The sequence below is a fragment of the Neoaquamicrobium sediminum genome (assembly GCF_040970315.1).
In the GTDB taxonomy this organism is placed as follows: Bacteria; Pseudomonadota; Alphaproteobacteria; order Rhizobiales; family Rhizobiaceae; genus Aerobium; species Aerobium sediminum.
On record NZ_JAZHFV010000006.1, the window covers coordinates 593,434 to 647,180 of the forward strand.

Below are 53,747 nucleotides of genomic sequence, written 5' to 3' on the forward strand. Positions count from 1 at the left end.
GGGGCCGCTCATGTCGATATGCAGGGTCAGGACCTCCGATGTCGCGGCGAGCCAGCCGTCGGCGTGGTGCAGTTCCTGGAAGACGTGAAAACGTTTCTCGTCGTGATCGAGCATCTGGAAGGTGGAGGTGACCTTGTCGCCGAGGTGCAACTCGCGGACGTAGCAGACGTGGATCTCGGCGGTGTAGGTTGTCAGTCGCCGCTCGCCTGCATATTTCGGCCCCATGCCCAGCAGCTCGAAGGCTTCGTCGGCGCAACGGTCGAACAGGACGTTGTAGTAGGCCATGTTCATGTGGCCGTTATAATCGATCCAGTCCTTCTCGACCTCGAGAACGCGCGAGACGAAAGGGGCGGGATTGGCCATTGCTGATTCCTGTCTTTTGGGGCAGGGCCGCGTCCGGATCGCTGGACAAAGGCCACGCCATTTGCATGCTGCCGACAGAGAAGACCAAAGGGCGTACGGAGACAAGGTCGACGGTCGCCCATCCACGGAGGAAAGTTCATGGCTCTTGCCGATCTGCAACCCGTTGCGCGCAACGATGCCGGCAGCGCAGCCGTCGTCGGCATCCTCAAGCAGCGCTTCGGCGAGCGTTTCCAGACCGGCCAAGCGATTCGCGGCCAGCATGCGCACTCCACCACCTACATTCCCTCTCAGCTTCCCGACGGCGTGGTGTTTCCGCATTCGACCGAGGAAGTGCAGGAGATCGTGCGGGTCTGCGGTGAGCATGGCGTGCCGGTCATCCCGTTCGGGACCGGTACGTCGCTCGAAGGCCACGTCAACGCGCCCGGCGGCGGCATCTGCATCGACATGATGCAGATGAACAAGGTGCTGGCCGTGCATGCCGAAGATCTCGACTGTACCATCGAGCCCGGCGTCACGCGCGAGGAGCTCAACACCTATCTGCGTGACACCGGCCTGTTTTTCCCGATCGACCCCGGCGCCAATGCCAGCCTCGGCGGTATGGCCTCCACGCGCGCATCGGGCACCAACGCGGTGCGCTATGGCACGATGCGGGAGAACGTGCTTTCGCTGACCGCCGTGATGGCCGACGGGCGGGCGATCACGACGGCTAAGCGGGCGCGCAAGTCGTCGGCCGGCTACGACCTCACCCGGCTGCTCGTCGGCTCCGAGGGCACGCTCGGCGTCATCACCGGGCTGACGCTGAAGCTCTACGGTATCCCGCAGGCGATCTCGGGCGGGGTCTGCCCGTTCCCGTCCGTCGATGCGGCCTGCAACGCCGTCATCACCACAATCCAGATGGGCGTGCCGGTGGCGCGCATCGAGCTTGTCAACGCGCTGTGCATGCGGGCGCTGAACGGCTACGCCAAGCTCGATTATCCCGAGACGCCCTGCCTGTTCCTGGAATTCCATGGCACGGACGCAGGTGTCCGCGAGCAGGCGGAGACGTTCGGCGAGATCGCGGCGGAGTTCGGCGGCGGTTCGTTCCAGTGGACCAACGTAGCCGAGGAGCGGGCGAAGCTCTGGAAGGCGCGGCACGACGCCTACTGGGCCGGCCTTTCGCTCAAGCCCGGCGCGACCTCCCTGTCGACCGACGTCTGCGTGCCAATCTCGCGGCTTGCCGAATGCATCAACGAGACCGAGGAAGACATAGCGCGTTCCGGACTAATTGCACCCATCGTAGGGCATGTCGGAGACGGCAACTTCCACGTCATGGTGCTGATGGATCGCGACGACCCGAAGCAGATCGAAGCGACGGAAGCCTTCGTCGCCCGCCTCAACATGCGCGCGATCGCCATGGACGGCACCTGCACCGGCGAGCACGGGGTGGGACAGGGCAAGATCGCCTTCCTGCCGCACGAACTTGGTGCGGGCGTCGATTTCATGCGCTCGATCAAGCAGGCGCTCGACCCGGACAACATCATGAATCCGGGCAAGGTGCTGCCGTTGCGCGCCTAGCATCGTCAGGTCGCCACTTTATCGACACCGTAATGCAGCTAAACTGCACTGCGGCTTAGGGAATCCGGCGGGAGAAAGAGACTGGCCCGATTATTCGTCGCCATAGGAGGGTTGATCGTACTGGTGCTGACTGCGGCGCTGGTGTTGCCCTACTTCGTCGACTGGACCAGTTACCGCGCCGATTTCGAACGTGAAGCAAGCCGTATCCTCGGGCGCGAGGTGAAGGTGGAGGGAAGCGTCAGCGCGCGGCTGCTGCCGTTCCCGTCCGTCACCTTCGCCGATGTCGTCGTCGCAGGTGTCGAACCCGGCGAAGAGGCAATGACGGTCGAGACTTTCTCGATGGATGCCGAACTTGCGCCGTTCATGCGCGGCGAGCTTCACATCTTCGACATGCGGCTGGTGAGGCCTTCGGCGACGATTGCGGTCGCCGAGGACGGAACGGTCGACTGGTCGGTGCGCCCGTCGTCTCCTGTCGATGCGAGCAACATCTCCCTTGAAAAGCTGACGATCACGGAGGGCAGGGTGGAGGTGCGCCACGCCGCAAGCGGCCGCACGCACAGCCTGACCGAGATCAACGCCGACGTGTCGGCGCGCGCGCTGACCGGCCCTTGGCGCATGGACGGATCGTTACGGCTCGACGGCATGCGTACCGCGCTGTCGGCGTCGACAGGCTCGGCGGACGCGGATGGGCGGATGCGGCTTCGCATCGCTGCCGTTCCGGAACGTTATCCCATATCGCTGGAGACTGACGGCAGCGTGCGCATCGCCGACAGCGGTTTGCACTACGCGGGCGAGTTCAAGCTCAACGCCGCCGGGCAGATTGCCGAGCAAAGCGACGCAGGCGCGCCGCCGCCACCGGCCTATCGCGTGACCGGCGACTTCGACTTCGATCACGAAGCGCTCGACATCGAGACGTTCCGGTTCGCGACCGGACCGTTGGAGGACCCTTACACGGCGGAGGGTTCTGCCCGGTTCGCGCTCGGCGCCGAACCGCGCTTCGACATCACCGCCGATGGCGCGCAGATCAGGTTCGAGGACGCAGCGGGCGCGGAAAGCGCGGCTGGCATCGACCTCGAGCAACGGCTGACAGCCCTGCACGAGTTCCTGCTCGATATGCCCCGGCCTCAGATACCCGGCCGGATCGCCGTCAAACTGCCGGCAATCGTCGCGGGCGACACGACGATCCGCGACGTGCATCTTTCCGCCGAGCCTTCGGAGACCGGCTGGGCGGTCGGTTCACTGGGCGCGACTTTGCCGGGCCGCGCGACTCTGGAGGCCAGCGGCGACCTCGTCGTCGGTGACGAGCTGGATTTCGAGGGCTCGCTGCTCCTTGCCGTCGGCCAGCCTTCCGGTTTCGCGGCCTGGCTTGCACGGGACGTCGACGAAGCCATCCGGCGGCTGCCGGCAGCAGGCTTCAGCGCACAGGTGAAGCTCAACCGTGAACGCCAGCTCTTTCGCGATCTCGAACTGGTGCTTGGCGACGCCAAGTTCCGCGGCGAGATCGACAGTCTGACACCCGTCGGCCAGAAGCCGTCAATGACGCTGCGGCTCGATGGCGACAGGCTGGATGTGGAAGGCATGACCGCGTTCGCCTCGCTCTTCGTCAGCGATGGCGGTCGCACGCGCCTTGCCGACCGCGATCTAACCTTCGAGATCGAGGCCGGGCCTGTGACGGCCGCGGGCATGACGGCCGAAACGCTGGATACCGCGTTGCGGCTCAGGGACGGCCGACTGGAGATTGACCGGCTGTCGGTCGGCGGACTTGCGGGCGCCAATATCAGCGCGACCGGCTCGATCAAGGATTTTGAGACAGATCCGGCCGGCAATCTCGATGCGACGGTGATTGCCGCAGACCTTGAGCCGCTGGCTGCGGCGCTGGCCGAGCGCTTTCCGGAAAGCCGCATTGCCTCGGAGACGGCTCGGCGCGCGTCGTCGTTCCCTGGCCTGCTGGAGGACGCGTCGATCCGCATCGTCACAAGTTCGGCCGCAAGCGGCGATGGCACCAACGGCCTGGCATTGAGCGCCACAGGGGAAGCGGGCGGGACGGAGTTTTCGCTTACGGCATCGGCGCGCGACCTGCGGCAAGCGCTGGAGCGCATGCCGATGGCGCTCGAACTGACGGCGCGCAACGAGGACGCCCAGGCGCTCTACGCCCATGCAGGCCTTACGGTGCTGCCTTTGGGCCTAGTCGGTGCCGGTGAGGTATCGTTGCGTTTCAACGGCGTTCCGGAGGAGGGCGGTCGCACGCGCATCGCCTTTACCGGCGACGGGCTGGAGCTGGTCTTCGAGGGGCAGGCAGGCACGGGCGAAAAAGGGCTCTCCGCGTCAGGCGACCTGACGGTGAAAGCGCAGGATCTGGAGCCCTGGCTGGTTACCGGAGGCATCGTTCTGCCCGGTGGCGCGATGGGCCTGCCGGGGGACATGTCGTCTAAGCTGGACGTCGATGGCGGGGTGTTCGTCCTTTCTGGTATCGGGGGCGATATTGCCGGCTCCAAGGTGAGCGGCGATGTCAACGCGCAGATGCGCGACGGGCTACCCCACCTGACGGGTTCGCTAGCGCTGCAGTCGTTCGATCTTGCCTCCGTCGCGGAACTGGCAACGGGGGCTGCAGCACTTGAGGGTGATGGCGAGAGCTGGCCGTCCGCGCCGTTCGCACAGCGTGTGGCGACCCCGCTAACAGCCGAACTCGAACTCGCGGTCGAGCGCCTGCATGCCGGCTGGCTCGCCCAGGCGGACGATGCGCGAATGACGCTCCGGATCGGCACGGACGGCGTTGCGCTGTCGGATGCGCGGGCGCGTATTTATGGCGGGACCATTTCCGGACTGCTCGATTTCAAGAACGATGGCGGAACAGGTCTTCTTTCCGGTCAGTTGAAGCTGGAAGCTGCCGAGATCGCCAACATTCTCGGCGATACCGGGCTCGAGGGCACCGCGGACCTGACGGCAACGCTGACAGCCAGCGGCAAGTCGGTGGATGCGGTCATTTCCGCTCTGGCAGGTTCAGGGACGGTGACCGTGAACGATGTCGCCATCGAAGGGGTCGCGCCGCAGGTGTTCGCAGCGCTGCTGGAGCAGGCCGACAGGATCGGACCGGAGATCGATGCGGCCGCAGTTGCCGATTTCGCGACGGATATGGTGCGGCAGGGAACGTTCCGCGCGCCCCGCGCCGAGCTCGCCTTCACCGTCGCCAGCGGCGCGGTGCGCGCCCCGCCGCTCAGGCTGGAGACGGACGAAGCCACACTTGCAGGAGAAGTCCGCGCCGACATCGGCGCGCAAACGGTTGGCGCGGAGGCGACGCTCACCTTCAAGCCGGGCGTCGAGGCGCTGGTCGGATCTGACCCCGCGGCGCGTTTCGTTGCTGCCGGACCGCTGGGCGATATAGGCGTTACGGTCGACACCGAGCCGCTGGCGCAATTTCTGACCCAGCGCGCGCTGGAGCGGGAGCAGCAGCGGGTTGAGGCGATGCAGGCGGCGTTGCTCGAAAAGCAGCGCCACCGCCGCGAGGTGCGTTACTACGCGGCGCTTTCGCAAGAGCGCGACCGCGCCGCCGAAGAAGCCCGGCGCGATGCCGAGGAAGCCCAGCGGCGGGCCCGCGAGCTGCGGCTGCTCGACGAAGAAGCGGACAAGCGGGCAGCGGAAGAAGAAGTGCTGCGAGCAGAGGAGCTGGAGCGGGCCGCCGAGGAACAACGTCGTGCCGCCGAAGAAGCCGAAGCGCAGCGTCGCGCTGACGAGGAAGCAAGGCGGCAGGAAGAGGAAGTCGAACGTCGGCGCCTGGAAGAGCAATCGCGAAGCGAGGCCGAAGAGCGCCGGCGTGCGGAAGACGAGCGGTTGCGCAACGAGGTCGAGGCCTTGCTGGGCGCGCGCGAGACGGCGCCCGCGCCGGCCGATCCCGATAGCATCGAACGGCAGCCGCTTCAGCCGCCGCCGGTTGTCGATGTCACGCCCCGACCGGCGCCGCGCGCACAGCCCGAGCAACCAAGCGCAACGCCGGGCGTGTTTTCGGAAGGAAATCTCTCGGTCGACGGGCTGATGCGGCTGTTCGACGAGTAGCGCTGACAACCCGATTCAATTGCGGTTCAGGCTCGCGCCCTGACAGCTTCGAGCACGAACAGCCGCAATGCAGATGAGAGGTTGGTGCTGCGCGGTCTCGCTTCGTCTATCTCGCCGACGAGGCGCGCAAGCGGCAAGCCGCGCTTGTCGGCGATGCTGTGCAGTTCGTCGTAAAACGGCTGTTCGATCGAGAAGCTGGTGCGATGACCTCTGATCGACACCGAGCGTTTGACGACCGAAGTCACCGCTCGCCGTCCGGCCTGGGCGGTTCACGACGATGCGCTTCGTGTGCGGCCTCTTCCCGCTGGCCGATTGCCTCGTTCGCCTGACGCTCCGCCTTCGTTCTGCCGTGACGAATGCGGTTTTCCTCGGCTGCTCGTTCCTTCTCGCGGCGCGCCTTTTGTTTGCGGGCCATGCGGAGGCTGACGATCTCGGCCATCGGGATTTATTTCTTGCGGAACGCGTCCAGAGAAACGACATCGGCCGATTTCGCCGGTTCCTTGTCTTCCTCCGCGCCTTCGTCGCCCGCTACAGGCTCGGGCTCCTTGCGCTTCTTCTCCGCCTTCTTGCCACCGATCACCGCGACAGGTGGTTCGGCTGCCTCGGGGGCCGGCGCTTCTTCCAGGTCGGTTTCTTCGTCTTCGGCCGGCTGCTCGACGTAGAATTCGAGCTCGAAATTGACCGAGGGATCGTAGAAGCCGCGCACGGCGGAATAAGGGATTTCGAGCTTTTCGGGTACGTCCGAGAACGACAGGCCGACCTCGAAGCCGGAGTCGGTGACTTTCAGATCCCAGTACTGGAACTGAAGCACGATTGTCATCTGTTCGGGGTATCGTTCCCGCAACCGGCTCGAGACTCGGACACCCGGCGCGCCGGTCAGGAAGGTGATGAAGAAATGGTGGTTGCCCGGCAGGCCGGTCCGCGCAACCTCGCCCAGCACCTTACGCATAACGCCGCGCAGCGCCTCCTGGGTGAGGATGTCATAACGGATGTGGTCGTCAGCCATGGGGCCGGGTTTCCCTGAATCGAACGGCAAAGATGTAATCAAGCTTGGGGCGCGCGTAAACCGCATATAGCGTAACGCAGCGTCCGGGCGAGTGGGAAACTCGGAAAGGGTTCAGTTTCGGCGGGCGTAGGCCCTCAGGAACATGCGTACCGCGCGGGCCGAAGCCTGTTCCAGATCGTCCTCCGAGAGCCTGTCGCCGAAGATCAGGGGCAGTTGCAGGTCAGAGCTGGTCAGTGCCAGAAACTGCCGGGCGGCGGCGTCCGGATCGTCGATCTCCAGCCAGCCGGCATGGGCGAGGCGCGCGAAACGGGCGGCGAGCGCGTCCCACACGCGGGCGGGGCCATTCTCGCGCCAGTCAGAGAAAAGCTCCGGATAGCGCTCGCCCTCGTTCTGCAGGAGCCGCCGCAGGAAGCGGCCGTCGCGGTCGCAAAGACAGTTGCGGTTGAGGCGAACGGCGAATGCGGTGAGATCGGCCTGCAGATCATGCGGGTGGTCGGGAAAGGTAGCCAGTACAGAAAACGCCCTGGCGTTGCAGCGTTCAGTGATCTCGCGGACCACTGCGACCAGCAGGCTCTCCTTGTCGCGGTGGTGATTGTAGACCGTCTGCCTCGAAACACCTGCTTCAGCGGCGATGAGGTCGATATTGGCCCCGGCAAAGCCCTCGCGGCAGAAGACGGTCGCCGCCGCCTCGATCATGGAGTGGCGTTTGGCGGCGTGTCCGCGTGGCGGGAGCGTGTCAGGAGCAATCACTGGCGGCATGATTTCTATATAGAGCTGGTTGACGATTTAGACAACACTGTCTAAAAATATGGACTTACGCGACGGAGGCTGCAGCGGGGGGAGGCCGCGCTTCCGTTCAGCCTCCCGGTGCGACGGGCCTGCCGCCGCCATCTTCGAAAGAGCTAGACAATGCAATTCTCCTTTATCCGGCTCGCGCTCGTGCTCGGCCTGCTGACGGCCATCGGCCCGTTCGCCATCGACATGTATCTGCCGGCACTGCCGACAATCGGCGAGGATCTGGGCGCCGGCACGGTGCCCGTGCAGATGAGCCTGCTGGTCTTCTTTCTCTCGATGGGATTCGCCCAGATCATCGTGGGGCCCATCTCGGACATGATGGGCCGCAAGGCGCCTCTCTATTTCGGCCTCGTGCTGTTTGCCATCGGCAGCGTCGGCGCGGCGCTGGCCGTCGACATCGGCTGGCTGATCGCGTTCCGCTTCATACAGGGGCTCGGCGCGTCGGCCGGCATGGTGGTGCCGCGCGCTGTGGTCCGCGACCTGCATACCGGCGTCGAGGCCGCACGCCTGATGTCGCTGCTGATGCTGGTGTTCTCGATCTCTCCGATCCTGGCACCGCTGGCGGGCAGCCTCATCATCGAAAGCTTCGGCTGGCGCGCAATCTTCTGGGCCGTGACGCTTGCTGCGGCCATCGGCATCGTGCTGATGATCGGCGCGCTCGATGAGACCCGGCCGCCGGAGCAGCGCGGCGGCAGTTCGTTCCGTGGCACCATCGCCGGCTATCGCCTCCTGCTGCGTGACCGTTCGTTCGTTGGCCTCAGCCTGATCGGCGGCTTCGGCATATCGAGCTTCTTTGTCTATCTGTCGAATTCGTCCTTCGTGCTCATCAACCACTACGGGCTGACGCCGACGCTCTACAGCGTGTTCTTCTCGATGAACGCCGTGGCTTTCTTCGCCATGTCGCAGCTTACCGGAACGCTCACCGAGCGATTTGGCCTTCGCCGCGTGGTGCGGGTGGCGGTTGCGGCCTATGCGACGATCATGGTTGCCATGCTCGCGGTGATGGCCAGCGGCCTGCAGTCGCTGTGGGTGATGTCGACGTTCCTGTTCTTCGGATACGGCTTCCTTGGCCTCGTCATCCCGACTACCTCGGTGCTGGCGATGGAGGAGCATGGCGAGATTGCAGGCACAGCTTCGGCCCTGATGGGAACGCTGCATTTCGCCACAGGCGCGGCCGCGATGGCCGTAGCGGGGCTGTTCTTCGACGGGTCCCCGCTGCCGATGGTGATCGGCATCACGGCCTGTGCCGTGATCGCGCTGGGCTTCACGCAGGCCACGCTGGGCAACCGCTCGCCCATTCGCCAACCCGCCGAATAGGCAGGGCCTGGTGCCGACAAACAAAAGGGCGCGGCATGGCCGCGCCCTTTTTTTGCAGAAATGGTGCAGGCCTGTCCTGCAACTCAGGCAGGCACGGGTTCCCGCTCGCACTGAAGCTGCGCCATCGCCTCGTACTGGCTGAGGAACACGCCACCTTCGAGTTCTTCCAGGAAATGCGACCGCTTGAGGCGGTCCATGACGGGACCCTTGACCTCGGACAGGTGCAACGTGATTCCACCGTCGCGCAGCCGGCGGTTGATCTCTTCGAGGCTTTCGAGTGCCGAGGCGTCGATGGCATTGACCGCCGAGCACATCAGCACGACGTGGCGAAGCTGCGGGCGCTGGGCGACCAGCTCGGCGATGCGGTCCTCCAGGTAGCGGCTGTTGGCGAAATAGAGGCTTTCGTCGACGCGCACGGACAGCACGTCCTGGCAAGTGACGACCTCATGCCGCTCGATGTTGCGAAAATGCTCGGTGCCCGCGACCTGGCCGACCACGGCCATGTGGGGGCGCGACGTGCGGTAGAGATGCAGCACCAGCGACAGTCCCACGCCCATGACGATGCCGACCTCGACGCCGAGAAAGAGCGTGCCGGCAACCGTTGCCGCCATCGCCGAGAAATCAGCCCTGGAATAGATCCAGACACGGCGGATCGCGCCGAGATCGACGAGGGAGAGAACGGCCACGATGATGGTCGCGGCAAGCGTGGCCTGCGGCAGGTCGGTGAGCAGCGGTGTGAGGAACAGCGTGGCCAGTGCTATCGAGACGGCGGTGAAGATGCCGGCCGCCTGCGTTTCGGCACCTGCGTCGAAGTTGACGACGGAGCGGGCGAAGCCGCCTGTGACCGGATAGCCCGACGACACGGCCGCAGCGATGTTTGCCGCACCCAATCCGATCAGTTCCTGGTCGGGAATTATGCGCTGCCGGCGCTTGGTCGCGAGCGTCTGCGCCACTGAAACGGATTCGACAAAGCCGATCAGGCTGATGAGCAGGGCCGGCGCTGCCAAGGTCCGCACCAAGTCAAAATCGAAGACCGGCAGGGCCGGGGCCGGGATGCCCTGCGGGATGATACCGACGAGTGCGACGCCCCTCGAGCCGAGATCTAGAATATGGGCAGCCAGGATGGTCGCGGCGACGGCTGCAACCGGTCCCGCCTTCGTGACAATGTCGGCGGCGCGTGGCCGCAGGCCGGCGCCAATGAGCAGCCGCTTCAGGCGCAGACGGACGAAATACAGAAAGGCCAGCGCGGCAGCACCGATTGCAACGGTTGACGGGTTTATCGATCCGAGCTCGCCCGCGATGCCGCCGACAATTTCGGGCAGGGTGTGGCCGCCGGCGGAGACGCCGAGCAGGTGCTTTAGCTGTCCCGCGGCAATGAGGATCGCGGACGCCGTGATGAAACCCGAAATCACCGGGTGGCTCAGGAAATTCGCGACGAAGCCAAGCCGGAAAAGGCCCATGGCTATGAGAGCCATTCCAGATATCAGGGCAAGCAGCGTGGCCGCGGCAAGGTAGGCCTGGGTTCCCTGCGTCGCCACTTCGCCGACGGCTGTCGCGGTCATAAGGGAAACGACTGCCACTGGTCCCACCGCCAGCGTGCGGCTGGTGCCGAAGACCGCGTAGGCAACGAGCGGCAGGATGGATGCATAGAGCCCCACCTGCGGCGGCAAGCCCGCCAGCATGGCATAGGCCAGCGACTGCGGAATCAGCATGACCGTCACGATCATGGCGGCGACCAGATCGCTGGCCAGCGCCGACCGGTTGTAGTCACCGGCCCAGCCAAGGATGGGGAAGTATCCCGAAAAGCGCGTCATTTGAGTGTCGTTTCGCTGGATATTTCGACGTCAGGCCGTGTGCGACCTCAGGCCGCCATCGGCCAGCAGCCTCGCGGCCCACATGCCGAGCAGCATCGCCGGCACGAAAGCAAGCGTGCCGGTCGCACCAAGGCCAAGCGCCGTCAGGGCGGGTCCGGGGCAGAAGCCACCGAGGCCCCAGCCAAGGCCAAAGATGGCAGGACCGGCGGTGACGCGCAGGTCGATGTCATTGCGTGTCGGCAGGTGGAAGCTTTCGGCATTGATCGGCCGTCCGCGCGACAGCACCAACCGATAGCCTACAAAAGCCACGAGCACCGCGCCGCCCATGACGAAGGCGAGCGAGGGATCCCACGTGCCTGCAAGATCGAGGAAATTGAGAACCTTCGCGGGGTCGGACATGCCGGAGACGACGAGACCCGCGCCGAACAGCAGGCCGAGAGCCAGATTGACCAGAAACGACATGTCAGCCTCCGAGCACGTGGCGAACGACGAAGACGGTGATGAAGGCGACCGTCATGAATACGGCGGTGGCAACCATCGAGCGGGTGGACAGCCTGGACAATCCGCAGACGCCGTGGCCCGAGGTGCAGCCATTGCCCCAGACCGAGCCGAAGCCAACGAGCAGGCCGGCGGCGATCATCAGGGGAATGTTCGACGAGACGGTCTGTGCGACCGGTGCGCCGGTGGCGGCCATCATTGCCAGCGGTGCCGCCACGAGTCCGATGACAAAGGCCAGCCGAGACGGAAAGGCCTTGTCGAGATAAGGGGGAAGCAGCCGACCGGCGATACCCGAGATGCCGGCGATACGGCCTTCCCAGAGCATCAGCAGAACGGCCGACAGGCCGATCATCATGCCGCCTGCGGTGGAGGCGAGAGGGGTGAATTCAGTCATTTCCGTTTTCCCGGATCAGTGGTTGGTTTGCGGAACTTCGCAGAACATGCGGTGCATCATGGCGATGAACTCGCTCACACGGCCGTCGGCCAGCCGATAGAACATGCTCTTCGACTCCTTGCGGCCGACGATGAAGCCGGCATCGCGCAATTCGGCGATCTGTTGCGAAAGGCCGGGCTGGCGGATGCCGAGCGTGTCTTCCAGGTCGCGAACGGAACGCTCGCCGTCCACCAGCGCGCAGACGATCATCAGCCTTGACGGATGCGCGAATTTCTTGAGGAATTCGGCCGCCTCGCCGGCGTTCTCAATCATTTCCGCCGTATCGGCCGTAAGCTCATGTTTCATGGCCGTCAGCCCCAGTTCGCGCCTTCGAGCACGTCCAGCGGGAATTTCAGGTAGCGTTTCCCGTTGGCTTCCGGCTCGGGCAGGCGGCCGCCATTCATGTTGACCTGCAAGGCGTGCAGGATCAGCTTTGGCATGGGCAGCGTGCGGTCGCGAGCCTCCCGCACCTCGACATATTCGGCTTCGGTCGCGCATTTCGACATGTGGGTGTTCGCCGCCTTCTGCTCGGCAACGGTGGACTCCCAGCGCGGCTCGCGGCCGCCCGGCTGATAGTCGTGGCCGGTGAAGATGCGGGTCTCGTCCGGAAGAGCCAGAATCTCCTGGATCGACTGCCAGAGCCGCGTGGCGCTGCCGCCCGGAAAGTCGGCTCGTGCCGTGCCCGAGTCCGGCATGAACAGCGTATCGTGGACGAAGGCCGCGTCGCCGATGACATAGGTGATGGAGGCGAGCGTGTGGCCCGGCGAAAACAGGACGCGGGCGGGGATCGTGCCGACGGTAAAGATTTCTCCCTCCGCAAACAGCTTGTCCCACTGCGAACCGTCGGCCGGAAAGTCCGGCCAGTTGTAGAAACCCTTCCAGAGCTTCTGCACCTCTATGACCTTCTCCCCGATCGCCGTCGGCGCGCCGGTCTTCTCCTTCAGGTAGCGTGCTGCCGAAAAATGATCGGCATGGGGGTGCGTATCGAGAATCCACTCGACCTCGAAACCCTGCTCCCTGACGTAGTCGAGGATTGCATCGGCGTTGTGCGTTGCCGTCGAGCCCGACTTCTCGTCGAAATCGAGAACGGGATCGATGATCGCGCATTTGCGGCTTTCGGGATCAGCGACAACGTACTGGATGGAAAAGGTGCGCTTGTCGAAAAAGCCTTTCACAAGCGGGGTGGTATTGCTCATCGGATGCCTCCGCATTCAAATGCCGTGAATTCGATTGCTATCTTCGGTTGGACGCTGGAGCGCCATGAAGACATCTCCCGCGGCGCCAAGTTCTGATCGCAACGCTTACATAAAATCGATTGCAAAAAAATGCAATAATTAATCTGCGCGAAATCGAGGGTTGATTGTCATGCTCCCGTCATGCAGAGAGCGTACCAACATATCGGTAAAGGCAGATATATGGATAAGAAGCTCTCTCTCGCCGCTTTGGCAGCCCTCGGCCAGGAAACACGTCTCGACGTCTTTCGCCTCCTCGTGAAGGCGGGGCAGGAGGGGGTGCCGGCGGGTGAAATAGCCGACCGACTTGGCGCAGTGCAGAACACGGTTTCGACGCATCTCAAGGTGCTCACGCAGGCCGGATTGATCCGGCCGGAGCGCTGCGGCCGGGTCATCCGCTACGTGGCGGACATGACCGGCTTCCGCGACCTGCTTGCCTACCTGATGGAGGACTGCTGCAACGGCGCACCGGAACTGTGCCGGCCGGTGATCGAAGCGGTGACGTGCAGGTGCTGACGATTTTCTAGTGAATGGAAAATGGGTCTTGGAGGGCCACCCCATGAGCGACCAGATATTCAACGTGTTGTTCCTGTGCACAGGCAATTCCGCCCGCTCGATCCTTGCCGAGGCAATCCTCAACCGGGTCGGGCAGGGGCGCTTTCGGGCCTATTCGGCGGGCTCTCAACCGAAGGGCGAGGTGCACCCTTTCGCCATCGAGCTTCTCAAGGGCGTCAATCACGACACAAGCTTTGCCCGCTCGAAGAGCTGGGAGGAGTTCGCCACGGATGACTCGCCCGTCATGGATTTCGTCTTCACGGTCTGCGACAACGCCGCAAACGAAGCCTGTCCTGTCTGGCCGGGGCAGCCGATGACGGCGCATTGGGGCGTGCCCGATCCGGCGGCAGCGGAGGGTACAGATGCGGAAAAGCACCTCGCCTTCGCGGAGACCTACCGGATGCTGAACAATCGCATCTCGATCTTCACCAGCCTGCCGCTTGCCTCGCTGGATCGCCTGACGCTGCAGGGCCGGCTGCGCGACATAGGCCGCCACATGCCGGAGGCGGGATGAGCGCGGCATTCGATCTGCGGAGACGACTGGTCGCGGAAGCGCTCGGCACTGGAATACTGGTGGCGACCGTTGTCGGTTCTGGCATCATGGCCGACAAGCTCACCGACGACGTCGCCCTGGCCCTTCTCGGCAATACCCTGCCGACCGGCGCGATCCTCGTGGTGCTGATCACCATACTGGGTCCGCTGTCGGGCGCACATTTCAACCCTGCCGTGACGCTGGTGTTCGCGCTGCGGCGCGAGATCGGGGCGGGCTACTCGGTTGCCTACGTGCTCGGCCAGATCGGCGGCGGCATCGCCGGTGCGCTTCTTGCACACGCGATGTTCGAGCTGCCGATCTGGCAGTCCTCCACCACCGTCAGAAGCGGCGCGGCGCAATGGCTGGCTGAAGCCGTGGCAGCGTTCGGGCTTATATTTACGATTCTCGCGGGCCTGCGCTTCCGCGCCGACGCGGTCCCGTGGCTGGTGGGGCTTTACATCACCGCGGCCTACTGGTTCACCGCCTCGACCTCATTCGCCAATCCGGCCGTGGCGATCGCGCGTGCCTTTACCGACACGTTTGCGGGCATCCGGCCGGCCGACCTGCCGGGTTTCATTGCCGCGGAGCTGGCGGGGGCCGTGCTTGCGGCTGCCATGGCGGGCTGGCTGCTCGCCGCACCGAAAACCATCATGCAAACGAAAGCTGCCGAATGACGATCACGATCTATCACAACCCTGCCTGCGGCACGTCCCGCAACACGCTTGCCATGATCCGCCAGTCGGGGGAGGAGCCTGAGGTGATCGAATATCTCAAGACGCCGCCGTCCCGCGAAAGACTTGCTGAACTGATCGTGGCCATGGGCATTTCGCCGCGCGCGCTGCTGCGGCAGAAGGGAACGCCCTATGCCGAGCTGGAGCTCGACGCATCGCGCTGGAGCGACGGCGAACTCATCGATTTCATGATGGCGCACCCTATCCTCATCAACCGGCCTATCGTTGAGACGCCGCTAGGGACCAAGCTCTGCCGCCCGTCCGAAGCGGTGCTCGACATCCTGCCCAATGCCGACATCGGCCCATTCACCAAGGAAGACGGCGAGGTCGTGATCGACAGCGACGGACGGCGGGTGCGCTGATTTATTTCTATCTTTGTCGAAACACTGTTGACGCATCCTGCGAGTCTTAATATCCATAATTCTAGTTTTATCGAATTATAGGCTGGCGCAAGCAACGCGCAGGAGAGGCATGACCGAGGAAACCACCGAGATCGATACGCTTCCCAACATCGAGGAGGAGCAATTTCCGCCGATCAGCGCCGACGCACTTTTCGATGCTCCGCGCGCAACGCATCCGCCGCGCATACTCATGCTCTACGGTTCATTGCGCGAAAGGTCCTATTCCAGGCTGGCGACGGAAGAGGCAGCGCGCATCCTGCGCAGGCTTGGCGCGGAGGTGCGCATCTTCAACCCTTCCGGATTGCCACTGCCGGATTCGACGTCGGCCGACCATCCCAAGGTGCAGGAGCTGCGTGAACTGTCGCTCTGGTCGGAAGCCCAGGTCTGGTGTTCTCCCGAGCGTCATGGCTCGATGACGGGCATCATGAAGGCGCAGATCGACTGGCTGCCGCTGTCGCTGGGTGGTGTCAGGCCGACGCAGGGCAGGACGCTCGCGGTCATGCAGGTCTGTGGCGGCTCGCAGAGCTTCAATGCGGTCAACCAGCTCCGCATACTCGGCCGCTGGATGCGCATGTTCACAATTCCCAACCAATCGTCAGTCGCGAAGGCCTTCAACGAATTCGATGCGGAAGGGCGCATGAGACCGTCGTCCTATTACAACCGCATCGTCGACGTGATGGAGGAGCTTGTGAAGTTCACGCTGCTTCTGCGCGACCGAGCCGACTATCTGACCGATCGATATTCCGAACGGGTCGAAAGCGCGGAGGCGGTTTCGCGGCGCGTGAATCAGCGAACCCAATGATGCGACTCTTTTATTTCGACTATAATCGAATTTAATTTGACGCTTATCGCCGGCCAGGCCTAGGGTCGCGCCATGGAACTCGAACAGGCAGCAGCGCAACTCGAGGCGCTCGGCAACGCGACACGGCTCAACATCTACCGCATCCTCGTGCGCGCCGGCGCAGAGGGCTTGCCGGTCGGCAGCGTGCAGGAAAAGCTTGGCATTCCGGCATCCACTCTGTCGCACCACTGTAAGCGGCTGGTGGAAACCGGATTGGTGAGCCAGGAACGACAGGCAACGACGCTGATATGCCGGGCGGAATACCCGGCGATGCTAGCCCTGCTTGGCTATCTTGCCGACGAATGCTGCGTCGATGGGAGCTGTCCGCCCGGCGTGGCAAAGATGCTCGTGCGAGGCGAAGCATGACACGGCAGCCGACGGCCGGCGCCGTCGTGAAAGCATTGATCGGCAAGCATGTCTGAAAAGGCCGGAACAGGCTGGTTCATCAGCGCGCTCGGTGCGGCGCAGATATGCTCATGGGGCACGCTTTTCTATGGTTTTCCGCTGATTGCGGAGGCGATGCGCTCCGAACTTGGCTGGTCGAAGACAGAACTCTACGGTGCCGCCACCCTCGGCATGGTGCTTGCCGGGCTGGCGGCCTATCCAGTCGGGGCTGCGATCGACAGGGGGCGCGGGCGGCTTTTAATGACCGGCGCTTCGGTCGTCGCCGGCCTGCTGCTTGCAGCGTGGTCGCGGGTCGATAGCCTGCCGGCCTACTACCTCATCCTTGCGTTTCTGGGCTGCATGCAGGCGGGCGCGCTCTACGAGCCGGCTTTTGCCGTGGTTACCCGAAGGGTCGGGCCGGAGCGAGCGCGCAAGGGCATCACGACGCTAACGCTCTGGGGCGGCTTTGCCAGCACCGTTTTCATCCCGGTCATCCAGTATCTCATCGAGACACAGGGCTGGCGCGGGGCATTGCTGGTCATGGGGGCGGTCAACGTCATCGTTTGCGGGGGGCTCTATGCGCTGGCGATCGATCCTGCGAAGGACCGCGGGCCCGTGCTGGCTGTCGCCGGTGAGCCCGCGCCGCTCGTGGGGCGGGCAGCCGTCGCCTCGGCGATGCGCAAGCCGGCCTATTGGGGGCTCCTTGTTGCGTGGATTTCCTACGCGGCAGCCTTCTCGTCGCTGACCTATCACCTCTATCCGCTGCTGCTTGAGCGCGGATTGGGAGCCGCGGGGGTGGTGACGGTGATGGCTGTCATCGGGCCGGCGCAGGTGGCGGGTCGTGTCGCGGTGATGGCCTTCGCGCCGACGGCACCCGTCCGGTCGCTGGGGTCGATGATCGTCATCGTGTTTCCACTGGCCGTCATCGGCTTCGCCTTCGCACCGCCCGAAGTGGCGACGATCGCGGCGATCGCCGCATTCTACGGCGCGGCAAATGGCACAATCACCATCGTGCGGGGGCTTGCGGTGCCGGAAATGATCACGCGCAGCGCCTATGGCGCCGTCAACGGTTCGCTTGTTGCGCCCCTGAACCTGATGCAGGCATTCGCGCCACTTGGCGCCGCCCTGATCTGGCAGGCGAGCGGCGGTTATGGCGCCGTATTGGCGGCCGTGTTCGTCGGCTCGCTGACGCTGTGCGCCGGCTTCTGGTTCGCCGCATGGAAATCGCGCAGCGCGGGGCCGAGCTGACTAAATCTGGATGGAGATGGGAGAAGGTGGAGGTTTCTGTTGCCAGGTACCTCCGAACCCCGCCTGAAGGTGCTAACCCACAGGGCTTAATTCGAGACTATCGCGCCGCATTAAGCAGCGAGACGTGCCTCAGCATAGTTGTCGTTGGCAACTATAAGATTAGCCCGATAACGGTGGTACAATGCCGGGAAAAAGTCCGATCTTTACGCCCTCGTCGATCCTGTTTCGCCCCCATCAGCAGCCGCAGCGCGATGCTGCGGTTCCTGGTGGAGGCGCCGGGTACCGCCCCCGGGTCCGAATGGTTTATTTCATCGGCCGTTTATTTCCATAGTCAGGCAAGCTGACCCGCCGAATATAGGAAGCTGCGCCCGGAAAGGGAAGGGGTGTTTGCGGTCGCATGATCCGCTGCCGCCGCGGCTCGCGACTTTCCACAGGGCCGACGAAAGCCCAGCAGTCCGCAACGAATATGGTGTCCGCCGGCCGCCTCTCCGCTATGATCGCGCGACCTTTCGAATCGACGGCGACAATCCCATGCGGCAATATCTGGACCTTCTCGAACATGTGCTGGAAAACGGCGTCGACCGCGGCGACCGCACCGGCACCGGCACGCGTGGCGTCTTCGGCTGGCAGATGCGTTTCGATCTCACCGAAGGCTTTCCGGTTCTCACCACCAAGAAGCTGCACCTGAAGTCGATCATCCACGAATTGCTGTGGTTCCTCGCCGGCGACACCAACGTCAAATATCTCAACGACAACGGCGTCACGATCTGGGACGAGTGGGCCGACGGAAACGGCGATCTCGGCCCCGTCTACGGCTCGCAGTGGCGGTCATGGCCGACGCCCGACGGCGGCTCTATCGACCAGATCGCCAATGTCGTCAGAGAGATACGGGAGAATCCCAATTCCCGCAGGCTGATCGTGTCGGCATGGAATCCGGCCGAAGTCGACGTCATGGCGCTGCCGCCCTGCCACTGCCTGTTTCAGTTCCATGTTGCCAATGGCCGGCTCTCCTGCCAGCTCTACCAGCGCTCGGCCGACATCTTCCTCGGCGTGCCGTTCAACGTGGCCTCCTATGCGCTGCTCACGATGATGGTCGCGCAGGTGACCGGCCTCAAGCCCGGCCACTTCGTTCACACGCTGGGCGATGCACACCTCTATTCCAACCATTTCGACCAGGCGCGCGAGCAGTTGACGCGCGAGCCCAAGCCGCTGCCGACGATGTGGATGAACCCGGACGTCACCGATCTCTTCGCTTTCCGTTTCGAGGATTTCCGGCTGGACGGCTACGTCGCCGATCCTACGATCCGCGCGCCGATCGCGGTGTGAATGCTGGCGGGGTTCCGGGCCGTGGAGGCGTTGCGATGAAGAGATTTCTGGTGGCTCTTTCGCTGGTGGCCGCAACGCCGGCCTTCGCCAACGATACGATGGCGGAACTGAAGACGGGCGGGCTGGTGTTCGTCCGGTCCGATGTGGTCTCGATGGAGAAGGAGGACCTCTTTATCTCGCTCGACGAGGTGAGGGTCGCCTACCGCTTCCGCAACACCTCTGACGAGAATGTCGAGGCAGTGGTCGCTTTCCCGATGCCGGACATAGAAGGCAATCCTTATGGCGACGTCGCCGTACCGGTCTCCGACAGCGACAATTTCCTCGGCTTCACGGTGGAGATGGACGGGCGGGCAATCACGCCGGAACTGGAGCAGAAGGCATTTGCCGCGGAACTGGACGTGACCGAGACGCTCACCGCCGCCGGGCTGTCGCTCAATCCGTTCGCGGACGGTCTGGATGAAGCCATCGAGGCGCTGCCGGACGATACCAAGGCCGACTGGGTGGCGCGGGGCATTCTTTACGAGGAAAGCTACGACGACGGGTCGGGCTGGCGCGAAAGCCATTCTCCGAAGTGGCGACTGAAGTCGACCTATTGGTGGCGGGCCGAGTTTCCCGCCATCCAGCCGGTCGAGGTGACACATCGCTACCAGCCGAGCCTGGGCGGCACGGTCGCGGTGAGCTTTCTGCAGGACGGTAAGCCGCAGGAGCCGTATTTCGGGCAGTATCAGCAGAAATACTGCGTGGACGAGAGTTTCCTCAATGCCGTTCGTCGTCACGCAAAGACTGCACCGGATGGCAACCCGCCCTTTTACGAGACGTGGATTTCCTACGTGCTGACGACCGGTGCCAACTGGTCCGGCGCGATCCAGGACTTTACGCTGACGATCGACAAGGGCGCGCCGGAAAATCTCGTTTCCTTCTGCGGTTCCGGCGTACGCAAGATCGGTCCGACCACATTCGAGATGAGCGCCACCGATTTCTTCCCCGAACGGGACATCAACGTGCTCATCCTGCGCCGTACCGATGGCGGGCAATAAGATGAAAGTCACGCTGGTGGTCGCAATCGCCGAAAACGGCGTCATCGGCCGGGACGGGGACCTTCCCTGGCGGTTGTCGACGGATATGAAGCGGTTCAAGGCCACAACCATGGGCAAGCCGGTCGTGATGGGCCGCAAGACCTGGGAGAGCTTCCCGAAGCGGCCGCTGCCGGGACGGCACAATATCGTGATCACGCGTGATCGTGCCTACTTAGCCGAAGGTGCGGACGTTGCATCGTCGCTCGATGAGGCGATGCAATTTGCGCGCGCCGATGGTGCGGCGGAGGTAGCGGTTATCGGAGGAGGGCAGATCTACGCGCAGGCGCTTCCAGATGCAGATAGGCTCGACGTTACCCATGTGTTGGCAACGGTCGACGGCGACACACGCTTTCCGCCTATCGATCCTCAAACGTGGTATGTTGTTTCCGAGGAAGCCTATCCGGCGGGTGAGAAGGATAGCCACGCGACCCGTCACGTGATCTACGAACGCCGGCAAAGTGCACAGGCATAGCGGCGCGGCGATCTGCCGCGAAAGTTGCTAACCCGCACGCATTGCGTTGAAAGCGCGCGACTGCGTGCCTATAAACCGATAAACGGCAACAGGCGGCGGGGGTTCCGTCGCAGACAGTTTTGTCTAGACAAGAGGAAATATATGCCCTGGAGTAATCAGAGTGGCGGCGGCGGTCCCTGGGGCGGCGGCGGAAATGGCGGCGGTGGCGGCGGCGGTCCCTGGGGCCAGGGTCCGCGCGGACCGAGCGGACCGGGCAACAATCCTCCGGATCTTGAAGACATCATTCGGCGCGGGCAGGACCGGCTGAAGCAGGCACTGCCGGGCGGCGGCCAGGCAAGCCCGGCCATGTTCATCCTGATTGCGGTGGCGCTTGTGGCGCTGTGGCTGTTCCAGGCCATCTACACCGTGCAGCCGGATGAACTGGCGGTCGAACTTCGCTTCGGCCAGCCCAAGGACGAAGTCTCCGAGCCCGGCCTGCACTTTCACTGGTGGCCGGTGGAAACCGTCGAAATCGCCAACGTCGCCGAAAAGCTCATCAATGTGGGCGAGGCGCGCAGCGGAACCTCGACAGGCCTGATGCTGTCGGGCGATCAGAACATCGTCGATGTGAAGTTCTCCGTGGCGTACCAGATCGCTGATCCGGCCGCCTATCTGTTCAACGTGTCCGATCCCGACGCCACCATGCGTCAGGTTGCCGAGAGCGCCATGCGCGAGGTTGTCGGACGCCGGCCTGCGCAGGACATTTTCCGCGACGACCGCCAGGGGATCGCAGAGGCCGTGCGCGAGATCATCCAGGAGACGATCGAGAGCTACGGATCCGGTCTCGCCATTACCGCGATTTCGATCGAGGATGCCGCGCCTCCACGCGAAGTGGCAGACGCCTTCGAGGAGGTGCAGCGCGCCGAGCAGGACGAAGACCGTTTCGTCGAGGAATCCAACCAGTATTCGAACCAGCAACTGGGTCAGGCGCGAGGCGAGGCTGCTGCCATCCGTGAAGAGGCGGCCGCATACAAGACCCGCGTCGTCCAGGAGGCGGACGGTGAAGCCCAGCGCTTCATCTCGGTCTATGACGAATATGCCAAGGCGCCGGACGTCACCCGCAGGCGCCTCTTTCTGGAAACCATGGAAAACGTGCTGAAGAGCTCGAACAAGGTCATCGTGGAACAAGGTAACGGCCAGGGTGTCATCCCTTACCTGCCACTGCCTGAGCTGCGCGCCGCGCAGCCGGCCGGACAGGGAGGAAACAACTGATGGGCAACCGTCTTCCCTTTATCGTGATCGCAGTCGCGGTCATTCTCTTCCTCGCCTGGTCTTCGATCTTCGTGGTCAACGAGCGCCAGCAGGCGATCGTGCTGCGCTTCGGTGAGATCGTCGACGTCAAGTCGGAGCCGGGTCTCTACTTCAAGGCGCCGTTCGCCTTCATGGAAGCCGACAATGTGCAGCTGATCGAAGATCGCGTGCTGCGCTTTGACCTGGACGACATCCGCGTGCAGGTCTCCGGCGGCCGCTTCTACGAGGTGGACGCGTTCATCGCCTACCGCATCAGCGACCCGCGGCGGTTCCGTCTGGCGGTCTCCGGTAGCGTGCCGTTGGCCGAGCAACGCCTGCGCACGCGTCTCGACGCAGCGCTGCGTCGTGTCTACGGTCTGCGCGGCTTCGAGGCCGCACTTTCCGAAGAGCGCGGTTCGATGATGCGCGAAGTGCGCGACCAGCTTCGCCCGGATGCGACATCGCTGGGCCTCGAGATCGTCGACGTCCGCATCCGTCGTACCGACCTGACGGCTGAAGTTTCGCAGCAGACCTACGAGCGTATGCGTGCAGAGCGTCTAGCCGAGGCCGAACGGCTGCGTGCCCGCGGCCGCGAAGCGGCCCAGCGCATCCGCGCACGTGCGGATCGTGAAGTGGTCGAGATCACGGCCGAAGCACAGCGTGAATCGGAGATTCTGCGAGGCGAGGGCGAAGCCGAGCGTAACGCCATCTTTGCCGATGCGTTCTCGCGGGATACCGACTTCTTCGAGTTCTATCGCTCGATGGCCGCTTATGCGTCGGCTCTCCAGGGATCGGGCACGACGATGCTGCTTTCGCCCGACTCCGAGTTCTTCCGCTTCTTCGGCAGCGCCGAGGGTCGCCAGCCGTCGGAGCAGGCTCCGTCGACGCCACCGGCACCGGCATCCGGCAACGGGGTGACCACCGGCGCAACGGACTAGCCGGTGAGCGATCTCATCGTTGCACTGGGGCTCGTCCTCGTGATCGAGGGCGTGCTCTATGGCGGCCTGCCGCACCTTGCAAAGCGGCTGGCTGCCGAAGTGCTGGCAATGCCTGAGCAGGCGATGCGCGTCGGGGGCCTTGTCGCCGTCGCAATAGGTGTCCTTATTGTGTGGTTCGTGCGCGGCTGACGCTGCGCACGGACTTGTGTGTGCCTGTCCGGCGCGTCACAATGGATTTACCGTTTTCATCGGCATCGGTCGCAAACGCGCCTTATTGTTGGCGACCATGCGTCCGCAGAAGCGCCCGCACATCCTGATATCCGGAGACTTCCCGCATGGTTTCGACGACCTTCACGTCCGCAACACGCAAGGCGCTGATCGGCGCGGCCGCTGGCGCCATCGGCGTGGCCAGCGTCTGGACGATGCCGCCCGCCGCATACGCACAGGCGCAGCCGCCAGTCGCGCATGGGCCGGCCTCGGTGGCAGACCTTGCCGAGGGCCTGCTCGATGCTGTGGTCAATGTCTCGACCTCGCAAAATGTCGGCGGAAGAAGCGGACAGCGTAACGTGCCCCCTCCGGGACTGCCGGAAGGGTCGCCCTTCCAGGAGTTCTTCGACGAGTTCTTCAATGAGCGTGGAGGCGAGAATTCGCCGGGGGGCAGGCGCGTCCAGTCGCTGGGTTCCGGCTTCGTGATCGACGCCGAGGAAGGCATCATTGTCACCAACAATCACGTGATTGCAGATGCTGACGAGATCGAGGTCAACTTTGCTGATGGCGGCAAGCTGGACGCCGAGCTGGTCGGTACAGATCCCAAGACCGATCTGGCTGTGCTCAAGGTCGACCCGTCGCTGCGCCAGCTCACCGCGGTGGATTTCGGCGATTCGACCGCGATCCGCATCGGCGACTGGGTGATGGCGATCGGCAATCCGTTCGGCCTGGGTGGTTCGGTGTCCATCGGCATCGTGTCGGCACGCGGGCGCGACATCAATTCGGGCCCCTACGACGATTTCATCCAGACCGACGCGGCCATCAATCGCGGCAATTCTGGCGGGCCACTGTTCGACATGAACGGCAAGGTCATCGGTATCAACACGGCGATCATTTCGCCCTCGGGCGGTTCCATCGGCATCGGCTTCTCGATACCCTCGCAGCTTGCCACCAATGTCATCGCCCAGCTTCGCGAGTTCGGCGAGACGCGGCGGGGTTGGCTGGGCGTTCGCATCCAGCCTGTCACCGACGACATTGCCGAGAGCCTCGGCATGGACAGCGCGCGCGGTGCGCTTGTTGCCGGTGTGATCAAGGGCGGCCCGGTTGACGACGGCTCGATCCAGCCCGGCGATGTCATCATCCGCTTCGACGGCAAGGATGTGCGCTCGGTGCGCGACCTGCCGCGCGTGGTCGCAGAAAGCCCCGTCGGCAAGGAGGTCGATGTCATCGTCGTCCGCAAGGGCAAGGAGCAGACCGTTCCGGTGACGCTCGGTCGTCTGGAAGATGGCGAGCGCATGACGGAGGATGGCTCGACGGAGCCGACGGAGGAAGAAGAGGCGCCGGTTGCGTCGGCCAGCGTGCTTGGCATGACCGTGGCAGAGCTCGATGACGAGGTGCGCGCCACCTACGAGATTTCGGATGACGTCAACGGCGTCGTCGTTACCGAGGTCCAGGAAGGGTCTTACGCGCAGGAAAAGGGCGTAATGCCGGGCGACGTCATCACCGAGATTGCGCAGGAGTCGGTATCGACGCCGAAAGACCTGATGAACCGCGTCGATGCGCTGAAGGATCAGGGGCGGCGGAATGCGCTGCTGATGATCGCCTCGAAGAACGGCGAGCTGCGCTTCGTCACCGTGCGCATGGATTGAGGGAAGGGGCTTTCCCCTTCCTCACGCCGCCAGCAATTGCTTGCGGTCGACGCGCTCCTGCTGGGGCGAGCGGGCATAGAGTTCACGGTAGCACTTGGAGAAGTGCGACGCCGACACGAAGCCGCACGCCACGGCCACTTCCACGACGGGCAGCGATGACTGGATAAGCAGGTGGCGGGCGCGGTCCAGCCTGATTTCAAGGTAGTAGCGGGCCGGCGAGCGGCCCATCTCCTGCCGGAACAGGCGCTCGATCTGTCGCCGCGACAGGCCGACGTGGTCGGCGATCTCGATCAGCGACAACGGCTCGGCGAGGTTTGCCTCCATCAATTCGATGATCGTCAGCACCTTGGAGTTCTGCACGCCCAGCCGCGCGCGCAGGGGCAGCCGCTGGCGGTCGGTGGGGCTGCGGACGCGGTCGGTGAGTACCTGCTCGCAAACGCGGTTTACGAGGTTGTCGTCGAAGTCGTCACCGATGAGCTTCAGCATCATGTCGAGCGCCGCGGTGCCGCCGGCGCAGGTGTACAGATTGGAATCGACCTCGAACAGGTCGGCATAGACGTTGACCTTGGGAAACGCCTCGGTGAAGCCCGGCAGGTTCTCCCAGTGGATTGCGCAGCGCTTGTTGGACAGGAGCCCTGCCTGCGCGAGCACATATGCGCCGGTGCACAGCCCGCCAATGGCGACGCCACGGTTGTATTCCTCACGCAGCCAGGCAAAAACGCTCTTCTGGTGATACTTTTCGACGTTCAGGCCGGCGCATACGATCACCATCGACGGGCGCTCCGGGCCGCTCATCTTGCGCCGCTCTTCCTCCAGCGTGGTATCCACGGCGCATTCGACACCATTGGATGCGCGCACCGGCCTGCCGTCGGCGCTCGCCAGCCGCCAGTGATACGCGTCGTAACCGAGCATGCGGTTCGCCGAACGCAACGGCTCCAGCGCCGTTGCAAACGCGATCATCGTGAAATCGGGCACGAGAAAGAAAACGATCGACCGTTTGACGGTGTTTTTAGGGGTCACTTGTGCCTCCAGGGTAAAGCGGCCCGCTGACAGGTCATGTCGCGATCAGCAAAGCGTCATCAGGAAAACGCATAAATGTCAATGGGCTGTCATGAAGGAATTTGACAAGTCCACGGCCCGATGCAGCGATGCATCACGCGTCGAGAACGGACGCGCGAAAGCCGCCGCGCCAGGCATTCAAGCCCGTCGCGGCGGCTGTCGGTTCAATCGGTGTTCTGGTCTCTTAGTTGACCAGGAAGCCCAGACGCGAAGCGGCGATCGCGCCGGTCTGGCCGGGCATCGTCTTGCCGAGGCGCTGGCGCTCAAGCGCAGTCGTCAGGTTGCTTTCGCGGCGACCGGAAAAGAAGCGGGAAAAGAATTTCATGACACATCTCCATGCAAAGTCAGGTCTCACACGGAACGGCCTTCGCATGATGGAGTGGGGTCGCTCGTTGATGCGCCCCATATAAGCGTTGTGCGGTGCAAACAAGATGGAAAATGCGAAGTGCAACGCTGCGAAAACGACACCGAATGCGGCATTTGCCTGCATTCTGGCCGGATTTGATAGTTCGTTCAGGGAGTTGGGCGTTTTTTACGGCGTTATGCGCCGATATCATGGGCGCGATGCCCAAATGCATGGCTGCCGGCGGGGCGTCAAATGTCCCGCCGGCTAGGCGTTTTCAGAGCCTGCGCACCCGGTGCGCGATGTCGAATTCGGCGTTGAGCCAACCGTCGACATTGTAAGAAGGCAGCCGCTCGGCGTTTCCATGCTCCTTGGGCGGGCGGCCCGTAATGGCATGGTTGTTGATAGCGCGGAACTCACGGACGAAATCCTGCAATGCACGCAGCACGCTCATACCAGCCTCCTCTGGATCGGTTGGTAGGTGCGGGTCCGGCGTTCGAGGCGACGTGGCATTTCTTCCTCCGTCGGCCAACCGATGTCCTTCTGGATTTCCGGCGGCAGCGAGAGGAGTTCCAGGTAGGTGTGCATGCGCCGACGACGTGTCCGATAGTCGGAGGCGAAGCGAGCGATCGATGCGAAGACTGACATTTTCATCTCCTTCCAGGTTGTGGCAGCGCATTCTTCGCTGCTGATGCTCTTGACTATGGTCCTTGCGTCATGTTCAATCAAACGAAATGGAATGATAGTTTCATTCAGTTTTGTTGATGGACAAACCCAATGAACGCTCCCCTCAATCACCCCGTACCGTTGCTGGACCTCGACGTGCTGCGCACATTCGTCGCGATTGCCGAGACTGGCAGTTTCACGCTTGCCGCAGGTTCGGTGTTTCGAACGCCTTCCGCGGTCTCCATGCAGATCAAGAAGCTGGAGGATATTCTCGGCGCCTCGGTATTCCTGCGCGATGCTCGTTCGGTCACGCTGACCCAGGAAGGCGAGATGCTGATGGGCTATGCGAGGCGAATGCTGGCCCTGAACCGCGAAGCGGTGTCGAAGTTCATCGTGCCTGACATTGCCGGCGTGGTTCGGCTGGGTTCTCCGGACGACTACGGCGAACGCATCCTGCCCACCGTGCTCAAGCGCTTCGCCAAGACGCATCCGGCAATCGCGGTGGACGTCATCATCGACATGAGCGGAAATCTGCGCCGGCGGCTGGCCGAGCGTCAGCTCGACATCACGCTTCTGACCGCGCGCAACAATGTGCCCTCTGATGCGGAGGTGCTGCTGACCGAGCCGATCGTCTGGGGTGGCGCCAAGGGTGGCTGCGCCCATCTGCGAGATCCGCTGCCGGTTTCGCTCTGGGAGGAGGGCTGCGTCTGGCGCGCAGATGCGCTTGACGCCTTGGGTCGTGCGGGCCGCAATTACCGGGTCGCCTATATGAGCGCCCACACGGCGGGCCAGCGGGCTGCGATCCTGTCCGACCTCGCGATCGCGCCGCTGCCGAAGTCGTTCATCGGAGAGGAAATCGTGGCGCTTGGTCCGGACGAGGGGCTACCGCTGCTGTCCAACTACAATCTCGCGATGATCGTCGCGCCCGATGCATCGGCGCCGGTGCAGGCGGCAGCCGACCATATCCGCGCGACATTCGAGAGCTTCCGGGAGACTGGACGGTTCTGAGCCCGTCCGGTCAGGCTGAAAGAAACTCAACCATCTGCGTGCGCGCGACGCGGGCCTCCGGCATGTCGATCAGGGGCCAGACGTGGAACATGCCCTTGCCGACGACAAGGCGGACATCGGCTCCGGCCTCGTTGGCCTTTTCGGTGAAGACCACGCTGTCGGGGTAGAGCATGTCGCGCGTGCCCGAAAACAGCAGTGTCGGCGGCAGGATAGACAGGTCGCCGTAGAGCGGGCTGATGCGCCAGTCGGCGTAGTCGATACCGGCTGCATAGATCCGCACCGCCTCGGTGCCGCCGGGCACGCCCAGCCACGGGTCGATGCGGGCGACGTTCAGCGTCTCGGGGTTGGCAAGCGTCATGTCGAGGCCGGGCGAAATCAGCGCCAGCCGGTCGGCGATAGGCCAGCCGTTTTCCGCCGCCATCATGGTCAGTACCAGCGCCATGTTGCCGCCGGCGGAATCACCTGCAATCGCAACCTTCACGCCTTCGCCCATGACCTCCCGATAGACGGCGGTGGTCATCGCGTAGATCTCGTGGAAGTCGTGCTCGGGGGCCAGTGGATAGACCGGCACGGTCACGTGCGCGCCAAGGCGCGTCGCCAGTTCGGCGATAAGCTTCCAGTGAAACGAGGTCAGTTCGAAGCAGTATGCGCCGCCGTGCAGGTACAGGATGCGGCGGCTCGCGTCCTTTCCCTTAGGGCGCGCCTCGTAGACGACGTCGCCTTCGACCTGTCGTTGGGTGATGTCCAGGGTTTCCGCAGCCTTGACCGGTGGCCGGTGATCCTGCGTCTTGCGGGATTTCTCGATCCAGGCATGAAGCCCCTCGGCGCTCTGGAAGGCCTTCTTGCGCGTATGGCGGAGGACGAAGGCGGCGAGGTGGCTCTTGATACTCATTACATCTCCTGCGTGTGGTCACAGGAAGATGAAAGCCCTTCGCAAGTCGGCGTCAAGTGCGGCTGCGTCTCGCCGCCCGTTCCTCGCGCGATCGTCGCCTCGGCGAGGCATCGCCACCACCCGACGCGGGATCGTCGCCCGCATTCGCACGGCGCGGCGGGAGCGTCACCGCCTCGGCCAGCTTGGGGAACGGGTCCACCTTGTTGGGCAGGGCCATTGCATTGACGAAAAGCTGCTGGAAGTTGGGCTCCAGCGCCGTCTCGATCTTTTCGATGCGACGCACCGTCTCCTCGATCTCGCGGCGGTAGTCACGGTTCAACAGGGCCATCAGTGCACCCTGGCCGGCCGCGTTGCCGACGGCCTTCACCTCGGCGAGGTCGCAGTCGGGAATCAGCCCAAGCACCATTGCGTATTTGGGATCGATGAAGGAGCCGAACGCGCCGGCGAAGCGGATCGTGTCGACATGGTCGACGCCCTGCTTTTCCATCAGCAGCTTGATGCCCGCATAGAGCGCCGACTTGGCAAGCTGGATGGCGCGCACATCGTTCTGGGTAACGGTGATGCGCGGCTGGCCTTCATGGAGCAGGTAGGACGAGGTGCGGCCGTTCTGGAAGATGCGCGGTGTCCTCGCGGCGAGCGCGCCGTCGATCACGCCGTCTTCCGAGATGATGCCCGACAGGTACATCTCAGCCACGACCTCGATGATCGCCGAGCCGCAGATGCCGGTGACGCCCAGTTTCCCGGCGTCTTCAGCAAATCCGTCTTCATCCGACCATTTTTCCGATCCGATGATGCGGAAACGCGGTTCCAGGGTCTCGGGATCGATGCGCACGCGCTCGATCGCGCCCGGTGCCGCGCGTTGTCCCGACGATATTTCCGCGCCCTCGAAGGCCGGCCCTGTCGGTGAGGACGCGGCGACGACCCGCGCTCTGTTGCCCAGCACGATCTCGGCATTGGTGCCGACGTCGACCAGCAGCATCATCGCATCCTGCCGGTAAGGGCCTTCCGACAGGGTGGCGGCCGCAGCGTCGGCCCCGACATGGCCTGCAATGCAGGGCAGCACATAGACGCGTGCGCCCTCGTTGATCTTCAGGCCGATTTCGCTGCCCCAAGTATGCACCGCGCCGGAAACGGCCAGCGCGAAGGGCGCCTGGCCGAGCTCGGTCGGGTCGATGCCCAGGAACAGGTGATGCATAATCGGGTTGCCGACGAAGACGGCGTCCAGCACGTCGTCGCTGCTGACTTCGCCTTCCGCGCACACCTTGTCCAGCAGCCCGTTGATCGCCTCACGGACAGCCGTGGTCATGGCCTGCCGGCCATCGGGGTTCATCATCACGTAGGAAACGCGGCTCATCAGATCTTCGCCAAAGCGGATCTGCGGGTTCGACGTGCCGGATGAGGCAACGACCCGGCCCGACAGCAGAGAGACCAGATGCATCGCGATCGTGGTCGAGCCGATGTCGCAGGCAAGGCCGTAGGCTTCGTTGTGAAGGCCGGGCCAGAGCGCGATGATCGTCGGCCGCGACGTTGCGAGGTCGCGATGGATCGCGGCCGTGACGCCCCAGTTGCCCTTGCGCAGGATCGTCTGCACGCGCGGCAGCAGGTGCTGTGAGACCAACAGGTCCTGCCAGCCCCAGTCCTTTTCGAGCATAGCCTTGAGGCGGTCGAGATCGCCGAGCGGCTTGTGCATGTCGGGTTCGTCCACCTCGACATAGCAGAGCTGGACAGCCGGATTGCGCTCGATGATGTGGTCCAGTGCTGCCTTGCGCACCACCTGCGCGTTGATGACGGTATCCTGCGGCACGTCGACGACGAGGTCGCCCTCGATGGTGGAGGAGCAGGAGAGGCGGCGCCCCTCGGCCAGTCCGCGCACGCGCTCGTAACGCTCCTCCTTGGCGCCCCTGGGAGAAATGTGGTCGTTGGAGGAAACGATCTTGTGCTTGGCGAAATTGCCTTCCTGCACAACGATCTGGCAACGCCCGCAGGTTGCCCGCCCGCCGCATACGCTCTCGACATAGACGCCAAGCTCGCGCGCGGCATCCAGCACGGTCGTGCCTTTGGGAAAACGCCCGCGCTTTCCCGAGGGCATGAACAGGACGAGCGGATCGGTGATGTTGGACGGGGCGTTCATGGAAACATCGTTACCCTCGCGCCATCCGTGCCTCCCGGCCGCCGCGACGGCGGCCTGCGCCGGCAGCAGCGTCACCGGGTGCGGAGACGGCCACCGGGGCAGGGGCGGCGTGTTCGCCGGGCTTGTAGTCCTTGTACGTCTTGATCCAGGTCATGCAGTCCTTGTCGGTGCCGTTGAGCACATTGGCGCCGCGCACGGCCTCCATCTCCTGCGGGCGGCAGGGATTCATGATCGCAGAGGTCATCCCGGCGCCGATCACCATCGGGATGAAGGCGGCGTTGATGCCGTGGCGATGCGGCAGGCCGAAGGAGATGTTGGAAAGACCGCAGGTCGTGTTGACCTTGAGCTCGTTGCGCAGCCGGTAGAGAAGCTGGAAGACCTGGCGGCCGGCATCGCCCAGCGCCCCGATCGGCATGACCAGCGGATCGACGACGACGTCCTCCGGCTTGATGCCATGGTCCATCGCGCGCTCGACGATCTTCTTGGCGACCGCGAAACGCACGTCAGGGTCCATGGAGATGCCGGTCTCGTCGTTCGAGATGGCGACCACCGGCACATCGTATTTCTTGATGAGCGGCAGGATCGCTTCGAGCTTTTCTTCCTCGCCGGTCACGGAATTGACGAGCGGGCGGCCCTTGGCGACCTTCAGGCCCGCTTCGATCGCGGCGGTAACCGACGAGTCGATCGACAGCGGCACATCCACCAGCCCTTGCACGATCTCCAGCGTCTGCACCAGAAGGGCGGGCTCGGTCGCGTTGGGGTCGACGGCGGTGACGCCGGCATTGACGTCCAGCATGGTCGCCCCGGCCTGCACCTGCTCGATCGCGTCCTTCTTCACCGTTTCGAAATTGCCTTCGACCATTTCGGCCGCGAGCTTCTTGCGCCCGGTCGGGTTGATGCGCTCGCCGATGACGCAGAAGGGCTGGTCGAAGCCGATGACGATCTCACGTCTCGCCGAGGCTACGATGGTGCGGGTCATGTTGTGTCTCCGTTCTTTGTCGGGATGTCCCGAATAGAGGGCGCTTGCAAGCGCGAATTCAGGTGGCGGCCTGGCTGACGATCGCCTGCGGGGTTTCGGTGGGGCTGTCGTGCAGGATGTGATCGAGGCGTTCGGCGACCATGGCGTCGTCCGCACGCGGTTCGCGGCGCCACGGACGGCGGCCCTTGAGCACGCCGGATTCGTGCACGATCTCGGCGACGAACTCCTCCTGGCGATAGGCCATCACGTGGATGCCTGACACGCCCTCGATTTCCTTGACTTCGTTGATGATGTCGATGGCGATCTGCTTGCCTTCCTTTTTCTGGTCGGCCGCACCTTCGAGCCGTGCGATCACCGCATCGGGGATATGGATGCCGGGCACGTTGGCGCGGATCCATCGCGCCGTCTTGGCCGAGGCAAGCGGCCCCACACCGCACAGCACATAGCATTGCTCGGTGAGCCCGAGATCATTGACGCGCCTCATGTATTCACGAAACATCGGCACATCGAAGCAGTACTGGCTCTGCACGAACTGGGCGCCTGCCGCGATCTTCTTGGCGAGCCGGTGGGGGCGGAATTCATAGGGTGGCGCGAACGGGTTGATCGCGGCACCCAGGAAAACGGCGGGCGGCGTCGTCAGCTTGCGGCCGGAGAGGAATTTCTGCTCGTCGCGCATGGTGCGGACCGTTTCCAGCAGCGACATGCAGTCGAGATCGAAGACGGGCTTTGCGCCCGGCTGGTCGCCGGCCTGCACCCCGTCGCCCGTCAGGCACAGCATGTTGGCCACGCCCATCGCGGCGGCACCCAGCACGTCGCCCTGGATCGCGATGCGGTTCCGGTCGCGACAGGAAATCTGGTACACCGGCGCATAACCCATGCGGGTCAGCAGCGCGCAGATGCCGACCGACGACATATGGCAGTTGGCGCCCGACGCATCGACGGCGTTGATCGCGTCGACCCAACCGTCGAAGACCTTGGCGCGCTCGTAGACGTCTTCGGGATCGGCGCTGTCCGGCGGGTTGAGCTCGGTGGTCACCGCGAACTCGCCGCGCCGCAGGATGCGCTCAAGCCGGCCGCGCGACGAATGGCCGGGCAGCGGGTCTAGTGGCAGGTCGATGCCGGCGGGGTTCTCGTCAGGCTGCGGAGGGCGCGGGGAGGGGGTCATGCAGGCTCTCCCTTTTTCGCCTTCTCACGCTCGGCGGCGGCGCGAGCCGTCACGCGCAGCCAGGCCGACGTTTCGCGCAGAGACTGGTCGACGGGTTTCTGCACGGCGAGGATCGCATCGCCATTGCGCATGTTGCGCGAGCCTTCCCAGGCCTTCACCCACACGCAGGGCATATCCGGCTCGACCTCGCAATTGCCGTTGGCGCGCACGCCGCCGCAGGGGCCGTTGCGGAGCTGTTTCGGGCAATTCATGGGGCATGACATGCCGGTGGACGACAGCACGCACTGGCCGCACATGCGGCAGTCGAACATGAGGCCCTTGACCCGTTTCTCGACGAACTTCACCGGCGCTTCGGCGCGTGAATAGCCGACCGCTTTCCAGAGCGGGTGCAACAGCAGAAAGACTTCGGCAAAGCGTTCGTAGAACCATTCGAGCCCGCGCGAGTGCCGCACCGACCACAGCCGCATCGTGTAGCGGCGCTGGACACGCCGCTGCGGTGATACGTCGGCGGGCTTGTATGCGGTCTTGGGTGCCGCGTTGCGGACCTGCGTGGCCTGGGTAACCGTCGGCTGCTGCTTGTCAGACATTTTCCCTTCCGCCCGCCTTCACGAGTGCGACGAGACGTTCGCGGTCATAGGCCGCGTCGAGTTCGGCAAACGCCTTGTCGGCCTCAGCCTCAAGGTCGTCGCCGACAGGTTCGGGGTCTGCCTTGCGCCACTCGGCCAGATACGCGTCGGTATCGCCTGCGCCGGTTCGCATGGCGCACATGTCGATAGCCTCGGTGAAGCGCAGCGGCAGCTCGCGCTTGGCGTTCTGCCGCCCCTTCCTGACGATCACTTGTGCCGGGATGTCGCGCCAGTAGACGACGATTAGATCCGCCATGCGGCTGTTCTCCTCACTCCACGGCGAGCATTGCGCGGAAGCGCGCGCGCCTGCTTGTTGCCGGACGACGCGCGTGCCTTCAAAAGCGACGCGCGGTCAGCGACGGAATTCGAGGATGTCGAGCTTCGATTCGTAGTGGGGGGCGGGGAACTCGATATGCCACTCGGCCTCGCCGGTTCGAAACGCATAACCGGCCTGGTCGCTTTCAGGTCCCGAGCCGTAAGCTGCGGGTTTTGCATCATGAATGCTGCCGGAGCCGAGATAGGTCAGGCGGGTGTCGGAATCGGTGAAGAAACGGCCTGTTGTCCGTTGCGAACCCGACAGTTTTTCGAGTTTCCAGCCGGAGCCGTCATCGGTGACCCTGCACCGAAACCAAGAATAGACGACCAGATTTGCCAGCCCGCCAACCTTGGTGGTGCGGCATTGCCAATCGCCGGTCATGTCGAAACCCTCGAACGACTGGTGCGAAGCCGAAAGCGCGCGATCCATTATGGCGATGTCCTCAGGGCTGCCACCTTCGCGCGCTTCCTCAACCGCGGCGTCGCGGGTGGTCTCGTAGGCCTCAAGCCGAGCGCGGTCCGCGTCGGTGATGAGGCTTTCGATCTCTCCGGTGGCGAAGGCCGGCGTGGCTAGGAGCAGGGCAAGGGCGAAGCAGGCGGTACGGCGCATTGATCGGTCTCCGGTGGTTGCGGCCATCCCGCCGGGCAAATCCGGCGGTTTCAAGATCGCGTCGAAAGCCGGGCAAGCGCAGGTTCCAGATCGCCGTAACCGGTCATGCGCTTCTCGTAGGCAAGGCCGAGCATTTCAGCCGCATCGCGAGCCACCTTTTCGAGCGACGGGTCGTCTGTCTGGGCCAGATAGACAACCTTCTCGTAGTTTCCGAAGAAGTCCTGCGCCAGCTCAGGGTGGCGGTCGAGGCCGAGCGGCTTCATGAAGAACGCGTCGAATTGCCGGCACAGGAAGTCGGTCATATAGAAGGCCGTCATGTCGGCTTCTTCCACCGCCGCAAACCGTGCTTCGCCTTGGTAAAAGGCGAAGCAGTGCGGGCCATCCATGCGCTCGACGCCGTGTCGTTCCAGCACCCGGTCGAGCATGCCGCCCGTGCCGCAATCAGCGTAACCGGCAAAGATCGCCGCATAGCCTTGCGCCCGCGCAGTCTTAATCGCCGCGTCCATCGCGTCCGGGATTCTATCCGGCCTGTAGTGGAGTTCGGCGGGCAGGCAGGTCAGGGTGATATGATCGAGACCAAGCCTCTCCTTCACCGCCAGGATTTCGCGCGCCAGCATTCCGCATGCGATTACGAGAACCTTTTCGGGTTCCGCGCGTTGCATGTCTGTCACCTTTCACAGCGCCAGAGCGGCGCATCGACGATGCGGAGTTTCACGATGACCAAATCCACCATGTCCAAGCTCGCCGTTCTCGTTCTCGTTGCCGGCTTCGCGGCCGGTTGCGCCAATACCATCCGCGGCATGGGCGCCGACACCGCGAATGCGGTGGATGCTACGCAGGACGCAGGCCGCAATATCGAGCGGTCGACCTACTAGTTGTCACGGCGAAAACTTGAAACGTCCACGTCTCAGGCCGAGGCGTGGACGTTGTGCTTGCGCTTCATGAAATCCTTCGCCGTTTCAACGGCCACAGCCGCGTCGCGGCAGTAGGCGTCGGCTCCGACAGCCTTGCCGAACTCCTCGTTGAGCGGTGCGCCGCCCACGAGCACGACGTAGTCGTCGCGGATACCCTTTTCCTTCATCGTGTCGATCACGACCTTCATGTAAGGCATTGTGGTCGTGAGCAGGGCCGACATACCGACGATGTCGGGCTGGTGCTCTTCGATCGCGGCCAGATAGTTCTCGACAGGATTGTTGATGCCAAGGTCGACGACGTCGAAGCCCGCACCCTCCATCATCATGCCGACGAGATTCTTGCCAATGTCGTGAATGTCGCCCTTGACCGTGCCGATCACGAGCTTGCCCTGCTTCGGCGCGCCAGTTGCAGCCAGCAGCGGGCGCAGGATGGCCATACCGGCCTTCATGGCGTTGGCTGACAGCAGCACCTCAGGCACGAAAAGAATGCCGTCGCGGAAATCTTCGCCGACGATGCGCATGCCCTCGACCAACGCTTCGGTGAGGACGTCGTAAGGGACCCAACCGCGCTCCAGAAGGATGTTCGTTCCTTCCTCGATCTCCTCCTTCAGCCCGTCATAGAGGTCGTCGTGCATCTGCTGCACCAGTTCCTCGTCGGAAAGCTCGGAGAGGATGATTTCGTCGTCTGACATCTCGGGCTCCTGCAAATGCCATGCGCGGACAAACGGTGCCCGCAACGTTCTCCCAATTCATAATCCGCGACAAACCAGGTTTCTTAGCTGATTTGCGACGTGCCGCGATAGGAAAGCGACCGAAGCAGGCCCGTTTGGAACTGACAGCACTTCCTGTCGATTTTGCGACACGGGCTGGCGCTGGCTGGCCGCTTCTGCAAGGTTGCTTGGCTACGATCCGGGCAAAGAGCCGCCTGGCGGCATTACGGGATTCAGGGAAACGGTCATGGAAGACAATCTGGCTGTCGAGCAGGGCGCTGGCGGCGGACGCCGTGGACGCGGCGACAGGGGCGGTGCAGCGGCACGCCGCGCGGCGCGTACTGGCGGCGGCGCAGGGCCGCAGCTCACCTATATCAAACGCAACATTCCGCTCTACGAGGTGCTCAACGAAGAAGGTCTCGCGCTCATCGAGGCCAATGCCGACACCGTTCTCGAGGAGATCGGCATCGAGTTTCGCGACGATGCCGAAGCACTTGCAATGTGGAAGGATGCCGGCGCGGACGTGAAGGGCGAGCGGGTCCACTTCCCGAAAGGCCTTCCGCGGTCGCTGCTCAAATCCGCTCCGCCCGTCTTCACCCAGCATGCCCGCAACCCGGAACGCTCGGTGCAGATCGGTGGCGACGCTACCGTTTTCGCGCCTGTCTACGGCCCGCCCTTCGTGCGCGACCTCGACGGCAACCGCCGTTATGCGACGATTGAGGATTTCCGCAATTTCGTGAAGCTCGCCTATCTGGCGCCGTCGATCCACCATTCCGGCGGCACGGTGTGCGAGCCGGTCGACGTGCCGGTCAACAAGCGCCATCTGGACATGGTGCTGGCGCATATGACGCTATCCGACAAGCCGTTCATGGGCTCGGTGACCGCGCCGGAACGCGCCGAAGACACGGTTGCCATGGCGAAGATCCTGTTCGGCGAGGAGTTCGTCGACCAGAACACGGTCATCATCAACCTTATCAACGCCAACTCGCCGATGGTCTTCGATGAGACCATGCTGGGCGCGGCCAAGGTCTATGCCCGCAACAACCAGGCGACGATCATCACGCCATTCATCCTGGCCGGCGCGATGAGCCCGGTGACGGTCGCGGGTACGCTGACGCAGGTGCTTGCCGAGGTGCTGGCGGGGGCCGCCTTCACGCAGCTCGTGCGGCCGGGCGCGCCGGTGCTGTTCGGCACTTTTGCGTCCTCGATCTCCATGCAGTCCGGTGCGCCGACCTTCGGCACGCCGGAACCGTCGCTGGTCTCCTACGGTGCGGCCCAGCTTGCGCGGCGTCTCGGCCTGCCATTCCGCACCGGCGGTTCGCTTTGCGCATCCAAGGTTCCGGACGCGCAGGCGGCCTACGAGAGTGCCAACACGCTTAACTCGACGCTGCTTGCCGGCACGAATTTCGTGCTGCATTCGGCCGGCTGGCTCGAGGGCGGTCTGGCGTCCTGCTACGAAAAGTTCATGATGGATGTCGACCAGCTCGGCATGGCGCAGAAATTCGCGGCCGGAGTCGACCTGTCCGAAAACGGGCAGGCGATGGACGCTATCCGCGAGGTCGGGCCGGGCAGCCACTATCTCGGCTGTTCCCATACCCAGGCCAATTTCCAGTCCGCCTTCTATCGCTCGTCCATTGCCGACAACAACTCCTTCGAGCAGTGGCAGGCCGAGGGCGAGAAGACCGCGCCACAGCGGGCTAACGAACTCGCCCGCCGCTGGCTGGAGAGCTACGAAGCGCCCTATCTCGATCCGGGTATCGCCGATGGCCTGCGCGATTTCGTGTCGCAAAAGAAAGAGGCGATGCCCGACGCCTTCACGTGAAAGGAGCCCGCGTCAGGCCGGGCTAAAGTGGCCGACATCATCCACAAGGAAGTCTGGCGCAGCGCCATACGCGGGCCGGACGGGAAAGGATGATATTGCGACAAAGCCTCCGCCGGATTGACCGGTTCTGTCGTGCGTCCTTCGAGGCTCGCTGCGCTCGCACCTCAGGATGAGGGACGTCGTGCGTTGCTCCAGAAAGCTCGTGGGCTCGAGGGTTGTTTTCTTGACGTGCATCGAGCCTGCCGAGGTGGCTTCGATCAACCAACCCCCCTCATCCTGAGGTGCGAGCGGAGCGAGCCTCGAAGGACGCACCTCGTCAATGACGGCCATCTAAGGCGTCAGGGAGCGGGCCGAACTGGAGGAACCAAGGATGAGCGGTGAGCTTATCAACCAGATCGCGTCCGACCTTGCTTCTCACGGCCTCATCCTGCGCGGCGGTTTTTCCTTCGCGGCAGAAGAGGAGCGGGCGGCGGGCCCTTCCGGCGCTCCCGCGCGCTCGGTTCTTCTGGTCGGGAATGCGGGAGCGGGCTACTGGCGGCATTTCTCGCTCTGGCGAGAGACCCGACCTTTAAACCTCCCCAACCCGCTCGACACATGGTCGCGGCTGGTGATCGGCGAGGTCGCCGATCGCGTCGGTGCCCGCCTCATCATGCCGAACGACCGCCCGTTCGCGCCGTTCCAGCAATGGGCGATCCGTGCGGAGGGACTGGCCCCATCGCCGCTCGGCCTCCTCATGCATCCGGTCTACGGGCTCTGGCACGCATATCGCGGCGCATTGCTGTTCGACCGCGAACTTGCGTTTCCCTTGCTTGAGAAACCGATTCACCCTTGCGATCTATGTGACGGAAAACCTTGCCTGAATACGTGTCCGGTCGATGCCTTTTCGCCGGGCGTCTTTGACTATGCCGGCTGCGTTGCGCATGTCAGAGGCCGGATGGGGTACGCCTGCCGGAACGCGGGTTGCCTTGCGCGCAACGCCTGCCCGGTCGGCTCCTCATGGCGCTATCCGGCTGCGGTGAAGGCATTTCACCAGGCAGCTTTTGCGGGGCTGTAGATTTTTTCCTTGCCCCACCCAAGGATCGGCGGGATTGAGACGTCCAACGGGCGATGATGGCGCTGACGATGGACGAAGAAGACGTCTCCGACGGTGAGCTGGCGCGCAGGGCTGCGGCCGGCGACCGGTCGTCGTTTGCGCGGCTAGTCAAGCGGCACTATGCCTTCGTCTTCCGTATCGCCTACCGGATGACGGGACATCGCGCCGATGCGGAAGACATCGCGCAGGATGTCTGCGCCCGGCTTGGCCGTGCCATCCGTACCTATCGGGGCGGCAGCGCGTTCACCACCTGGCTCTACCCTGTCGTCGTCAACGCGGTGCGAGACCAAGGACGGAGTGCCGCGCGTGAGGCCACGCGGCGGCGGGCCTACGGCATTCAAGCGCGCATCGAGAGCGCGGCTTATGAGGCGAATGAACCGGCCGAGGCGCTATGGGAGGCGGTGCGCGACCTGCCGCCCAAACAGCAGGAGGCGGTGACGCTGGTCTATGGCGAGGCGCTGAGCCACGCCGAGGCGGCCGACCTGCTCGGCTGCTCGGAGACGACGGTCTCTTGGCACATCCATGAAGCGAAGAAACGGCTGAAGCTCATCATGTCGGCCGGGGAAGTCTGATCATGGCGAATAACGAATTCGACGAACTCGACCTGCTGCGCGGTGCGAAGGTGCCCGAGCCCGGTGACGAAGCAAAGGCGCGCGGGCTCGATGCCGCGTTGCGCGCCTATGACGAGGCCGGGAAAAATTCCGCGTCGCCCCAAGGATCGGGCGTCGGTGCGCGTCTCACTGCCGGAACAATCAGGTTCTGGAGAGAGATCATGCGCAAGAAACTTATCGCAAACCCGGCTTTGGCCGGCCTCGTTGCCCTGCCGGTTGCGGGTATCGTTACGTGGCAGTTGCTCGACGAGTATCGCCCGGCGAGCCCACAGGAGCCTGCAGCGGTGGAAAACGACGCGCCGCAACGCCAGGCGGCTGAAACCGGGGTTTCCCAGCCCGCGAAAGAGGAGGCGGCCGGACAAGCTTCGGACCAGGCGACGCAGGACATGGCCGCCGAGATCGCTGCCGCGCCACCACCGCCCAGCGAGCGCGCGGGCCCGTCCCGCATGGCACTGACGCGCCAGAAGGTCGCTGAGCCACGCGCATTGACGATGCCGTCCGCGGCGCCGCAGGTAATCGCGCCTGAGCCCTATCCAGTGCCTGCCGAGAACCGTGATCGCGTCGAGGCCTTCGACAGCAATCCGGTGCGCGCGGTTCAGGAAAGCCCCGTTTCCACTTTCTCGATCGACGTCGATACGGCCTCCTACGCCTTCCTGCGCCGCTCGCTGAAGGAGGGTGTGGTGCCCGATCCGGACAGCGTTCGGGTCGAGGAGATGATCAACTATTTCCCCTATGACTGGGCCGGTCCGGAAAGCGCCGAGGTTCCTTTCAACTCGACCGTCACCGTGATGCCGACGCCGTGGAACGAGAACACGCAGCTCATGCATGTCGCGATCAAGGGTTACGAGATCGAGCACGCGCAGAAGCCGCGCTCCAACCTCGTCTTCCTGATCGACACGTCGGGGTCGATGGAAGAGCCCGACAAGCTGCCGCTGCTCAAGAACTCCTTCCGGATGCTCGTCGACCGGCTGAACCCCGAAGACACGGTTTCCATCGTCACCTATGCGGGGAGCGCCGGCACGGTGCTGGAGCCGACCAAGGCGTCGGACAAGGCGGCGATCCTGTCCGCGCTCGACAGGCTTGAGGTCGGCGGCAGCACGGCGGGTGAGGCGGGTATCCGGGAAGCATACCGGCTTGCGGAAAGCTCCTTCGTCGAGGGCGGCGTCAACCGCGTGATGCTGGCGACCGATGGCGACTTCAACGTCGGCCAGGTGAGCGACGACGAGCTGACGACGCTGATCGAGAACAAGCGGGAATCCGGTGTGTTCCTCTCCGTGCTGGGCTTCGGCCGCGGCAACCTCAACGACCAGATGATGCAGGCCATCGCTCAGAACGGCAACGGAGCGGCCGCCTATATCGACACGCTGGCGGAAGCCGAAAAGGTGCTGGTGGAGGAGGCGTCCTCGACGCTGTTTCCGATCGCCGGCGACGTGAAGATACAGGTCGAGTTCAATCCGCAGCAGATCGCCGAGTACCGGCTGATCGGCTACGAGACGCGTGCGCTCAGCCGCGAGGACTTCAACAACGACCGCGTCGATGCCGGCGAGATCGGCTCGGGCCACTCGGTGACGGCGATCTACGAGATCACGCCGGTGGGCAGCCCGGCGCGGATGGTTGACGATCTGCGCTACGGGCAGCAGAGCGACAGCGCGGCATCGACGGCCGGCGAAGGCGAATATGCCTTCGTCAGGATCCGCTACAAGGCGCCGGGCGAGGATACCAGCAAGCTGATCGAGAAGCCGGTCACGGAGGCCGATGTCGTTTCGAGCTTCGACGTGGCTTCGACAGACGCGCGCTTCTCCGTCGCTGTCGCAGCCTTCGGGCAGAAGCTGCGGGACACGGATGCCGTGGCGGATCTTGGCTATGACCGCATCCAGGAGATCGCTTCGGCCGCGCGCGGAGCCGATCCGTTCGGCTATCGCGCCGAATTCCTCTCGCTGGTTAGGCTCGCAGCTGCGCTCGATCGGCCACGCTGAACCTTCACTATTGCGCTGTTGCAAAGCCGGTCGGGATCGGAATCCCGGCCGGCTTCCCTTTAGTGCAGCCGGGAATCCTTACGTTGCATCTTGTAAAAGATATATCTTTTGCTAGATATGACGCATGAACGACATTATGAAAGGAACCCCAATGTTCAATCACAGAGATCGAGGTGGGCATGGTCATATGTGCATGGCCGGTGGGCCGGGCAGGGGCGGTGGCGGGCGGCATGGCCATGGCGGCCCGTTCGGCCGCAATCGCGGTGGACCGTTCGGCGGGCGGCGCGGGCCGCGCATGTTCGATTCGGGTGCGTTGCGGCTGGTCGTGCTCGGCCTGATCGCCGAGGAGCCGCGCCACGGCTACGACATCATCAAGGCGCTGGAAGCAAAGTTCCAGGGTGCCTACAGCCCCAGCCCCGGGGCCATCTATCCCATGCTGCAGATGATGGAGGAGGCCGACCTCGTCACCTCGACGACGACCGGTAACAAGCGCCTGTTCTCGATCACCGAGCAGGGTCGCGCCTTCCTTGCCGACAATGCGCGGGAACTGGAGAAGATCAACGCGCAGATGGAGCAGGCGTCGACCGAGACCAGCGGCGTAGCCCTGGGCGACGAGGTGCGCGCATTGCGCTGGGCGGTCTACAGCCGGCTGCGCAGTGGTGCTCTGTCGGCCGAACAGGCGGCCGAAGCGCGCGAAATCCTCAAGCGCGCGCGCCGCGAGATCGAGGATCTCTAGACCGGACCGGTCAGCCGCGGGCGCGGCGGCGCTCGCGGCGGCCTTCGCCTTCCACGGCGCCGCTTTCGGCGGCCTGCTTGTTGCGCAGCGGGCCGATGCGCGCCACGACATCTTCAACTGACGGCCGGGCCGCCTGCGCGTGCTCATCCAGCGCCTTGCGCATGGCTGCAAGGTGCTGGAACGACGTGCCGCAGCAGCCGCCGACGATCCTCGCGCCGCCGTCGACTGCCAGCCGTACATAGTCGGCCATCAGTTCCGGCGTGCCGGAATAGTGGATTTCGGTGCCGCGGAATTCGGGGATGCCGCAATTGCCCTTGACGATGATCGTGGCCTCCGGTTTCACGGCGCTCATGTCGAGCAGCGAGGCGAGGATGTCCGACGCGCCGACACCGCAATTCGCGCCGACGCCCAGCGGGGCCGCGCCGAGGCCGTCTGCCACGCCGTGGATGTCCTTCGGCGCGAGGCCCATCATCGTGCGGCCGGCCGTGTCGAATGAACCGGTATAGGTGTAGGGCAGGCCGACCCGGATCGCTGCTTCGGCGGCAGCGCGGATTTCGTCGGGTGCAGACATGGTTTCGATCCAGGCGACTTCCGCGCCGCCTTCCTTCAGGCCTTCGATCTGCTCGACGAAGGCGTCGACGGCTTCGTCATAGGTCATCGCGCCAAGCGGCTGCAGCAGTTCGCCTGTGGGACCGACGGACCCTGCAACGATGACCTTGCGGCCTGCCTTGTCCGCGACCGAGCGCGCGATCTCGGCGGCGCGCCGGTTCAGCTCGTGCACGCGGTCCTGCGCGTGGTGCAGCTTGAGGCGGTGACGCGTGCCGCCGAACGAGTTGGTCAGGATGATGTCGGCGCCCGCGTCGACGAAACCCTGATGCAGGGCGACGATCTTTTCAGGGGCGCTTTCGTTCCAGAGCTCCGGCGCTTCGCCCGCTTCCAGGCCCATGGCGAAGAGGCTGGTGCCGGTCGCGCCATCGGCAAGCAGCACGCCCTTTTCGGCGATCAGAGCGTCGATCGGATTGGTCATGAAAAGTGCCTTCGCAAGGTCTGGGGATTTGAGATAACAATATAAAGAAATCTTTATATGGCGTCAATGTCATGGTGGCTGCGGACATCAGGCTTTGCCGCGCCGGCCGGCGACCCGCAGGAGCTTGCGGAAGCGCGGGCATTCGAGGTGCGAAGGGGCAGGGCACTCGGCCACATGCCTGAGTGCGTCGCGCAACACCATCAGGTCGCGGATCTGGCGGTCGATCTCGTCGGCGCGGCCATGAAGGACCGGGCGCGGCAAATCCACCGTGCCATTGGCGCGAAACATGCCGGCGATCTCATCGAGCGAGAAACCGGCCTTTTTGCCGAGCGCGATCAGGGCGATTTGCCAGACGGCTTCCGGCCCGAACTGGCGGCGAAGCCCGCGCCGGCCGACTGAAGCGATGAGGCCGATCTCGTCGTAGTAGCGCAGCGTCGAGACGGCGACGCCGGTGCGCTCGGCAACATCGCCAATGTCGAGAATTTCCATGCTTGACCTCAAGTTGACTTGAAGTGGCAGAATGCCGCCAGATCCGAATTTGAGCAAGGGCATGACCATGAAAAACGATTCCGATACCCCGCAATCCGGCGGCACGAGCCGCAGCATCGCTCCGCTGGCGCTGGCGATGTTGCTGGCGTCCACCGGTGTGAGCATCACCACCGTCGCGCTCCCCGTGCTGGCGCGCGACTTTTCCGTCGACGTGACACATGCACAGTGGGCGGTGCTCGGCTATCTGCTCGCCGTCACGGTCTCCATCGTTTCCTGTGGGCGACTGGGCGACCTCGTCGGGCATCGCCGTGTATTCCTGGCGGGACTGGCGATCTTTGCGGCGGCGTCCGCGTTGTGCGCAGCCGCGCCGACGCTTGGCCTGCTCGTCTTCTTTCGTGTCCTGCAGGGCGTCGGCGGCGCGATCTTGATGGCGTTGCCGATCTCCATCGCGCGCGATGTGGTTGCCGAGGAACGCGTCGGCTGGGCTATGGGGCTGCTCGGCACTACGTCGGCTATCGGCACCGCGCTTGGGCCTTCTATGGGCGGGCTGATCATCGCGTGGTCTGGCTGGCAGGCGACGTTCCTGACGCTCGCCTTCTTCTCGCTGGTGGTGCTGGTCGTATCTCTACGAACCTTGCCTGCCGCAAAGGCTGCGTCTCCGGCAGATCGCCCCAGCCTCGACCTGGCCGGCACGCTGGTGCTGGCACTGACGCTGATCGCCTATTCGCTCGCGGTGACCGGCGGCGACGGTTTTTCGACGCAGGCGGCACTGCTGCTCACAGCAGCGGTCGCGGGCGCGATCGCCTTCGTAATTGTCGAGCGACGCCGTGCGACGCCGCTGGTGGCACTCGATGCGCTCGGCGATCGCGCGACAGCCGCCTCGCTGGTGATGAACCTGCTTGTTTCCAGCGTGATGATGTCCGTGCTGGTCGTCGGACCGTTCTACCTGGCTTTCGGGCTGCATCTGAACGACGCTTTGATCGGGCTGGCGCTGGCGGCAGGGCCGACAATGGCTGCGCTCAGCGGTCTGCCGGCTGGCCACCTCACCGACAGGTTCGGCGCTTGGCCAATGCTGATCTACGCGCTGGCACACATGATCGTTGCGCTGGTCTGCTTTTCGATCCTGCCGGGCATATTCGGCGTCGCGGGTTTCGTCCTGTCGCTGATGGCTCTGACGCCGTCGTTCCAGCTCTTTCTGGCGGCCAACAACACCGACGTCATGCTGGCGGCGAGGGACGACCAGCGTGGCATGATTTCTGGCCTGCTGGGGCTGTCGCGCAATCTCGGACTGATGACGGGTGCTTCTGTCATGGGGGCGGTGTTTGCGGCTGCGGCCGGCTCCGCCGACATCACGCGGCTGCCGCCCGAGACGGTCGCCTTCGCCTTCTCGTTCACGTTCCAGGTGGCCGCGGGCCTCGTCGCGTTCTCTCTGGTGCTGGCATTGCTGGGACGGCGGCGCGTTCCGGCGCAGGACGAGCTTTGCGTCGACTGCTAGCTGAACGCGCGCGCGAAACCCGCTGCTTCGTGTGCGTTGATCTCGGCTGCCCGGATCAAATTGTCGAAGTGGCGGGTCAGCGTGCGCACCGTCTCTGTCGCGTTCAGCACAACATACATGTCGCCCATGTAGATCGCGGCGCGAAGCTGCCCGAAGATCGTGTAGGGCACCGAATAGCGCTGGCGGCCGTCATAGAGGTAGAGGCGGAAGCCGGGGTAAAGGTCGTCGAGCAGGCGTGCCATGTGGGCAAGCTGCGCCTTCCGCTGCTCTTCCGGGAAACCAGACCAGACGCCGAGGCCGCGCGCGAAGATTTCGAGCGTATGGCGCGGCATGCAGACCTCCATGTCGGTCTCCGGCCTGCGATTGTAGTCGATGCGGTACTGTTTTTCGTCGTGCTGGGCTTCGGCGTCGCGGCGCGTGATGCCGGCCTCGTAGTCGATCAGCGCATCGGTGCGCAGGAGATCGGGAATGCCGGCGGGAACATAGCGGATCTTGGTGCCGGCCGCTTCCGCGTGCCACTTCGCCAGCAGGGTCCGGTCGAAGCCGCCCGCACCTTCCTCGATCTCAAGGCTTTCGCGAATTTCGCTGCCGAGGCCTTCATCCTGGCTGATGCCCAACAGCCAGTCGAGCGAGACGCTGTGCCGCAAGGCGATGTTGATCAGCGTTTCGGCGCGTGGCAGCCGTGTCGCGGAGCCGGCCAGGAGCTGGGACAGCGCCGAGCGGTCGATGCCGATGCGCGCGGCAAATGCAGACTGGTTTTCACCGGATCGGCCGACCAGCGTCGTCAGCCGCGTCCGGAACGTCTCGGCGATGTCGCGCTTGTCCAACTTTCCGCCTCGTTGTTTATTATAGTAAACGTATGTCGCTTCTGATTATCAGAATAAACATTCAATGTACATTCTCGCATTGCGACGCATCGCTGCTGCTGACAGCATTCTGTCAGGAATCGGGGTATCGGGGCGAATCTGGGCGAGATGGCAAAAAGAAGGATAGAACACGGTGCAGCACGGGTCGAATGGCCCACCGTCATGCTCATCGCAGCCTGCTATGGAGCATGGTTCGTGGCGGGCACGATGCTCTGGGCGGACTGGCCGCTGGCTACGCTGGCGATCCTCACTCTGGTGGTTGCGCTGCAATCGTCCCTGATGCACGAGGCCGCGCACGGCCATCCGACCCGCAACGGCAATCTCAACGAATTTCTGGTCGGCCTGCCGATCGGTCTCGTCTATCCCTACCGGCGCTTTAAGTCCCTGCATCTGCGCCATCACGCCGACGAGCGCCTGACCGATCCATTCGATGATCCGGAGAGCTACTATCGTGCACTGTGGAAGCACGAGACGCTGCCGGAATGGCTCAAGGCGCTGCTGCGGATCAACAATACCATGGTCGGCCGTTTCGTCATCGGTCCGGCGATTGCCAATGCCGGCTTTCTGGCGACCGAGGCCAGGCTGATCGCTTCCGGCGACCGTGCGGTGCGTCGCGCCTGGCTCCACCACGGCGTCGGGCTCGCTGTCGTCGTGCCGGTGATCGTCTTCGTCTTCGCCGTTCCGGTCTGGCTCTATCTAGTGCCGGTCTATCTTGGCCAGTCGCTGATCGCCATCCGCACCTTTGCCGAGCACCAGTGGTCCGAGCGGCCGGATGGCCGGACCATCATCGTCGAACGCTCGCCGCTGGCGTTGCTGTTCCTCAACAACAACCTGCATCTCGTGCACCACAAGATGCCGACGGTGGCATGGTACAGGCTGCCGGCGCTGTTTCGCGCACGGCGCGCGGAGTGGCTGGCAATGAATGACGGCTATGCCTATCCGAGCTATTTCGCGCTGCTGAAGGACTTTGCGTTCAAGGCAAAGCAGCCGGTGGTGCATCCCGCACTACGCCGCGCGCCGGAGCCGGGCAGGGCGTTCCGGCCGCGTGTGCGGGCACGCAATGTCAGCGGATACGGCACCGTGCCTGTGCCGGCCGAGCCGCCCAAGGAATGAGCGGCTTGTCAGGGTCGGCTGTGACCGCGCATAAGGCGGCATGAGCCCGCCCATCGCAGCACTGCCCATGTATGACTGGCCGGAGGTCCGTGCCGAGGTGGATGCGCAATGGTCGCGTATCCGCGGCGCATTGTGGGAACAGGGTGTCGAAGCGCCGGCGCATCTCGTGCGCCGCAACGCCGATATGCCGGCTGTCCCCGGCGGCATCCGTGATCGTACCGGCCGTCTTGTTGCCCCTGACCCTGCGACATTGCCGCCCGAAGAACTCGACTATGCGACGCTGTGGCGTCATCCGCGACTGCTGTTTGGCCAGACCTGCTGGGGGCCGCTCGAGACGACCGGTCTTGCCGACCACGTCCGAGTCATAAGTCAGCCGGACTATTCGGAATGCGAGGGCGGCAGCGGCGAACTCTATTCCAGCGCCATCCTGATGCGTGGCAACGAGACTTCGATGCCGTCGCCGGACGACGGCGCGTCTTGGCTGCCGCTCGAGCTGCTTCGCGGAAAACGCTTCGCTTATAACGAGCCGCATTCGATGTCGGGTGTTCTGGCTCTTGAACGCGATCTGGTGGACGCAGGCGAGGGCCTTTCCATCTTTTCCTCGCACTTGCAGACAGGTGGCCATCGCGCATCCATCACGGCGGTGGCCGAGGGCCGCGCGGAGGTCTGCGCCATTGATTGCCGAAGCTGGAGCCTTTTCAGGCGTTTCGAGCAGGATGTTGGGAAACCGATTCGGGTGGTCGGCTGGACTGCTCGACGCAAGGGTTTGCCCTACATCTCGGCGTGCGAATTCGCGCCTTTGCACGAAGCGATCCGCAGGGCGGTCGTTGCCTCATCGTGATTTTTGGCGAAAGCGCAAAATTCAGCTCTTCTTGCGATTGCCGCGCCCACTGGAAGAACGTCCGATCGGCTCCTTCAGCTTGATGCGCACCGGGCCTCCTTCTGGATGGTCGATGTCGAACCCGCCGGTCTTTCGGACCAGATCGCTCAGCTTGCGGAACCCGTAAGTGCGCGAATCAAAATCGGATGCGACATTCCCCAGTTGGGTTCCCACCGCTCCAAGAGGCACCCAGCCGTCCTCGCTTTCAATCTGTTCGAGCACTTTGGCGATTTTCGGAATGGCTTCTTTCGGAGGCCGCAGAGGCTTCGTGGCCTCTTTCTCCACATTGGGTGGGTCAGGCAGCAGATTTTCGGTGTAAATGAAGCGGCGGCAGGCCTGACGGAAGCTCTCCGGCGTCTTTTGTTCTCCAAAACCATAGACATCGATACCCTGCTCGCGGATTCGCGCGGCAAGCCGGGTGAAGTCGCTGTCCGACGAAACCAGGCAGAAGCCGTCGAAGCGGCCGCTGTGCAGGAGGTCCATAGCGTCGATCACGAGCGTTATGTCGGAGGCATTCTTGCCGGTAGTGTATGCGAATTGCTGCTGAGGGATGATTGCGTGCTTGGACAACACGTCTGACCAGCCCTTCGATCGTGCGTTGGAGAAGTCGCCATAGATGCGCCGAACGCTGGCTTCGCCGAGCTTGGCGATCTCGTCGAACAGCCCGTCGGCGATCTTTGACGACGCGTTGTCGGCGTCGATCAGGACAGCGAGGCGAGGGGAGCGGGCTTCTGCCGGCATTGCATTTGTTTCCATGGTCCATGATCCGGAGGGGTGCTGACGCCCGCGCAGCGTCAATCTCCCCGACGGGCAATTTATGTTGGACACTGGCCCAGCTTGCCGGCGGCATCAACCCCGCATCTTTTCGCCCGATGGGTCGAAGGGCGGTTCGATGTTGATGCGCGCCGGGCGGCGCTGTCCGAGGATTTCAATCTCGAACAGGCCTTCGCTTTCGTCGTTTGCAAGGGCGGCCGGCACATAGCCCTGCGCCATCGACTTGTCGACGAAATGCGCATAGCCGCCCGACGTGACCCAGCCGACGACGGACCATTCGCCGTCATGGATGCCGCGCACCGAGGACGCGCCGTGGTCGGCCTGCGAGCTGCGGGTTTCCTTGCCGGCGGCGTCGAAGCGCGGCGCGCCGTAGCCGTGTGGCTTTTCGATCGTGCCGAAGTCGGTGCCGTTCACCTTGGCCCAGATCGGCTCGTCGCCCATGACATCGGCGTCGAGCGCGTCGACCAAGAACGAGACGCGGGCCAGTTTCGGACCGTCCGCATGCTCCCTTGCCGCCGCTTCACGACCGATGAAGTCGTTCTTCTCCAGCTTGATGAAGCGCTCCATGCCGCCTTCAAACGGGCCGTAGATCGGCCGCAACTCACGGAACCATGTCGGGAAGTTCTTCTCGAGCCGCATCGACAGAAGGGCGCGCATGCCGAAATCGACGATGCCGAACTCGGCGCCGGCATCCTTGATCGACGCATAGACCAGCCGCTCATAGGCCGGCTCCATCCAGATCTCGTAGCCGAGGTCGCCGGTGTAGGTGATGCGATTGACCATGCATGGCGCGCCGCCGACGGCCATCTCCCGGAAATCCATGAAGCGGAAGGCCTTGGACGACACGTCCACATCAACCAGCTTCTGCAGCAGCGCCTGCGACTTTGGTCCGGCAATCGACAGGCCCACCAGCGTCTGGTCGTAGCGGTGGATGCGCACCGAGCCGTCCTTCGGCACGTGCTTTTCGAACCAGCGCATATGGTATTTCTGCGCCGCCGACGAGCCCCAGATCATGAAACGCTCGTCGCCGGTCTTGGCGATGGTGAAATCGCCGATCAGCTTGCCGAACTCGTTCAGCATCGGGGTCAGCACGATGCGGCCCGTCTTAGGCATGCGGTTGGTCATCAGCCGGTTGAGGAAGTCTTCCGCAGCCGGCCCCGACACCGCGTATTTGGCGAAATTGGCGATCTCGGTGACGCCGACGCCCTCGCGTACGGCGCGCACCTCGTTGCCGACATGCTCGAAATCGTTCGATCGATGGAAGGAGACGATGTCCCTCGGCTCGCCGCCTTCGGGCGCGAACCAGAGGGGGGTTTCCAGGCCCCACGAGTCGCCCATGACGGCATTCTGCGCGACCATGGTGTCGTAGAGCGGCGTTGTCTGCGCGGGTCGCGCGGCCGGCAGCTCCTCGTTGGGGAAGCGGATGGAGAACCGGCGCGAATAGTTCTCTCGCACCTTGGCATTGGTGTAGCGCAGGCTCGCCCATTCGCCGAAGCGGGCGACGTCCATGCCCCAGACGTCGAAGCCGGGATCACCGTCGACCATCCAGTTCGACAGTGCCAGCCCCACGCCGCCGCCCTGGCTGAAGCCCGCCATCACGCCGCACGCCACCCAGTAATTGGTGAGGCCCTGAACCGGCCCGACAAGCGGGTTGCCGTCGGGCGCGAAGGTGAAGGGGCCATTGATGACCTGCTTGATGCCGGCATTGGCGATGCCCGGGAAATGCTTGAAGCCGATTTCCAGTGACGGAGCGATGCGGTCGAGGTCGGGCGCCAGCAGCTCATGGCCGAAATCCCACGGCGTGTTGACCGGAGACCACGGCTTGCATGCCTTCTCATAGGTGCCGAGCAGAATGCCGTTGCGCTCCTGGCGGGTATAGATCTCGCCCTTGAAATCGAGCACGCCGACCATCTCGCGGCCGGTCTCCCGGTTGAAGGCTTCCACTTCCGGCATCGGCTCGGTCAGGAGGTACATGTGCTCCATGGCCAGCACCGGCAGCTCGACGCCGACCATGCGTCCGACCTCGCGCGCCCACAGGCCGCCGCAATTGACCACGTGCTCGGCCCTGACCGTGCCCTGCTCGGTGATGACGTTCCAGGTGCCGTCCAGCTCCTGCGTCAGCTCGCGCACCGGGTTGCGCAGCACGATCTCCGCGCCGAGCTTCTTGGCGGCCTTGGAGTAGGCAATCGTGGTGCCGGAGGGGTCGAGATGGCCTTCCACCGGGTCCCACATAGCGCCGACGAAATGGCTCTCGTCCATCAGCGGGAACATGGCCTTGGCTTCTGACGGCGTGATCAGCTCCGTGTCCATGCCGAGATAGCGCCCCTTGGCGTGCGCAAGTCGCAGGAAGTCCATGCGCTCGGGACTGTCGGCCAGCATCACGCCGCCGGTCAGGTGCAGCGAGCAGGACTGGCCGGAGATTTCTTCCAGTTCCTTGTAGAGCTGCACGGTATAGGCCTGCAGCTTGGCGACGTTTGGGTCGCCGTTGAGCGTGTGGAAGCCGCCGGCCGCATGCCAGGACGAACCGGACGTCAGCTCCGACCGTTCGATCAGCATGATGTCGGTCCACCCTGCGCGGGCAAGATGATACAGCACCGAGCAACCGACGACACCGCCGCCGATAACCACCGCTTTGACGTGAGATTTCATGGAGATAGATCCGTAAACGAATGAAATGATTCAAAAATCCGTCGGGGCGCCGCCTTCGGCGATGCGGCGGTCGACGAAGTCGTCCAGCGCCTCGCGGATTGCCGGGTCCATCGGCGGCGCTTCGTAGGTGGCGAGGCGTTCTTTCCAGACGCGATTGGCGCGCTCGATGGCGGTCGGGGAACCGGCCTCGCTCCAGCTCTCGAAATTGCGCCAGTCGGACAGGATCGGAGAATAGAACGCGTTGCGGTAGCGGCTCTGGGTGTGGGGCGTGCCGAAGAAATGGCCGCCCGGACCAACATCTCGGATCGCGTCCACCGCAAGCGCGTCTTCCGACAGGTCGAGCGGGGTCAGGAATTCCGACACCATCTGCAGGAGGTCGATGTCGAGGATGGTCTTTTCGAACGAGCAGCGCAGACCGCCCTCGAGCCAGCCGGCCGCGTGCATCATCATGTTGCCCCCGCCCTGGATCGCGCCCCACAGTGAGAACACGCTTTCGTAGGCGGCCTGCGCGTCGACAGTATTGGCCGCGCAGGTGTTCGAGGTGCGGTAGGGCAGGGCGTAGCGGCGGGCGAGCTGGCCGCCGACCATCTGCGCCTTCATGTATTCCGGCGTGCCAAAGGCGGGCGCGCCGGATTTCATGTCGACATTGGAGGTGAAGCCGCCATAGGCGACCGGCGCCCCTTTTCTCACCATCTGCGAGAAGGCGATGCCGGAGAGTGCCTCGGCATTCTGCTGTACGAGCGCGCCGGCGATCGTCACCGGGGCCATCGCGCCCGACAGCGTGAACGGCGTCACCACCACAGCCTGGCCGGCAGATGCCATCTGTATGATGCCTTCCATCATCGGCACATCGAGCTTCAGAGGCGAATTCGTGTTGATAATGGTGAAGACCGACGGCTCCTGCAGAAGCTGCTCGCGAGAGATGCCGCGGGCGAGCCTCGCGATCTCGATGCCGTCGACGTTGCGTTCCTTGCCGAGCGAATAGATGTGAAACACCTTGTCGGTCAGAACGGCAAGGTCGCGCACGCATTCGAGGTGGCGTATCGACGGGTGGATGTCGATCGGTTCGACGGGATAGCCGCCGGTGATGTTGATGACGTTGTGCATCTGCGCGAGGCGCAGGAAATTGCGGTAGTCATTCTGGTTGCCGGGCCGCCGCCCGCCGTCGAGATCGGAAGCGTTGGGGGCGGACGCCATCATCGCGATGATAAGATTGTCGCCGCCGAAGACGACGTTGTGATCCGGATTGCGGGCGTGCAGCGTGAACTGCGAGGGCGCATGACCCACGAGCTCGAGGATCATGTCGGGATCGAAGCGCACCCGTTCGGTGCCCTGCAGCACGTCGGCCCCGTGCGCCTTCATGATCGCTCGCGCTTCCTCGTGCAGAACCTCGACGCCGATCTCCTTCAGAACCCGGAGGGAAGCAAGGTGGATCGATTCCAGCTCATCGTCCGAGACGATTTGCGTTGGCGCGAAGGGTATGCGCAACTGGCGGAACGGAGGCTGCTCGAACGCCGCGCCGCCGCCGGTCCTTTTGCCGGCCCTGCCGCCGCGCCTTGACCTGTCAGCTACGGTTGCCTCGCTGGGCAGCGTCGTGTCCGTCATGCATGTCACCAAGTTGGTATCCGACACGCATATTGGACCACCGCGTAGCGGGGGAGTGCGGAGGCTGCGACAGCTAGGGCCAAGGAATCGACATGCTGCGGCGGCGGGATGCCGCCGCCGCAGCTTCGAGTTCGTCAGCCGGCTTTCGCGGCGTGCCAGTTTCCACCGACGCCGTCGCCGCTCATCTCTCCAGCTTTCTTGTCGCCCGCATAGGTGTAGAGCGGCTTGCCCTTGAAGGCCCACATCATGGCGCCATCGCTGCGCTTGACGAGGGTCCAGTCTCCCTCGGCCTTTGCCGAGGCATTCGCCTGGAACGGAGGCCATTTGGCGGCGCAGTCACCGTCGCAATTGGACTTTCCGACCGCGTCCTTGTCGAATGTGTAGAGGGTCATGCCGTGGGAGTCGGTGTAAACCTGCTCGCTTCCCACCGTCTTGACCTGGGCTGGTTCCGCGGCGTGCGCCGCTGCAACGCCCAGGAACAGGGCGGTCAATGCCGATGCTA

57 protein-coding genes and 1 other RNA gene (2 of these 58 only partly in view) are annotated in these 53,747 nt (G+C 63.9%); 27 read left to right on the top strand and 31 right to left on the bottom strand.

The annotated features are described in order from the left end of the window. Positions 1-363 carry the 5' portion of a thioesterase family protein gene (locus V1479_RS19575; protein WP_368804425.1) on the bottom strand. Its footprint begins 123 nt before the window's first position, so the window shows 363 of its 486 coding nt (coding positions 1-363); it begins with the start codon at positions 361-363; its stop codon lies off the left edge, out of view. Positions 364-501: 138 nt separating this feature from the next. Between V1479_RS19575 and V1479_RS19580 the strand changes: the two genes are divergently transcribed. After that, on the top strand, positions 502-1,917 hold the full coding sequence (locus V1479_RS19580) for an FAD-binding oxidoreductase (protein ID WP_368804426.1): 1,416 nt from the start codon (positions 502-504) through the stop codon (positions 1,915-1,917). Positions 1,918-1,998: 81 nt separating this feature from the next. Beyond that, complete coding sequence (locus tag V1479_RS19585) at positions 1,999-5,967, top strand: AsmA family protein (protein WP_368804585.1); 3,969 nt, start codon at positions 1,999-2,001, stop codon at positions 5,965-5,967. 26 nt (positions 5,968-5,993) lie between these two features. Here the strand turns inward: V1479_RS19585 and V1479_RS19590 are convergent, their stop codons facing one another. The 4 genes from V1479_RS19590 to V1479_RS19605 all read right to left on the bottom strand — a co-directional run bounded on the left by V1479_RS19590 (position 5,994) and on the right by V1479_RS19605 (position 7,732). Then, positions 5,994-6,212: a ribbon-helix-helix domain-containing protein gene (locus V1479_RS19590; protein ID WP_173192135.1), complete on the bottom strand. Its 219-nt coding sequence runs from the start codon at positions 6,210-6,212 to the stop codon at positions 5,994-5,996. Further along, on the bottom strand, positions 6,209-6,406 hold the full coding sequence (locus V1479_RS19595) for a DUF4169 family protein (protein WP_173192133.1): 198 nt from the start codon (positions 6,404-6,406) through the stop codon (positions 6,209-6,211). The genes V1479_RS19590 and V1479_RS19595 overlap by 4 nt, the downstream gene beginning before the upstream one ends. 6 nt (positions 6,407-6,412) lie before the next feature. Then, the gene (locus V1479_RS19600; protein WP_368804427.1) at positions 6,413-6,973 is read right to left on the bottom strand and encodes an SspB family protein; all 561 of its coding nucleotides are present in this window, start codon (positions 6,971-6,973) and stop codon (positions 6,413-6,415) included. Between the two features lie 111 nt (positions 6,974-7,084). Beyond that, a complete protein-coding gene (locus V1479_RS19605; protein WP_173192130.1) occupies positions 7,085-7,732 on the bottom strand; it encodes a TetR/AcrR family transcriptional regulator in 648 nt (215 codons plus the stop codon). A 150-nt stretch (positions 7,733-7,882) separates the two neighbouring features. Here V1479_RS19605 and V1479_RS19610 point away from each other — a divergent pair, with 150 nt between their 5' ends. After that, on the top strand, positions 7,883-9,085 hold the full coding sequence (locus tag V1479_RS19610) for a multidrug effflux MFS transporter (RefSeq protein ID WP_368804428.1): 1,203 nt from the start codon (positions 7,883-7,885) through the stop codon (positions 9,083-9,085). 83 nt (positions 9,086-9,168) lie between these two features. Here V1479_RS19610 and V1479_RS19615 read toward each other — a convergent pair whose 3' ends face one another. The 5 genes from V1479_RS19615 to V1479_RS19635 are packed head-to-tail and all read right to left on the bottom strand — an operon-like array spanning position 9,169 to position 13,026. Continuing rightward, the gene (locus V1479_RS19615; RefSeq protein WP_368804429.1) at positions 9,169-10,899 is read right to left on the bottom strand and encodes a SulP family inorganic anion transporter; all 1,731 of its coding nucleotides are present in this window, start codon (positions 10,897-10,899) and stop codon (positions 9,169-9,171) included. A 30-nt stretch (positions 10,900-10,929) separates the two neighbouring features. After that, a complete protein-coding gene (locus V1479_RS19620) occupies positions 10,930-11,361 on the bottom strand; it encodes a DUF6691 family protein (protein WP_368804430.1) in 432 nt (143 codons plus the stop codon). Position 11,362: 1 nt separating this feature from the next. Continuing rightward, positions 11,363-11,791, bottom strand: coding sequence for a YeeE/YedE family protein (locus V1479_RS19625; RefSeq protein WP_368804431.1), 429 nt, complete (start codon positions 11,789-11,791; stop codon positions 11,363-11,365). A gap of 15 nt (positions 11,792-11,806) precedes the next feature. Next, positions 11,807-12,136 (bottom strand): metalloregulator ArsR/SmtB family transcription factor, encoded by a 330-nt coding sequence (locus V1479_RS19630; protein ID WP_368804432.1) that lies wholly within the window; start codon positions 12,134-12,136, stop codon positions 11,807-11,809. Between the two features lie 5 nt (positions 12,137-12,141). Beyond that, positions 12,142-13,026 (bottom strand): MBL fold metallo-hydrolase, encoded by an 885-nt coding sequence (locus V1479_RS19635; protein ID WP_368804433.1) that lies wholly within the window; start codon positions 13,024-13,026, stop codon positions 12,142-12,144. A 219-nt stretch (positions 13,027-13,245) separates the two neighbouring features. On the opposite strand from V1479_RS19635, the gene V1479_RS19640 reads away from it, so the two are divergent. From V1479_RS19640 to V1479_RS19670, 7 genes are all read left to right on the top strand, one after another. Then, entirely contained in the window at positions 13,246-13,578 is a 333-nt protein-coding gene (locus V1479_RS19640; protein WP_368804434.1) for an ArsR/SmtB family transcription factor, read from the top strand. Between the two features lie 43 nt (positions 13,579-13,621). After that, entirely contained in the window at positions 13,622-14,131 is a 510-nt protein-coding gene (locus V1479_RS19645) for an arsenate reductase ArsC (protein WP_368804435.1), read from the top strand. Continuing rightward, on the top strand, positions 14,128-14,823 hold the full coding sequence (locus V1479_RS19650; RefSeq protein ID WP_368804436.1) for an aquaporin: 696 nt from the start codon (positions 14,128-14,130) through the stop codon (positions 14,821-14,823). Before V1479_RS19645 ends, V1479_RS19650 begins: the two co-directional genes overlap by 4 nt. Next, complete coding sequence (arsC, locus tag V1479_RS19655; RefSeq protein WP_368804437.1) at positions 14,820-15,242, top strand: arsenate reductase (glutaredoxin); 423 nt, start codon at positions 14,820-14,822, stop codon at positions 15,240-15,242. The genes V1479_RS19650 and arsC overlap by 4 nt, the downstream gene beginning before the upstream one ends. A 109-nt stretch (positions 15,243-15,351) precedes the next feature. After that, entirely contained in the window at positions 15,352-16,083 is a 732-nt protein-coding gene (arsH, locus tag V1479_RS19660; RefSeq protein ID WP_368804438.1) for an arsenical resistance protein ArsH, read from the top strand. A gap of 72 nt (positions 16,084-16,155) precedes the next feature. After that, a complete protein-coding gene (locus tag V1479_RS19665; protein WP_368804439.1) occupies positions 16,156-16,488 on the top strand; it encodes an ArsR/SmtB family transcription factor in 333 nt (110 codons plus the stop codon). Positions 16,489-16,536: 48 nt separating this feature from the next. Beyond that, the gene (locus V1479_RS19670; RefSeq protein ID WP_368804440.1) at positions 16,537-17,754 is read left to right on the top strand and encodes an MFS transporter; all 1,218 of its coding nucleotides are present in this window, start codon (positions 16,537-16,539) and stop codon (positions 17,752-17,754) included. A 25-nt stretch (positions 17,755-17,779) separates the two neighbouring features. Here V1479_RS19670 and ssrA read toward each other — a convergent pair. Then, positions 17,780-18,138, bottom strand: a transfer-messenger RNA (tmRNA) gene (gene ssrA, locus V1479_RS19675). Between the two features lie 147 nt (positions 18,139-18,285). Between ssrA and V1479_RS19680 the strand changes: the two genes are divergently transcribed. From V1479_RS19680 to V1479_RS19710, 7 genes are all read left to right on the top strand, one after another. Further along, positions 18,286-19,080 carry a thymidylate synthase gene (locus V1479_RS19680; protein WP_368804441.1) on the top strand — a complete coding sequence of 265 codons (795 nt, stop codon included), beginning with the start codon at positions 18,286-18,288 and terminating at the stop codon, positions 19,078-19,080. Positions 19,081-19,115: 35 nt separating this feature from the next. Continuing rightward, complete coding sequence (locus V1479_RS19685) at positions 19,116-20,117, top strand: DUF4424 domain-containing protein (RefSeq protein ID WP_368804442.1); 1,002 nt, start codon at positions 19,116-19,118, stop codon at positions 20,115-20,117. 1 nt (position 20,118) lies between these two features. Then, on the top strand, positions 20,119-20,628 hold the full coding sequence (locus tag V1479_RS19690) for a dihydrofolate reductase (RefSeq protein WP_368804443.1): 510 nt from the start codon (positions 20,119-20,121) through the stop codon (positions 20,626-20,628). A 141-nt stretch (positions 20,629-20,769) separates the two neighbouring features. Beyond that, a complete protein-coding gene (hflK, locus tag V1479_RS19695; RefSeq protein ID WP_368804444.1) occupies positions 20,770-21,879 on the top strand; it encodes an FtsH protease activity modulator HflK in 1,110 nt (369 codons plus the stop codon). Then, positions 21,879-22,835: a protease modulator HflC gene (hflC, locus tag V1479_RS19700; protein ID WP_368804445.1), complete on the top strand. Its 957-nt coding sequence runs from the start codon at positions 21,879-21,881 to the stop codon at positions 22,833-22,835. The genes hflK and hflC overlap by 1 nt, the downstream gene beginning before the upstream one ends. A 3-nt stretch (positions 22,836-22,838) precedes the next feature. Beyond that, entirely contained in the window at positions 22,839-23,024 is a 186-nt protein-coding gene (locus tag V1479_RS19705; protein WP_173192099.1) for a DUF2065 domain-containing protein, read from the top strand. Between the two features lie 146 nt (positions 23,025-23,170). After that, positions 23,171-24,691: a DegQ family serine endoprotease gene (locus tag V1479_RS19710; RefSeq protein ID WP_368804446.1), complete on the top strand. Its 1,521-nt coding sequence runs from the start codon at positions 23,171-23,173 to the stop codon at positions 24,689-24,691. Between the two features lie 21 nt (positions 24,692-24,712). Here the strand turns inward: V1479_RS19710 and V1479_RS19715 are convergent, their stop codons facing one another. The 4 genes from V1479_RS19715 to V1479_RS19730 all read right to left on the bottom strand — a co-directional run bounded on the left by V1479_RS19715 (position 24,713) and on the right by V1479_RS19730 (position 26,741). Continuing rightward, on the bottom strand, positions 24,713-25,651 hold the full coding sequence (locus V1479_RS19715) for a GlxA family transcriptional regulator (protein WP_244649238.1): 939 nt from the start codon (positions 25,649-25,651) through the stop codon (positions 24,713-24,715). Positions 25,652-25,934: 283 nt separating this feature from the next. Next, on the bottom strand, positions 25,935-26,075 hold the full coding sequence (locus tag V1479_RS19720) for a hypothetical protein (RefSeq protein WP_173192095.1): 141 nt from the start codon (positions 26,073-26,075) through the stop codon (positions 25,935-25,937). A 295-nt stretch (positions 26,076-26,370) separates the two neighbouring features. Next, the gene (locus V1479_RS19725) at positions 26,371-26,547 is read right to left on the bottom strand and encodes a hypothetical protein (RefSeq protein ID WP_368804447.1); all 177 of its coding nucleotides are present in this window, start codon (positions 26,545-26,547) and stop codon (positions 26,371-26,373) included. Further along, entirely contained in the window at positions 26,544-26,741 is a 198-nt protein-coding gene (locus V1479_RS19730; RefSeq protein ID WP_368804448.1) for a hypothetical protein, read from the bottom strand. The genes V1479_RS19725 and V1479_RS19730 overlap by 4 nt, the downstream gene beginning before the upstream one ends. Before the next feature lie 129 nt (positions 26,742-26,870). Here V1479_RS19730 and V1479_RS19735 point away from each other — a divergent pair, with 129 nt between their 5' ends. Further along, positions 26,871-27,767, top strand: a complete 897-nt coding sequence (locus V1479_RS19735) for a LysR substrate-binding domain-containing protein (protein ID WP_173192091.1) — start codon at positions 26,871-26,873, stop codon at positions 27,765-27,767. 10 nt (positions 27,768-27,777) lie between these two features. Here V1479_RS19735 and V1479_RS19740 read toward each other — a convergent pair whose 3' ends face one another. The 8 genes from V1479_RS19740 to V1479_RS19775 all read right to left on the bottom strand — a co-directional run bounded on the left by V1479_RS19740 (position 27,778) and on the right by V1479_RS19775 (position 35,147). Then, positions 27,778-28,659, bottom strand: a complete 882-nt coding sequence (locus V1479_RS19740; protein ID WP_173192089.1) for an alpha/beta hydrolase fold domain-containing protein — start codon at positions 28,657-28,659, stop codon at positions 27,778-27,780. Positions 28,660-28,711: 52 nt separating this feature from the next. Further along, positions 28,712-30,790, bottom strand: a complete 2,079-nt coding sequence (locus tag V1479_RS19745; RefSeq protein ID WP_368804449.1) for an ASKHA domain-containing protein — start codon at positions 30,788-30,790, stop codon at positions 28,712-28,714. 10 nt (positions 30,791-30,800) lie between these two features. Further along, on the bottom strand, positions 30,801-31,769 hold the full coding sequence (locus tag V1479_RS19750) for a methyltetrahydrofolate cobalamin methyltransferase (RefSeq protein ID WP_173192088.1): 969 nt from the start codon (positions 31,767-31,769) through the stop codon (positions 30,801-30,803). Positions 31,770-31,827: 58 nt separating this feature from the next. After that, entirely contained in the window at positions 31,828-32,934 is a 1,107-nt protein-coding gene (locus V1479_RS19755; protein WP_173192086.1) for a methylenetetrahydrofolate reductase, read from the bottom strand. After that, positions 32,931-33,521: a methylenetetrahydrofolate reductase C-terminal domain-containing protein gene (locus V1479_RS19760; RefSeq protein ID WP_368804450.1), complete on the bottom strand. Its 591-nt coding sequence runs from the start codon at positions 33,519-33,521 to the stop codon at positions 32,931-32,933. The genes V1479_RS19755 and V1479_RS19760 overlap by 4 nt, the downstream gene beginning before the upstream one ends. Continuing rightward, entirely contained in the window at positions 33,514-33,816 is a 303-nt protein-coding gene (locus V1479_RS19765; RefSeq protein ID WP_173192081.1) for a virulence factor, read from the bottom strand. The genes V1479_RS19760 and V1479_RS19765 overlap by 8 nt, the downstream gene beginning before the upstream one ends. A 96-nt stretch (positions 33,817-33,912) precedes the next feature. Next, positions 33,913-34,485: a DUF4893 domain-containing protein gene (locus V1479_RS19770; protein WP_368804451.1), complete on the bottom strand. Its 573-nt coding sequence runs from the start codon at positions 34,483-34,485 to the stop codon at positions 33,913-33,915. 50 nt (positions 34,486-34,535) lie between these two features. After that, positions 34,536-35,147 (bottom strand): DUF1638 domain-containing protein, encoded by a 612-nt coding sequence (locus V1479_RS19775; RefSeq protein ID WP_368804452.1) that lies wholly within the window; start codon positions 35,145-35,147, stop codon positions 34,536-34,538. 54 nt (positions 35,148-35,201) lie between these two features. Between V1479_RS19775 and V1479_RS19780 the strand changes: the two genes are divergently transcribed. After that, a complete protein-coding gene (locus tag V1479_RS19780; protein ID WP_173192078.1) occupies positions 35,202-35,360 on the top strand; it encodes an entericidin domain-containing protein in 159 nt (52 codons plus the stop codon). A 32-nt stretch (positions 35,361-35,392) separates the two neighbouring features. Here the strand turns inward: V1479_RS19780 and V1479_RS19785 are convergent, their stop codons facing one another. Next, the gene (locus tag V1479_RS19785; RefSeq protein WP_173192076.1) at positions 35,393-36,091 is read right to left on the bottom strand and encodes a corrinoid protein; all 699 of its coding nucleotides are present in this window, start codon (positions 36,089-36,091) and stop codon (positions 35,393-35,395) included. A 265-nt stretch (positions 36,092-36,356) separates the two neighbouring features. On the opposite strand from V1479_RS19785, the gene V1479_RS19790 reads away from it, so the two are divergent. The 5 genes from V1479_RS19790 to V1479_RS19810 all read left to right on the top strand — a co-directional run bounded on the left by V1479_RS19790 (position 36,357) and on the right by V1479_RS19810 (position 42,347). After that, positions 36,357-37,931, top strand: coding sequence for a trimethylamine methyltransferase family protein (locus tag V1479_RS19790; RefSeq protein WP_368804453.1), 1,575 nt, complete (start codon positions 36,357-36,359; stop codon positions 37,929-37,931). 370 nt (positions 37,932-38,301) lie between these two features. Then, complete coding sequence (locus tag V1479_RS19795) at positions 38,302-38,985, top strand: hypothetical protein (protein ID WP_368804454.1); 684 nt, start codon at positions 38,302-38,304, stop codon at positions 38,983-38,985. A 56-nt stretch (positions 38,986-39,041) separates the two neighbouring features. Beyond that, entirely contained in the window at positions 39,042-39,596 is a 555-nt protein-coding gene (locus V1479_RS19800; RefSeq protein WP_173193617.1) for an RNA polymerase sigma factor, read from the top strand. Positions 39,597-39,598: 2 nt separating this feature from the next. Next, on the top strand, positions 39,599-41,611 hold the full coding sequence (locus tag V1479_RS19805; protein ID WP_368804455.1) for a vWA domain-containing protein: 2,013 nt from the start codon (positions 39,599-39,601) through the stop codon (positions 41,609-41,611). Between the two features lie 151 nt (positions 41,612-41,762). Further along, positions 41,763-42,347, top strand: a complete 585-nt coding sequence (locus V1479_RS19810) for a PadR family transcriptional regulator (protein ID WP_368804456.1) — start codon at positions 41,763-41,765, stop codon at positions 42,345-42,347. Positions 42,348-42,357: 10 nt separating this feature from the next. Here V1479_RS19810 and bmt read toward each other — a convergent pair whose 3' ends face one another. Both bmt and V1479_RS19820 read right to left on the bottom strand, forming a co-directional pair. Next, on the bottom strand, positions 42,358-43,374 hold the full coding sequence (bmt, locus tag V1479_RS19815) for a betaine--homocysteine S-methyltransferase (protein WP_368804457.1): 1,017 nt from the start codon (positions 43,372-43,374) through the stop codon (positions 42,358-42,360). An 87-nt stretch (positions 43,375-43,461) separates the two neighbouring features. Beyond that, a complete protein-coding gene (locus V1479_RS19820) occupies positions 43,462-43,863 on the bottom strand; it encodes a helix-turn-helix domain-containing protein (RefSeq protein ID WP_368804458.1) in 402 nt (133 codons plus the stop codon). 61 nt (positions 43,864-43,924) lie between these two features. Here V1479_RS19820 and V1479_RS19825 point away from each other — a divergent pair, with 61 nt between their 5' ends. Continuing rightward, positions 43,925-45,358, top strand: a complete 1,434-nt coding sequence (locus V1479_RS19825) for an MFS transporter (protein ID WP_368804459.1) — start codon at positions 43,925-43,927, stop codon at positions 45,356-45,358. On the opposite strand, the gene V1479_RS19830 is transcribed toward V1479_RS19825, so the two are convergent. Beyond that, positions 45,355-46,185, bottom strand: coding sequence for a helix-turn-helix domain-containing protein (locus V1479_RS19830; protein WP_368804460.1), 831 nt, complete (start codon positions 46,183-46,185; stop codon positions 45,355-45,357). The genes V1479_RS19825 and V1479_RS19830 overlap by 4 nt on opposite strands. 147 nt (positions 46,186-46,332) lie before the next feature. Between V1479_RS19830 and V1479_RS19835 the strand changes: the two genes are divergently transcribed. Then, positions 46,333-47,337: a fatty acid desaturase gene (locus tag V1479_RS19835; RefSeq protein WP_368804461.1), complete on the top strand. Its 1,005-nt coding sequence runs from the start codon at positions 46,333-46,335 to the stop codon at positions 47,335-47,337. A 40-nt stretch (positions 47,338-47,377) separates the two neighbouring features. Further along, complete coding sequence (locus V1479_RS19840) at positions 47,378-48,178, top strand: phosphate/phosphite/phosphonate ABC transporter substrate-binding protein (protein ID WP_368804462.1); 801 nt, start codon at positions 47,378-47,380, stop codon at positions 48,176-48,178. Between the two features lie 21 nt (positions 48,179-48,199). Here V1479_RS19840 and V1479_RS19845 read toward each other — a convergent pair whose 3' ends face one another. From V1479_RS19845 to V1479_RS19860, 4 genes are all read right to left on the bottom strand, one after another. Continuing rightward, on the bottom strand, positions 48,200-48,958 hold the full coding sequence (locus V1479_RS19845; protein ID WP_368804586.1) for an NYN domain-containing protein: 759 nt from the start codon (positions 48,956-48,958) through the stop codon (positions 48,200-48,202). A 108-nt stretch (positions 48,959-49,066) separates the two neighbouring features. Then, positions 49,067-51,640: a GcvT family protein gene (locus V1479_RS19850; protein ID WP_368804463.1), complete on the bottom strand. Its 2,574-nt coding sequence runs from the start codon at positions 51,638-51,640 to the stop codon at positions 49,067-49,069. 30 nt (positions 51,641-51,670) lie between these two features. Further along, positions 51,671-53,245 (bottom strand): trimethylamine methyltransferase family protein, encoded by a 1,575-nt coding sequence (locus V1479_RS19855; RefSeq protein WP_368804464.1) that lies wholly within the window; start codon positions 53,243-53,245, stop codon positions 51,671-51,673. Between the two features lie 134 nt (positions 53,246-53,379). After that, positions 53,380-53,747, bottom strand: the 3' portion of a protein-coding gene (locus tag V1479_RS19860) for a COG4315 family predicted lipoprotein (RefSeq protein WP_368804465.1). It continues 10 nt past the right edge of the window; only the last 368 of its 378 coding nucleotides appear in the window; the start codon falls outside the window, past its right edge; its stop codon occupies positions 53,380-53,382.

What these genes read in the sequence shown, in the direction of transcription:
- V1479_RS19630 (WP_368804432.1), bottom strand. Translation starts at nt 12,136, where the DNA reads ATGAAACATGAGCTTACGGCCGATACGGCGGAAATGATTGAGAACGCC.
- V1479_RS19770 (WP_368804451.1), bottom strand. Translation starts at nt 34,485, where the DNA reads ATGCGCCGTACCGCCTGCTTCGCCCTTGCCCTGCTCCTAGCCACGCCG.
- V1479_RS19605 (WP_173192130.1), bottom strand. Translation starts at nt 7,732, where the DNA reads ATGCCGCCAGTGATTGCTCCTGACACGCTCCCGCCACGCGGACACGCC.
- hflC (WP_368804445.1), top strand. Translation starts at nt 21,879, where the DNA reads ATGGGCAACCGTCTTCCCTTTATCGTGATCGCAGTCGCGGTCATTCTC.
- V1479_RS19690 (WP_368804443.1), top strand. Translation starts at nt 20,119, where the DNA reads ATGAAAGTCACGCTGGTGGTCGCAATCGCCGAAAACGGCGTCATCGGC.
- V1479_RS19600 (WP_368804427.1), bottom strand. Translation starts at nt 6,973, where the DNA reads ATGGCTGACGACCACATCCGTTATGACATCCTCACCCAGGAGGCGCTG.
- V1479_RS19840 (WP_368804462.1), top strand. Translation starts at nt 47,378, where the DNA reads ATGAGCCCGCCCATCGCAGCACTGCCCATGTATGACTGGCCGGAGGTC.
- V1479_RS19835 (WP_368804461.1), top strand. Translation starts at nt 46,333, where the DNA reads ATGGCAAAAAGAAGGATAGAACACGGTGCAGCACGGGTCGAATGGCCC.
- bmt (WP_368804457.1), bottom strand. Translation starts at nt 43,374, where the DNA reads ATGACCAATCCGATCGACGCTCTGATCGCCGAAAAGGGCGTGCTGCTT.
- V1479_RS19725 (WP_368804447.1), bottom strand. Translation starts at nt 26,547, where the DNA reads ATGAGCGTGCTGCGTGCATTGCAGGATTTCGTCCGTGAGTTCCGCGCT.
- V1479_RS19710 (WP_368804446.1), top strand. Translation starts at nt 23,171, where the DNA reads ATGGTTTCGACGACCTTCACGTCCGCAACACGCAAGGCGCTGATCGGC.
- hflK (WP_368804444.1), top strand. Translation starts at nt 20,770, where the DNA reads ATGCCCTGGAGTAATCAGAGTGGCGGCGGCGGTCCCTGGGGCGGCGGC.
- V1479_RS19785 (WP_173192076.1), bottom strand. Translation starts at nt 36,091, where the DNA reads ATGTCAGACGACGAAATCATCCTCTCCGAGCTTTCCGACGAGGAACTG.
- V1479_RS19810 (WP_368804456.1), top strand. Translation starts at nt 41,763, where the DNA reads ATGTTCAATCACAGAGATCGAGGTGGGCATGGTCATATGTGCATGGCC.
- V1479_RS19740 (WP_173192089.1), bottom strand. Translation starts at nt 28,659, where the DNA reads ATGAGTATCAAGAGCCACCTCGCCGCCTTCGTCCTCCGCCATACGCGC.
- V1479_RS19780 (WP_173192078.1), top strand. Translation starts at nt 35,202, where the DNA reads ATGACCAAATCCACCATGTCCAAGCTCGCCGTTCTCGTTCTCGTTGCC.
- V1479_RS19650 (WP_368804436.1), top strand. Translation starts at nt 14,128, where the DNA reads ATGAGCGCGGCATTCGATCTGCGGAGACGACTGGTCGCGGAAGCGCTC.
- V1479_RS19635 (WP_368804433.1), bottom strand. Translation starts at nt 13,026, where the DNA reads ATGAGCAATACCACCCCGCTTGTGAAAGGCTTTTTCGACAAGCGCACC.
- V1479_RS19670 (WP_368804440.1), top strand. Translation starts at nt 16,537, where the DNA reads ATGTCTGAAAAGGCCGGAACAGGCTGGTTCATCAGCGCGCTCGGTGCG.
- V1479_RS19820 (WP_368804458.1), bottom strand. Translation starts at nt 43,863, where the DNA reads ATGGAAATTCTCGACATTGGCGATGTTGCCGAGCGCACCGGCGTCGCC.
- V1479_RS19580 (WP_368804426.1), top strand. Translation starts at nt 502, where the DNA reads ATGGCTCTTGCCGATCTGCAACCCGTTGCGCGCAACGATGCCGGCAGC.
- V1479_RS19795 (WP_368804454.1), top strand. Translation starts at nt 38,302, where the DNA reads ATGAGCGGTGAGCTTATCAACCAGATCGCGTCCGACCTTGCTTCTCAC.
- V1479_RS19755 (WP_173192086.1), bottom strand. Translation starts at nt 32,934, where the DNA reads ATGACCCCCTCCCCGCGCCCTCCGCAGCCTGACGAGAACCCCGCCGGC.
- V1479_RS19750 (WP_173192088.1), bottom strand. Translation starts at nt 31,769, where the DNA reads ATGACCCGCACCATCGTAGCCTCGGCGAGACGTGAGATCGTCATCGGC.
- V1479_RS19850 (WP_368804463.1), bottom strand. Translation starts at nt 51,640, where the DNA reads ATGAAATCTCACGTCAAAGCGGTGGTTATCGGCGGCGGTGTCGTCGGT.
- V1479_RS19825 (WP_368804459.1), top strand. Translation starts at nt 43,925, where the DNA reads ATGACCATGAAAAACGATTCCGATACCCCGCAATCCGGCGGCACGAGC.
- V1479_RS19715 (WP_244649238.1), bottom strand. Translation starts at nt 25,651, where the DNA reads ATGATCGCGTTTGCAACGGCGCTGGAGCCGTTGCGTTCGGCGAACCGC.
- V1479_RS19685 (WP_368804442.1), top strand. Translation starts at nt 19,116, where the DNA reads ATGAAGAGATTTCTGGTGGCTCTTTCGCTGGTGGCCGCAACGCCGGCC.
- V1479_RS19615 (WP_368804429.1), bottom strand. Translation starts at nt 10,899, where the DNA reads ATGACGCGCTTTTCGGGATACTTCCCCATCCTTGGCTGGGCCGGTGAC.
- V1479_RS19790 (WP_368804453.1), top strand. Translation starts at nt 36,357, where the DNA reads ATGGAAGACAATCTGGCTGTCGAGCAGGGCGCTGGCGGCGGACGCCGT.
- V1479_RS19730 (WP_368804448.1), bottom strand. Translation starts at nt 26,741, where the DNA reads ATGTCAGTCTTCGCATCGATCGCTCGCTTCGCCTCCGACTATCGGACA.
- V1479_RS19595 (WP_173192133.1), bottom strand. Translation starts at nt 6,406, where the DNA reads ATGGCCGAGATCGTCAGCCTCCGCATGGCCCGCAAACAAAAGGCGCGC.
- V1479_RS19720 (WP_173192095.1), bottom strand. Translation starts at nt 26,075, where the DNA reads ATGAAATTCTTTTCCCGCTTCTTTTCCGGTCGCCGCGAAAGCAACCTG.
- V1479_RS19680 (WP_368804441.1), top strand. Translation starts at nt 18,286, where the DNA reads ATGCGGCAATATCTGGACCTTCTCGAACATGTGCTGGAAAACGGCGTC.
- V1479_RS19760 (WP_368804450.1), bottom strand. Translation starts at nt 33,521, where the DNA reads ATGTCTGACAAGCAGCAGCCGACGGTTACCCAGGCCACGCAGGTCCGC.
- V1479_RS19745 (WP_368804449.1), bottom strand. Translation starts at nt 30,790, where the DNA reads ATGAACGCCCCGTCCAACATCACCGATCCGCTCGTCCTGTTCATGCCC.
- V1479_RS19805 (WP_368804455.1), top strand. Translation starts at nt 39,599, where the DNA reads ATGGCGAATAACGAATTCGACGAACTCGACCTGCTGCGCGGTGCGAAG.
- V1479_RS19610 (WP_368804428.1), top strand. Translation starts at nt 7,883, where the DNA reads ATGCAATTCTCCTTTATCCGGCTCGCGCTCGTGCTCGGCCTGCTGACG.
- arsC (WP_368804437.1), top strand. Translation starts at nt 14,820, where the DNA reads ATGACGATCACGATCTATCACAACCCTGCCTGCGGCACGTCCCGCAAC.
- V1479_RS19645 (WP_368804435.1), top strand. Translation starts at nt 13,622, where the DNA reads ATGAGCGACCAGATATTCAACGTGTTGTTCCTGTGCACAGGCAATTCC.
- V1479_RS19665 (WP_368804439.1), top strand. Translation starts at nt 16,156, where the DNA reads ATGGAACTCGAACAGGCAGCAGCGCAACTCGAGGCGCTCGGCAACGCG.
- V1479_RS19620 (WP_368804430.1), bottom strand. Translation starts at nt 11,361, where the DNA reads ATGTCGTTTCTGGTCAATCTGGCTCTCGGCCTGCTGTTCGGCGCGGGT.
- V1479_RS19625 (WP_368804431.1), bottom strand. Translation starts at nt 11,791, where the DNA reads ATGACTGAATTCACCCCTCTCGCCTCCACCGCAGGCGGCATGATGATC.
- V1479_RS19775 (WP_368804452.1), bottom strand. Translation starts at nt 35,147, where the DNA reads ATGCAACGCGCGGAACCCGAAAAGGTTCTCGTAATCGCATGCGGAATG.
- V1479_RS19735 (WP_173192091.1), top strand. Translation starts at nt 26,871, where the DNA reads ATGAACGCTCCCCTCAATCACCCCGTACCGTTGCTGGACCTCGACGTG.
- arsH (WP_368804438.1), top strand. Translation starts at nt 15,352, where the DNA reads ATGACCGAGGAAACCACCGAGATCGATACGCTTCCCAACATCGAGGAG.
- V1479_RS19640 (WP_368804434.1), top strand. Translation starts at nt 13,246, where the DNA reads ATGGATAAGAAGCTCTCTCTCGCCGCTTTGGCAGCCCTCGGCCAGGAA.
- V1479_RS19845 (WP_368804586.1), bottom strand. Translation starts at nt 48,958, where the DNA reads ATGCCGGCAGAAGCCCGCTCCCCTCGCCTCGCTGTCCTGATCGACGCC.
- V1479_RS19855 (WP_368804464.1), bottom strand. Translation starts at nt 53,245, where the DNA reads ATGACGGACACGACGCTGCCCAGCGAGGCAACCGTAGCTGACAGGTCA.
- V1479_RS19800 (WP_173193617.1), top strand. Translation starts at nt 39,042, where the DNA reads ATGGCGCTGACGATGGACGAAGAAGACGTCTCCGACGGTGAGCTGGCG.
- V1479_RS19765 (WP_173192081.1), bottom strand. Translation starts at nt 33,816, where the DNA reads ATGGCGGATCTAATCGTCGTCTACTGGCGCGACATCCCGGCACAAGTG.